Annotated in this window: 50 protein-coding genes and 1 riboswitch (2 of these 51 only partly in view); of the genes, 12 read left to right on the top strand and 38 right to left on the bottom strand. The window is 43.6% G+C overall.

The genetic code is table 11. From position 1 onward, the window contains the following. The 24 genes from FR741_RS02190 to csrD all read right to left on the bottom strand — a co-directional run. Positions 1-750: the 5' portion of a carbon-nitrogen hydrolase family protein gene (locus FR741_RS02190; RefSeq protein WP_167426223.1), read on the bottom strand. 72 nt of this gene lie to the left of the window's left edge; only the first 750 of its 822 coding nucleotides appear in the window; it begins with the start codon at positions 748-750; its stop codon lies off the left edge, out of view. Positions 751-783: 33 nt separating this feature from the next. Continuing rightward, positions 784-4,665 (bottom strand): YhdP family protein, encoded by a 3,882-nt coding sequence (locus FR741_RS02185; RefSeq protein ID WP_167426222.1) that lies wholly within the window; start codon positions 4,663-4,665, stop codon positions 784-786. A gap of 12 nt (positions 4,666-4,677) precedes the next feature. After that, a complete protein-coding gene (gene rng / locus FR741_RS02180; RefSeq protein ID WP_005381138.1) occupies positions 4,678-6,147 on the bottom strand; it encodes a ribonuclease G in 1,470 nt (489 codons plus the stop codon). A gap of 18 nt (positions 6,148-6,165) precedes the next feature. Continuing rightward, entirely contained in the window at positions 6,166-6,735 is a 570-nt protein-coding gene (locus FR741_RS02175; RefSeq protein WP_104970986.1) for a Maf family protein, read from the bottom strand. A 4-nt stretch (positions 6,736-6,739) separates the two neighbouring features. After that, positions 6,740-7,228, bottom strand: coding sequence for a rod shape-determining protein MreD (gene mreD, locus FR741_RS02170; protein WP_012841380.1), 489 nt, complete (start codon positions 7,226-7,228; stop codon positions 6,740-6,742). Then, the gene (gene mreC, locus FR741_RS02165; RefSeq protein WP_005396268.1) at positions 7,218-8,117 is read right to left on the bottom strand and encodes a rod shape-determining protein MreC; all 900 of its coding nucleotides are present in this window, start codon (positions 8,115-8,117) and stop codon (positions 7,218-7,220) included. Before mreC ends, mreD begins: the two co-directional genes overlap by 11 nt. A 150-nt stretch (positions 8,118-8,267) precedes the next feature. Continuing rightward, a complete protein-coding gene (locus FR741_RS02160) occupies positions 8,268-9,311 on the bottom strand; it encodes a rod shape-determining protein (RefSeq protein WP_005381144.1) in 1,044 nt (347 codons plus the stop codon). Positions 9,312-9,462: 151 nt separating this feature from the next. Beyond that, positions 9,463-13,665 (bottom strand): DUF6701 domain-containing protein, encoded by a 4,203-nt coding sequence (locus FR741_RS02155; RefSeq protein WP_233059794.1) that lies wholly within the window; start codon positions 13,663-13,665, stop codon positions 9,463-9,465. A gap of 4 nt (positions 13,666-13,669) precedes the next feature. Then, positions 13,670-14,098: an MSHA biogenesis protein MshP gene (locus FR741_RS02150; protein WP_167426221.1), complete on the bottom strand. Its 429-nt coding sequence runs from the start codon at positions 14,096-14,098 to the stop codon at positions 13,670-13,672. Then, complete coding sequence (locus FR741_RS02145) at positions 14,088-14,849, bottom strand: PilW family protein (protein ID WP_167426220.1); 762 nt, start codon at positions 14,847-14,849, stop codon at positions 14,088-14,090. The genes FR741_RS02150 and FR741_RS02145 overlap by 11 nt, the downstream gene beginning before the upstream one ends. Next, the gene (locus FR741_RS02140; protein WP_167426219.1) at positions 14,849-15,412 is read right to left on the bottom strand and encodes a type IV pilus modification PilV family protein; all 564 of its coding nucleotides are present in this window, start codon (positions 15,410-15,412) and stop codon (positions 14,849-14,851) included. The genes FR741_RS02145 and FR741_RS02140 overlap by 1 nt, the downstream gene beginning before the upstream one ends. Further along, on the bottom strand, positions 15,409-15,870 hold the full coding sequence (locus tag FR741_RS02135) for a type II secretion system protein (RefSeq protein ID WP_167426218.1): 462 nt from the start codon (positions 15,868-15,870) through the stop codon (positions 15,409-15,411). Before FR741_RS02135 ends, FR741_RS02140 begins: the two co-directional genes overlap by 4 nt. A gap of 109 nt (positions 15,871-15,979) precedes the next feature. Then, positions 15,980-16,204: a type II secretion system protein gene (locus FR741_RS02130; RefSeq protein ID WP_167426217.1), complete on the bottom strand. Its 225-nt coding sequence runs from the start codon at positions 16,202-16,204 to the stop codon at positions 15,980-15,982. 67 nt (positions 16,205-16,271) lie between these two features. Beyond that, the gene (locus tag FR741_RS02125; protein WP_167426216.1) at positions 16,272-16,754 is read right to left on the bottom strand and encodes a type II secretion system protein; all 483 of its coding nucleotides are present in this window, start codon (positions 16,752-16,754) and stop codon (positions 16,272-16,274) included. Between the two features lie 291 nt (positions 16,755-17,045). Beyond that, on the bottom strand, positions 17,046-17,507 hold the full coding sequence (locus FR741_RS02120) for a hypothetical protein (RefSeq protein WP_005397399.1): 462 nt from the start codon (positions 17,505-17,507) through the stop codon (positions 17,046-17,048). 3 nt (positions 17,508-17,510) lie between these two features. Continuing rightward, positions 17,511-18,734: a type II secretion system F family protein gene (locus FR741_RS02115; protein WP_048626840.1), complete on the bottom strand. Its 1,224-nt coding sequence runs from the start codon at positions 18,732-18,734 to the stop codon at positions 17,511-17,513. An 8-nt stretch (positions 18,735-18,742) separates the two neighbouring features. Next, positions 18,743-20,467 (bottom strand): GspE/PulE family protein, encoded by a 1,725-nt coding sequence (locus tag FR741_RS02110; RefSeq protein ID WP_167426215.1) that lies wholly within the window; start codon positions 20,465-20,467, stop codon positions 18,743-18,745. Further along, positions 20,464-21,558 carry a tetratricopeptide repeat protein gene (locus FR741_RS02105; RefSeq protein WP_174856086.1) on the bottom strand — a complete coding sequence of 365 codons (1,095 nt, stop codon included), beginning with the start codon at positions 21,556-21,558 and terminating at the stop codon, positions 20,464-20,466. Before FR741_RS02105 ends, FR741_RS02110 begins: the two co-directional genes overlap by 4 nt. Beyond that, on the bottom strand, positions 21,555-22,400 hold the full coding sequence (locus FR741_RS02100; protein ID WP_046873590.1) for an ExeA family protein: 846 nt from the start codon (positions 22,398-22,400) through the stop codon (positions 21,555-21,557). The genes FR741_RS02105 and FR741_RS02100 overlap by 4 nt, the downstream gene beginning before the upstream one ends. 44 nt (positions 22,401-22,444) lie before the next feature. Continuing rightward, positions 22,445-24,088, bottom strand: a complete 1,644-nt coding sequence (gene mshL, locus FR741_RS02095; RefSeq protein WP_167426213.1) for a pilus (MSHA type) biogenesis protein MshL — start codon at positions 24,086-24,088, stop codon at positions 22,445-22,447. A gap of 20 nt (positions 24,089-24,108) precedes the next feature. Then, a complete protein-coding gene (locus tag FR741_RS02090; RefSeq protein ID WP_012841368.1) occupies positions 24,109-24,441 on the bottom strand; it encodes a hypothetical protein in 333 nt (110 codons plus the stop codon). Then, positions 24,434-25,084 (bottom strand): type II secretion system protein GspM, encoded by a 651-nt coding sequence (gspM, locus tag FR741_RS02085; protein WP_054868338.1) that lies wholly within the window; start codon positions 25,082-25,084, stop codon positions 24,434-24,436. The genes FR741_RS02090 and gspM overlap by 8 nt, the downstream gene beginning before the upstream one ends. Continuing rightward, positions 25,081-26,526 carry an MSHA biogenesis protein MshI gene (locus FR741_RS02080; RefSeq protein WP_167426212.1) on the bottom strand — a complete coding sequence of 482 codons (1,446 nt, stop codon included), beginning with the start codon at positions 26,524-26,526 and terminating at the stop codon, positions 25,081-25,083. The genes gspM and FR741_RS02080 overlap by 4 nt, the downstream gene beginning before the upstream one ends. A gap of 11 nt (positions 26,527-26,537) precedes the next feature. After that, a complete protein-coding gene (gene csrD, locus FR741_RS02075) occupies positions 26,538-28,547 on the bottom strand; it encodes an RNase E specificity factor CsrD (RefSeq protein ID WP_005397415.1) in 2,010 nt (669 codons plus the stop codon). A gap of 694 nt (positions 28,548-29,241) precedes the next feature. Between csrD and FR741_RS02070 the strand changes: the two genes are divergently transcribed. Together FR741_RS02070 and FR741_RS02065 are read left to right on the top strand one after the other, a co-directional pair. After that, entirely contained in the window at positions 29,242-30,210 is a 969-nt protein-coding gene (locus tag FR741_RS02070) for a thymidylate synthase (protein ID WP_167426211.1), read from the top strand. Then, positions 30,197-31,141, top strand: a complete 945-nt coding sequence (locus FR741_RS02065; protein WP_167426210.1) for an alpha-glutamyl/putrescinyl thymine pyrophosphorylase clade 3 protein — start codon at positions 30,197-30,199, stop codon at positions 31,139-31,141. Before FR741_RS02070 ends, FR741_RS02065 begins: the two co-directional genes overlap by 14 nt. On the opposite strand, the gene FR741_RS02060 is transcribed toward FR741_RS02065, so the two are convergent. The 3 genes from FR741_RS02060 to FR741_RS02050 form a co-directional block, all read right to left on the bottom strand. Further along, on the bottom strand, positions 31,142-32,233 hold the full coding sequence (locus FR741_RS02060) for an ImmA/IrrE family metallo-endopeptidase (protein WP_167426209.1): 1,092 nt from the start codon (positions 32,231-32,233) through the stop codon (positions 31,142-31,144). It abuts the gene before it with no gap. Further along, positions 32,220-32,474, bottom strand: a complete 255-nt coding sequence (locus FR741_RS02055) for a killer suppression protein HigA (protein WP_167426208.1) — start codon at positions 32,472-32,474, stop codon at positions 32,220-32,222. Before FR741_RS02055 ends, FR741_RS02060 begins: the two co-directional genes overlap by 14 nt. 372 nt (positions 32,475-32,846) lie before the next feature. Beyond that, positions 32,847-33,056 carry a helix-turn-helix domain-containing protein gene (locus FR741_RS02050; RefSeq protein WP_001898369.1) on the bottom strand — a complete coding sequence of 70 codons (210 nt, stop codon included), beginning with the start codon at positions 33,054-33,056 and terminating at the stop codon, positions 32,847-32,849. Positions 33,057-33,161: 105 nt separating this feature from the next. Here FR741_RS02050 and FR741_RS02045 point away from each other — a divergent pair, with 105 nt between their 5' ends. The 5 genes from FR741_RS02045 (at position 33,162) to FR741_RS02025 (ending at position 35,800) form a co-directional block, all read left to right on the top strand. Continuing rightward, positions 33,162-33,701: a hypothetical protein gene (locus tag FR741_RS02045; RefSeq protein ID WP_167426207.1), complete on the top strand. Its 540-nt coding sequence runs from the start codon at positions 33,162-33,164 to the stop codon at positions 33,699-33,701. Then, the gene (locus FR741_RS02040; RefSeq protein ID WP_167427056.1) at positions 33,691-35,013 is read left to right on the top strand and encodes a HipA domain-containing protein; all 1,323 of its coding nucleotides are present in this window, start codon (positions 33,691-33,693) and stop codon (positions 35,011-35,013) included. The genes FR741_RS02045 and FR741_RS02040 overlap by 11 nt, the downstream gene beginning before the upstream one ends. A 61-nt stretch (positions 35,014-35,074) precedes the next feature. Continuing rightward, the gene (locus FR741_RS23555) at positions 35,075-35,296 is read left to right on the top strand and encodes a hypothetical protein (protein WP_167426206.1); all 222 of its coding nucleotides are present in this window, start codon (positions 35,075-35,077) and stop codon (positions 35,294-35,296) included. Beyond that, positions 35,271-35,468 (top strand): AbrB/MazE/SpoVT family DNA-binding domain-containing protein, encoded by a 198-nt coding sequence (locus FR741_RS02030; RefSeq protein WP_167426205.1) that lies wholly within the window; start codon positions 35,271-35,273, stop codon positions 35,466-35,468. Before FR741_RS23555 ends, FR741_RS02030 begins: the two co-directional genes overlap by 26 nt. 71 nt (positions 35,469-35,539) lie before the next feature. After that, a complete protein-coding gene (locus FR741_RS02025) occupies positions 35,540-35,800 on the top strand; it encodes an HVO_A0114 family putative DNA-binding protein (protein WP_408646615.1) in 261 nt (86 codons plus the stop codon). Here the strand turns inward: FR741_RS02025 and FR741_RS02020 are convergent. From FR741_RS02020 to FR741_RS01980, 9 genes are all read right to left on the bottom strand, one after another. Beyond that, on the bottom strand, positions 35,777-36,442 hold the full coding sequence (locus FR741_RS02020) for an RES domain-containing protein (protein WP_167426204.1): 666 nt from the start codon (positions 36,440-36,442) through the stop codon (positions 35,777-35,779). The two genes, FR741_RS02025 and FR741_RS02020, sit on opposite strands and share 24 nt — an antisense overlap. Before the next feature lie 10 nt (positions 36,443-36,452). After that, positions 36,453-37,133: a hypothetical protein gene (locus tag FR741_RS02015; RefSeq protein ID WP_167426203.1), complete on the bottom strand. Its 681-nt coding sequence runs from the start codon at positions 37,131-37,133 to the stop codon at positions 36,453-36,455. A gap of 180 nt (positions 37,134-37,313) precedes the next feature. Next, positions 37,314-39,599 carry an AAA family ATPase gene (locus FR741_RS02010; protein WP_167426202.1) on the bottom strand — a complete coding sequence of 762 codons (2,286 nt, stop codon included), beginning with the start codon at positions 39,597-39,599 and terminating at the stop codon, positions 37,314-37,316. A gap of 10 nt (positions 39,600-39,609) precedes the next feature. Further along, the gene (locus FR741_RS02005) at positions 39,610-40,134 is read right to left on the bottom strand and encodes a hypothetical protein (RefSeq protein ID WP_167426201.1); all 525 of its coding nucleotides are present in this window, start codon (positions 40,132-40,134) and stop codon (positions 39,610-39,612) included. 15 nt (positions 40,135-40,149) lie between these two features. Then, positions 40,150-40,560, bottom strand: coding sequence for a hypothetical protein (locus FR741_RS02000; RefSeq protein ID WP_167426200.1), 411 nt, complete (start codon positions 40,558-40,560; stop codon positions 40,150-40,152). Next, on the bottom strand, positions 40,553-42,787 hold the full coding sequence (locus tag FR741_RS01995; RefSeq protein ID WP_233059803.1) for a hypothetical protein: 2,235 nt from the start codon (positions 42,785-42,787) through the stop codon (positions 40,553-40,555). The genes FR741_RS02000 and FR741_RS01995 overlap by 8 nt, the downstream gene beginning before the upstream one ends. Before the next feature lie 8 nt (positions 42,788-42,795). Then, positions 42,796-44,394 (bottom strand): tyrosine-type recombinase/integrase, encoded by a 1,599-nt coding sequence (locus FR741_RS01990; RefSeq protein WP_233059793.1) that lies wholly within the window; start codon positions 44,392-44,394, stop codon positions 42,796-42,798. 12 nt (positions 44,395-44,406) lie between these two features. Continuing rightward, entirely contained in the window at positions 44,407-45,681 is a 1,275-nt protein-coding gene (locus FR741_RS01985) for a tyrosine-type recombinase/integrase (protein WP_167426198.1), read from the bottom strand. Positions 45,682-45,846: 165 nt separating this feature from the next. Next, positions 45,847-46,383: a single-stranded DNA-binding protein gene (locus tag FR741_RS01980; RefSeq protein ID WP_012841367.1), complete on the bottom strand. Its 537-nt coding sequence runs from the start codon at positions 46,381-46,383 to the stop codon at positions 45,847-45,849. Between the two features lie 277 nt (positions 46,384-46,660). Between FR741_RS01980 and FR741_RS01975 the strand changes: the two genes are divergently transcribed. The 4 genes from FR741_RS01975 to FR741_RS01960 all read left to right on the top strand — a co-directional run bounded on the left by FR741_RS01975 (position 46,661) and on the right by FR741_RS01960 (position 53,157). After that, positions 46,661-47,305, top strand: coding sequence for a LuxR C-terminal-related transcriptional regulator (locus tag FR741_RS01975; RefSeq protein ID WP_005397417.1), 645 nt, complete (start codon positions 46,661-46,663; stop codon positions 47,303-47,305). 158 nt (positions 47,306-47,463) lie between these two features. Then, complete coding sequence (galU, locus tag FR741_RS01970; protein WP_005397418.1) at positions 47,464-48,336, top strand: UTP--glucose-1-phosphate uridylyltransferase GalU; 873 nt, start codon at positions 47,464-47,466, stop codon at positions 48,334-48,336. A gap of 149 nt (positions 48,337-48,485) precedes the next feature. Further along, positions 48,486-51,308: an excinuclease ABC subunit UvrA gene (gene uvrA, locus FR741_RS01965; protein WP_167426197.1), complete on the top strand. Its 2,823-nt coding sequence runs from the start codon at positions 48,486-48,488 to the stop codon at positions 51,306-51,308. A gap of 67 nt (positions 51,309-51,375) precedes the next feature. Further along, positions 51,376-53,157: a PglL family O-oligosaccharyltransferase gene (locus FR741_RS01960; RefSeq protein WP_167426196.1), complete on the top strand. Its 1,782-nt coding sequence runs from the start codon at positions 51,376-51,378 to the stop codon at positions 53,155-53,157. 59 nt (positions 53,158-53,216) lie between these two features. On the opposite strand, the gene FR741_RS01955 is transcribed toward FR741_RS01960, so the two are convergent. After that, positions 53,217-54,338 (bottom strand): pyridoxal-phosphate-dependent aminotransferase family protein, encoded by a 1,122-nt coding sequence (locus FR741_RS01955; protein WP_012841365.1) that lies wholly within the window; start codon positions 54,336-54,338, stop codon positions 53,217-53,219. Positions 54,339-54,558: 220 nt separating this feature from the next. Further along, positions 54,559-54,737, top strand: a riboswitch (Lysine riboswitch). Positions 54,738-54,838: 101 nt separating this feature from the next. Here FR741_RS01955 and lysC point away from each other — a divergent pair. Then, entirely contained in the window at positions 54,839-56,191 is a 1,353-nt protein-coding gene (gene lysC / locus FR741_RS01950) for a lysine-sensitive aspartokinase 3 (protein ID WP_104974744.1), read from the top strand. A gap of 86 nt (positions 56,192-56,277) precedes the next feature. On the opposite strand, the gene metH is transcribed toward lysC, so the two are convergent. After that, positions 56,278-57,671: the end of a methionine synthase gene (metH, locus tag FR741_RS01945; protein ID WP_167426195.1), read on the bottom strand. Its footprint extends 2,287 nt past the window's final position; 1,394 of the gene's 3,681 nt are visible here — the last part of the coding sequence; its start codon lies beyond the right edge, outside the window; it ends in the stop codon at positions 56,278-56,280.

Raw genomic sequence — 57,671 nt, 5'->3', positions numbered from 1 at the left:
TTGTGACAAATCTATCTCTGTCACCAATAAGCCTACTTCATCCTGAAGCTGTTTATGAATACGTCCCCAAGGGTCAACGACCATTGAGTGTCCCCATGTTTTTCGTCCACATGGATGCGTTCCAGTTTGTCCGCTTGCCAAAATCCAACATTGTGTCTCAATCGCTCTAGCTCGCAATAATACTTCCCAGTGAGCTTGCCCCGTCACAGCGGTAAACGCAGCAGGCACCACAATGATATCCGCGCCTTCTTGGCGTAACACTTTATAAAGCTCAGGGAAACGAAGATCGTAACAGATGCTCAATCCAACGCTGCCGATATCGGTTTCCGCCACGACTATTTGATTACCCGCCATAAACGTGTCCGACTCACGATAACTACCATAACCATCGGCTACGTCGACATCAAACATATGCAGTTTGTCATAGTGAGCAATGCATTTACCGTGCGGCGGCAATACAAGCGTTGTGGTCGTGACACCTTTTGCGGTTTGAATGGGCATGCTTCCGGCAATCAGTGTTAACTGGTTCTTTCTTGCGATTTCAGAGAGCCGCTGTTGAATCACGCCACTCCCAAGTGGCTCTGCATGTTGATGGTACGCTTCGCGGTTGGCAAACAGCACCGTATTTTCAGGGGTAAGGACAAGCTTGGCACCTTGCTTACTCGCCAAAGCACACTGTTTTTCAATAAAGTCCAGATTCGCAGTGATATCTGGACCCGATGTCATTTGAATAATGCCAACACGTTCCATGTGTTTCCTCCCTATTCCATTTTAGTCGGTGAGTTATTTGGCCTGTTCACGCAGCTTTTCTGGCAGTTTGTATTCACCTTTACTTCGAGAAATTTCTTTTACCGTTGGTGAGTCTAGTGGGCCTTTCACTTCATAATTGACTTGAGTGAAGACCTCAACCACCGGAGAAATCACTGTTGAGATGGCTAAAACATACAACGCGGTTTGTGGCGCTACTGCAAACGCGGTCAGCATTGGTAGGCCTGATGTGATGTCTGGGGTGAACTTCACTTCCGCATCGACCATTCTGCTGTTCATATTGGCGATGCCGCGGATCTGCATTTCTCCTGCTAAGGCATCCATCACGATATCGTTGGTGATAAACACGCCATCTTGGATTTTGCCCGTGCCCGTGATCGAGTTAAACGCCATGCCTTTATCGAATACGTCGGTAAAATCGAGCTGCATCTTACGGATGATAGAATCCAAGCTGAACAAACCTAACAAGCGTGCCGCACCACTGACTTCACTGATCACGCCTTTACCAAATTCCGTTGAGACATTCCCTTGCAAGGTTTGTGTCTTCATCGACCAAGGCGCGCCGTCCCACTCCATATTGGCATTGATCTCAAATGGTGCCTGCTGAATACCCGATGTGATACCAAAGCGCTCCATAAGATCAGTGTTGTTATCACCTTTCATTTTCATGGTTAAGTTGGAATGGCTACTCTCTTTTGTCAGATCCCACCAACCGCTCATATCAATGCGGTTTTTGCCGCTGCTAAAGGTGATATTTTTCCACTCCAAACGGTTCTCGCGACGCTGCAAATCAACATTCACCTTCCCCACTTTGTAACCTTGCAACCAAAAATCATCGATGTTCAAAGTTAAGTTTGGCATCTCAGCGTGAAACTGGCGGTCAAAATTGGTAATCAAAGGCGCGTTTTGATCCTCACTGGCAAAGAGCGAACTGCGCTCTTTGGTCATCTCTTCAAACCCTGGAATATACAGGTGCAAGTGCTCCAAAGAGACCGATAAGTCATACGGCTTCAGATAGTTAGCCTTACCTTTAACCTCTTGACTGTCCACATCGAGTTGCCAGCTCAAATTCTTTTTGCTTGCGGAGAAGTCCACATCATGAAACTCAATCCCACCAAGCTGCAAGTTTGGCGTTTCAACATCAATCCGTGTAGGCAATGGAATACTCGGCGTCTTCATGCTTGCCAGAACAGATGAGGATTGCTTACCTTCCGAGCCCTGAAGCAGCTCTGCCCACTGGTCTAAATTAAGCTCAGCGACACGCACTGATGCATCGTGTCCGACAATAGGGCTGATCCTGAAACCACCTTTGCCGACCATTAAATGAGTCGCCGTCAGAACAGGTACCTCGCCAGTTATATCTATCTCGGTTTGATACTTAGCATTTGGTATCTGTAGTCTTGCTGAAATACTTTCTTGGTTGCCGGATGCCTGTAGTTTTGCTTGCCCGGACTCGCCAACTTGTTTCGCTAGCGGATAGGGATATTGACTCGCTAAACGATTTAGCTGCGCCAACACATCAAGTTGATAGGTGAAGCCTACATCATTAAGTTGTAAGTCAATGTCCATTTGCCACGGCGCATGCCCAGAAACAAGCTTTAACCAACGCTCACCAACATAAGGTTTGAGAGGCTCAACGTCCCAATCCCCTAATGTATTAATCGTCACATTGTAGCCCTGTTCCGCACTCTCACCACGAAAATCGAGGGAGATAGGCTGGGTAAGCAACTCTGCAGACAAACCCGATGTGGTGACCACATCATTATCGAAGTGGATACGCCCTGTGGCTTTCTCCAGCGTCATTGGCGGCGCTTCAATATCGACACGGTTTTCTGTTAAATCGGCATAACCCCAAGCACGGGACTCTTTTTCAAAATCAAACGGAATGTTGAGCTGGAACTCAGAGTAAACCGGACCACTCACTTGCAGCGCCGTCAACGCTGCCCCGACCGAGTCCACCAATGGCGTCGCCATCATGTAGTCACGAACTTCATTACCCGGCGCGCTCGCTTTGGCTTCAATCTCAATGTGTCCACCCTCCGCCAACTCAGGGATTCGCCCAGTAATACGCTTGGCATGAACACCATTTAGCGTGGCGGACTTTGAATCCAAATACATGGCATCATTTTCAAACAGCAAGTCCAGCTGCAGATCAGTGATGGTTGGCCACGCCGTATCAAAGCTAAATTTCGCGTCTTTTAAACCGACCCACGCCTGAAACATGCCATTATGATCTTTGTAAGGAAAATCCCCTAACTCGCCATACCACAGCAGCTTAGCCGTATTCACTTTACCGCCTTGAATCGCAGTCGATAGGTAATCCGTTAAGTCTTGTCCAAGTGCCAGAGTCGGCAGGTAACGCCATGTTTCACCTGCGTTATAGAGATCTGCTTCAGCATAAAACGATAAAAATGGGCTTTGTTCTTTTGGAAAATCAAGACGGAATGCTCCTAGTACTTGAAGATCCGGTGTCGCTGCCGTCACTTTATCAGACCACAAGCGCCAGCCACTCTCATCTTGTTGCCAGATAATATCGACTTCACCTTGTTTGATATTCAGCGGAGCTTGAAATACATCACCGTACGGAAATACATCATCAATGACGGTTACTTTCGCTTTGGCTTGATCTAAATCACCAGATACACTGCCCTGTACATGATGGAATCCTGGTAGCAGTTCCCATTGCGTCATCGCAAGTTCATCCAGTTCCGCGGAGTAGCGTAACGTGTCTAAACCACCGTTCATGGACAAGCGAACATCTTCAACTCGGCCTTTCGGTGCCAATTTGTTGATAAGGTCACTGGTCGATTCTGACTCTGGAGCCAATTTGATGAGCGGAATAAGTGCTTCGATATCGAGTTGAGAAAGGTTGAGCGTCCAACCATTCGGTTGCCAATCAAACGCTGCGTCTAATTCCGGCCAAGGGGTGTTGTCGGTTCGGATCCGAAGTGAGTGACCATTTACTTTCCAACCTTGTTTATCTGGTCGAAGATTGAAAATACCTGACTCGATAAACAGCTCATGACGACCGTTTTCATTCCACACGAGCTCAGAAGGCAACAGTTCAACATACGCATCATTCGGTTGGCTGTGTTTCAGCGTCAGCCAAGTGTTTAAGCTGACCTTACCCGACTCAGCACCCGATTCTTCTTGCATGTAAGTGGTTAACCAAGGCGTCACCGAGACATCTTGGGCACTTACGTAAAACTCACCAGACACATCACGTAGCGAACCATGATCTTTAAAGTTAGCGCTCACTAACAATGAATTCAGACGAACATCGGCAATGTTCACGGTGCCTTCGGCTAAGTGGTGCTTGCCTTGGTTGCTCCAACGGAGCTGCTCGATATCCAAACGGCGAGTCTCACCAGATACCGATTTATACCAAATCCGTGAGTCGGTAATGGTGAAGTCTTCAAACTGACGTAAAAGAAGTGAGTCGAGTTGGTCGATGAGCTTCACTTCGCTCTTATCCACACTCGACTCCTGCTCTTGACGACTAGAGGTCGGCAGAATGTCTACGGTGTGAATATCCAGAGCGAGGTTATGGATGGTGAGGTCTGCGACCACCGGTTTGAGTTGCAAAAGAGATTGAATGAGATCGAATTCAATTTGGATTTCTTCAACGGCAAAGCGTGCATCCTGAATATTCGGCAGGTTCGCTTCTAAACCGAGTAGCGCGATCGAGGGGTGATTATTGCGCCACGTCCCTGCGACGTTGGCGATAGAAAAGTCAAAACCTGTGTCCTGCTTGACCCAGGTTTTGATCTCATCTTGGAAGTGGTTAAGTTGTGGCAATGTGACGCGCAGTGTGGTTACTAATATGGCCAATAACACCAGTACAGTAACTAAACTCCACGCACAAAAACGCCCAAAACGGTTAACACCAGAATTCACAAATGTTCCAAATTACATCATTACGACGTCAAACTGTTCCTGAATGTACAGGGGCTCAGCCTGAACTCGCACTTGCTTGCCAATAAATACTTCGAGCTCAGCCAATGCATGAGACTCATCACCCAACAGCGCTTCAGCAACAAACGGCGATGCGTACACAACAAAATTATCGGCGTCGTAAGCACGGTTTACACGAGTAATCTCGCGTAATATCTCAAAGCACACAGTTTCAACCGTTTTCACGCTACCACGGCCCTCACAAGTAGGACAGCCAGAACACAAGATATGTTCAATACTTTCTCGTGTGCGCTTACGCGTCATCTCGACTAAGCCGAGCTGAGTAAAGCCGTTGATGTTGGTTTTTACTCGATCTTTAGCCAGTGCGGTTTCCAATGAGGTAAGCACTCGCTGACGGTGCTCTTCAGACGCCATATCGATAAAGTCAATGATGATAATACCGCCGAGGTTACGTAAACGCAGCTGACGAGCAATAGCTTGCGTTGCCTCAATGTTGGTATTAAAGATGGTCTCTTCAAGATTACGACGACCAACAAATGCACCAGTGTTGATATCGATAGTTGTCATGGCTTCAGTTTGATCGATGATCAAGTAGCCACCCGACTTTAGTTCAACCTTGCGCTCTAAAGAACGCTGAATTTCATTCTCGGTGTCGTACATGTCAAAGATTGGCTTGTCACCTTCGTAAAGCTCAAGCTTGTCTGTTAACTCAGGTACATACTCAGAAGTGAATTCTTTCAGGTTTTCATATTCGAGGCGGGAGTCGACCATGATTTTATCGAGCTCTGTGCCGACAAAATCACGCAGAATGCGCTGGGCTAAACCAAGTTCACCGTAAAGCGTTGAACGCGTTTTGTATTTTGAACGACGCTCCATGACTTTTAGCCACAAGCGCTTAAGAAATGCCGCGTCTTGAGAAAGCTCTTTTTCATCTGCGCCTTCCGCTGCGGTACGAATGATAAAACCACCGTGCTCATCACAGTAATGATTCACCACTTTTTTCAGACGCTCGCGCTCTTTCTCACTCTCAATACGCTGCGAAACACCGACATGACTGGCCCCCGGCATAAAAACAAGATAACGCGAAGGTAAGGTGATATCCGTCGTTAAACGCGCGCCTTTCGTACCGAGCGGATCTTTGACCACTTGTACAACAATGTCTTGCCCCTGACGTACCAGCTCAGAGATATCACGGACTTGAAACTGCTGTTTTTCGTTCTCTGCCACACATTCGGTATGCGGGACAATATCTGACGCATGTAAAAACGCCGCTTTATCTAAACCGATATCGACGAAAGCCGCTTGCATACCTGGCAGTACTCGGCTGACTTTGCCTTTGTATATATTGCCCACAATGCCGCGACGCGATTCGCGCTCGATATGTATTTCTTGTAGTACTCCACCTTCAATCATGGCCACACGAGTTTCACTCGGGGTCACGTTAAGCAGCAATTCTGCACTCATGTGCACACCTCAAAACAATTATAAAAATTCTTGAATTAGCTGATCGGTTTCGAACAAAGGTAAGCCTACTACAGCGTGATAACTGCCTTCGATTCGGGTGACAAATCGCCCTCCGAGTCCCTGAATACCATAACTTCCAGCTTTATCGCATGGCTCTCCTGACTGCCAATATTGTTCGATTTCTTCGTGAGTCAGTTGTTTGAACCACACGTCAGTGGTAACGACCACTGAATGTTGTTGTTCCGATGATACAACGCTCACCGCAGTCATCACTTGATGACGACGACCCGATAAGTCAGTAAGCATACGCTTTGAATCTTCAAAACTTTTTGGTTTTTCTAACACACGGTCATCGCATACTACGACCGTATCAGAGCCCAATACAACGGAATCAGGCTTAGCCAACGCTAAGCCTGCCTGAGCTTTTTCCAAAGAAAGACGCAACACGTAATCTCGTGCTTGCTCATGAGCCTGTTTGGCTTCCTCAATATCAGGCAATACGATCTCAAAATCATAACCCAGTTGAGCAAGCAGCTCTTTTCTTCTCGGAGAACCCGATGCGAGAACGAGAGATAAGCTTTTCTTCACCGCTTTACCTTACGTGCCATGCACGACGAACTCGTCGCATTAATAAAAACATCCATGGCCAAAGTATACAGTTTATTGCCGCCGTCCACAGAGATAATGGATTAAATACTACGTCCTGGTTCAAATATTCCCCACAGAATATCAAAACTTCCAATAACGCAGTAAAAAAGGCAATTAAAATCGACTGTTGCCACAATGCCATGTTACGAATCAACAGGAAATTCAACGCCACCAGATAGATGACAATCGACATCATCATGCCGCGAATTCCAAGCGTTGAGCCGATCAAGATATCCCATAATAAGCCCAGCACTAGCGCGGTTCCAACGTTCACTCGGTGCGGCAGTGCCAACACCCAATAACAAGTGACAAGAAACAACCATGATGGACGTAAAACATCCAACACACCTGGCCACGGAATGGTTTGCAATACCAGCGCAACGAAGAAACTGACACCAATCACCATTCGGCTGCTCACTACATTATTGGCCATCAGTTACCTCTTGTTCTTCTTGCTCTAGCCCTTCATCCACATTGGATCGCAGCACTTTGTGTTGACGATCTTCATTCGGCCAAATCAGCAGTAGGTAACGTAAACGATCAAACTCTACAACTGGCTCAGCCTTGATTGACGCAAACTCTTGGCGCGTATCGTGATCCACATTGGTAACCGTCGCGACTGGGTACCCTTCTGGGTAAATCCCACCTAGGCCGGATGTCACCAATAGATCGCCAACCTGAATATCAGTACTGGTTGGAATGTGCTCCAGTTGGATTTCATCCATTTCACCATTGCCCGACGCGATAACTCGAATATCGTTACGGATCACCTGGACAGGAATCGCATTTTTCGCATCCGTTAGCAACAGAACACGTGCGTTGTGCGCTGCGACAAACGTGACCTGACCAACAATGCCTTTTTCGTTGATCACTGGCTGTCCGACGTATACACCGTCTATTTGTCCTTTATCAATCACCACTTGATGACGATAAGGTGAGGTATCAACCGCCATCACTTCAGTTACGACTTTCTTTTCATCCCGGACAAATGAAGAGCCTAACAATTTGCGTAGACGTTGGTTTTCTTCTTTATATTGATCGAGCAAGATCAGCTCGCTTTTCAGGCGTAGCACTTCTCGCTTTAAGTTGCGATTGCCTTCAACTAATGCCTGACGAGTATTAAAACGTTCAAATACGCCATCGAACATGCTGCGAGGCAAATTGGCTGCGTATTGAATGGGCGCAACCATACTGTTCAATAAGTATCGGACGTTGGAAAACGTATCTAGACGACTATCAGCCAGCATTAAGCTCGCCGACACGATGACAGCAAAAAACAGACGTAATTGCAGAGACGGACCTCTGCCAAAAATCGGTTTCATCTTGTTTTTGACCTGATTGCTTCCATGATTATTGAGCCTTACTTGGCAACCTAAAAATACTTAAATAAATACTTTTAGGTATGGAGCATGTTTGAATTACAGAGAGAGCAGAAATGAAGGTGAAGCCCGACATGAGCTTCACCTAAACCTTTATTCTTCAGAGAACAGATCGCCACCGTGCATGTCGATCATTTCTAGTGCTTTACCGCCACCACGCGCAACACACGTTAGTGGGTCTTCCGCGATAACCACAGGGATACCGGTTTCTTCCATTAATAGACGATCGAGATCTTTCAGTAGCGCGCCACCACCTGTCAGAACCATGCCGTTTTCAGAAATGTCTGAAGCAAGCTCTGGTGGACACTGCTCTAGTGCAACCATGACTGCTGAGACGATGCCAGATAGCGGCTCTTGAAGCGCTTCTAGGATCTCGTTTGAGTTCAGGCTAAAGCTGCGTGGCACACCCTCTGCAAGGTTGCGACCGCGAACTTCAATCTCTTGAACTTCATCGCCAGGGTAAGCAGAACCGATTTCGTGTTTGATCTTTTCAGCCGTTGCTTCACCAATCAAGCTGCCGTAGTTACGACGTACGTAGTTGATCACGGCTTCATCAAAGCGGTCACCACCGATACGTACAGATGATGAGTAAACCACACCGTTTAGAGAGATAACGGCAACTTCAGTTGTACCACCACCGATATCGACCACCATTGAGCCTGTCGGCTCAGACACGCGCAGACCAGCACCAATTGCTGCTGCCATTGGCTCGTCGATTAGGTAAACTTCACGCGCACCAGCACCGAGGGCTGATTCACGAATTGCGCGACGCTCAACTTGGGTAGAACCACAAGGAACACAAACAAGAACACGTGGGCTTGGCTTTAGGATGCTGTTATCGTGCACTTGCTTGATAAAGTGCTGAAGCATTTTTTCGGTTACATAGAAATCAGCAATTACGCCGTCTTTCATTGGGCGGATAGCGGAAATGTTGCCAGGTGTACGACCAAGCATCTGTTTTGCTGCGTGACCGACTGCAGCAACGCTTTTTGCAGAACCTACACGATCTTGACGAATAGCAACTACAGAAGGTTCATCAAGGACAATTCCTTGCCCTTTTACGTAAATTAGAGTGTTGGCTGTACCTAAATCGATAGATAGATCGTTAGAAAACATGCCACGAAGTTTCTTAAACATACTCTTCGCTCATCCTGCAAAAATATAGAAGACAAAAATTGCTCTAAATGTACCAATGCCTCGCTGTCACAGCAAGGTATTGGTACACAAACATGAGCAGAAAGCCTCAATTTCTTGCAGTTTCCTAACTTAAGGCCAAAAACCTAAGTTGTTACTGTCCGGTTAACCCTGGCTCACCACGGTAAATCACGCGATCGTTACCACGATGAATACCAAAGGTTACTACGGATGATGGGTTTTCTTCGGAGCCATCTTTATCCCAGTCGTATTTGAGCCAAGGTAAGCCATTTTTTGAATCATCAAGATCTAACCAAACGCGCGTTTGCTGACGGTATGGTTCAGCTTGAGTTGCAGTAACAGAACGAGAAGAACCTGAGGAAACGGTACCACCAGCTCCTAGTGTAACCGCTTTAGGATCAGCATCAGTACCTGTTGGCCAGATATGCGTTTCAGCGGCAGTGACACCTTTCACATCGGTTTGATTGTCATCAGGGTTGGCGATAAAGCGGCTACCATTCCAGTACTCCACTCGGAGTGGTACGCGCAATTCTTTGCCTTGGTTCCCCCCAACATCGTCTAGGTCAACACGACCGAAACGAATGTCTGGTTGTTTCCGTAGCTGCTTCACACCAATACTCACACCAGCTTTGTCTAATGATGATGAAGATAGCTCAATAGAAATAGATGTATCTGATGAATTCTCTAAGTAGTTTAAGGGGCCGTCAGGTTTAGTTACTACTTTATTCCACACCAGTCCACTAGCGCTATATTTCCCTACGCTTTGCCCTGAAACATAAGGCCCTTTACTTTCGTTCAACCAGTTACCAGTGTATGTGGACAACGCACTAAACCTACTAACATTGGCAGAGTTATTCTCGTACAAGTTGAATTTCGCGTGGTGAACTTCATCAAAATACGCATAGTTACGCAATGCACCGCCTCCTTTCGACAATGCTTCTACGTAAAACTGTTTTAACCCAAAAGGCTGCCCCATATACGTAAATGTTTGGCTATTTGGATAATCCCATATATTGTTGTACGAAGTTGTTTGATCGCTACTGTAAACATTGAATTTACCAGGGTAGAAACGCCCAACATTGAGCGTTGCATCTGTAATTTTGAATGCAGCACTGCCTAGATACGACGAATACGAATCACCATTACCCGCAGAAGGAGCAGATACGACAAACTTAAACACTCCAACATCACTCACTGATTGCTTGAATGACACACTCCCTTCGCTCCATTCGGCATCATCAGGCAACATATCAACTAGTAGAGTTGCATCAACGACACTTCCTTCATCTAGTTTATCTGGCTTTGGATAAACTAGCGTATTGGTAATTTTGATGTCAGGTTCTCGATAATTCTTAGCCTCAGCACCGCCATCCTGATAAGCCTTAACGAACATGGTGAACTCTTCCCCTGCGGGGATATAACCATCACAACCAGAAGAGCAATCACCTCGACCACTGACACTCAAGCCCAACTTCGCAGGAAAACTAACAAATGTTCGATAACTCTCAGCTTGCTTTTTGTTGGTTTCAGCTAGGACTCGAGCAGAAACTTTTAGCCGTCCTACTTCAGGGTATTCAACATTAAATACAGCTTTGCCATTTGTGCTAAAAAACACGTTAGGAATTGTTACCCAGTCATTAGGTTTAGTCATAGAGATAGCCTGTTCAAACTGACTATTTTTCCCTTTAAAGCTCACCTTAAGAGCTGGTGTGTAACTCGGTTTACTTGGCTCATCATAATCGAACTTCATTTGAATATTTCTAAATAAACCTTGGGATGGAACCTGCGATGAACTTGACTCACAAAGCATTAAATTTGGATGATAATTTGCACTTGGACTCTTTAATTTGTACTGAGTTTGCAAATCGCCAGAGTTATTAAAGAAAGGTAGTCCAGATATTTTATCTGGGATCGACAACGTGATTGAGCTTGCAAAACTGATCAAACAGCTAGGATCAAAGTCGTCTTCACCAAATAATTTACATTTAACTGGTTCTATATTAGGGGAGATAATTGATGTACGAGCAATGCCAAGCTTGGCTTGTTCCGCTCCCTCTGAGCGCACTTGTAAATTAGCACTATGTGTAAATATCAACGTATTATCTACAAGTGGCTCACCTTGCGAGTTTAACCACTGAGCGTCATGCATATCAGATAAGGTAACCTCTAACTCCTTAGGATTCGTCATCCCCTTCGGAGGATACGTCTCATCACATTCAGGGGTCATGCAAGCTGTAAGAGTTACACTTTGAGCATCGCAAACATTTCCGCTTCCATCGTAAGTGAAGCGAAAATGATCGATCTGAGGCTCTTTATTGAATCGATCTGCACATATATTAACATTGTCAACTTCATGAATGTTGGTGCTAGCCCCAGTCCCCGAAGTAATTGAAACCAAGAAGTCTTTCGGTAATTGTGGCTGACCAAACCCATCCGCTATATTAAATGGCTCTATCAAGCTTTCCCAAGCAGAACCATTAATACTGCGCTCGATGGAAACCCACACTCCACTGTTTCTCCCCACAATACCGTTCCGAGTATCTACAGTGACTCTAAATTTATGCTTATCATACGGAGATCTTCCGCCTCTTTCATCCAGCGGACCGACGTCTGTATTATTATTAATGAACTTATAGCCACCAAACCACTCTTTGGTATCTGATCCGTTCATTATTTTTTGATAACCAGCCCCACGAATGGTGACAGAATGCGGCTTTCTGCCTGGACGCGTTGCTGAGTCATCAAAACTACCTTCGTTAGAAAAATTACCGTACTCATCAATACCAAACGCAACCCACCCACCAGCAAAGCCCTCCATTCCTGGTTTGACACCGTAGCCCAGAGGCCCACCTAAAGCACCTGGAGATGGGGGAACATTTGCATCAGAAAGAACAATAGCAATACCATCACCACCAGTTCGCGTGCTGCTATGTCGTGCATAGTGGTCGAATGTTACTTGAACAACATTATCCTCAGATGGGATAGTTACTTTGAATGCTGAAGCCGTAGATTGATCGTTTTGGTTTGTGGATACGATAAATCGACCAGAATCGACATAGGGAACCGTGCTCTTTCCCCGCCCCATAACAGTCCAATTGCTCAGTGGTTTTTCAGCATCGAAGTTCTCAACCAAACACTCGACTGGTTCTGGAATAATAATTTCTGGAACCATATCAGGACACACATTTTCTAGGAAGTCTAGCGGGCAATTACCTATGTCTTGCGAGTTATCACAGTTAGGTTCATCTGCACCACAATAGATTTTTGCATTATGAAAATCATATGAATGACCAACAACAGAACCACACACACTTGAGTTCTTTACAGTTGCGTTATGACTTGCATGTATAGCATTTGTGTAAGCGTAAATGCCCCTATTTTTATTTTCTTTGGAATTGTCGAGTTTAACTTCTGAACCTCTGGAGGTAACTTGACCACATACTAGGGACTTTTTAATTTCAACTTCGTGTAAAGCTATCAAATTTCCGTAAACGGAGTTACCGCCTCCCGCCTCTTCAAGCTTTATTTCTTCGCCGAGGCTTTGGATGTCTCCAACAACCTTAGTGCCCTTTAAAACCACTTCGTGCAATGCTTCAATGTCACCGTAAACTTGATTATTCAAATTTTCTGTTTTTACAGCCCCGCCTTTACTTGTTACATCACCACGAACTACAGTCTGCTTCAATACAATGTCCCCATGAGCAACCACATCGCCTTCGATATTATTACTGTTTACCTCTGTCTTTATCTGCCCAGCGATACTGGTAACTCCACCTTTTACAGTAACTTTTGAGAGAACAATATCCTTCGCTCCCCAAATGTTACCTTCAATAACATTCCCTGTACCTTTAATCTCTATGCCATCCGTAAGACTTGTAACATTTCCTGCCACTTCTGCACTTTCAAGATACACGTAACCGTGAGACGAATAGATGAAACCATTTATGTCGATATTATTTTTTAGTTCAACACTTCCATGGGCTTCAATATTGCCGAAGAGTCGAACTTGATTTCGGCCTTTCACATTACTGGTTTTAGCAAGAATATTAATAGGGCGAATAGAGCTGCCAATTACATTTTTTCCTTTAAATTCGACATCACCATAAACTAGAATATTCATTGGCCAGTCGGAAGAAATTGACTGCCATTTATGTAGGTATAACCCGTTCGGGCAAACATAATCATTGTAACTATAATAACCATCACACAGGTTCCCTCTCGATTTCATCGTTCCCTTACTAATTGACCAATATGGTGTCATATCAAAAGTTTCAGCAGAAAAGCTCTTAAGAGAAAACAAACCAAAAAATAAAGCAGCAATTATTTTTCTTTTCATTATTCTAATCCTTAATCCAAACCTCTTGTCTGCGTTCAACCAAGCTCAATCCAGAACCACACTGGACTGCGGCTTCGATACGATAAAATGTTTGGCTATCTAACTTTTTATCGCCCCCGTCACACACAAGCGAAACTAATCGGCAGCTTCCGTAATCAATGCTCTCTGAGCTTGGCGCTTTACCATTGACTTTATTACTGCAATTGCTTCCCACATCTGGTTTTTCATCGTTAAGTGGGTATATTTCAGTGAGTGCCCACTCTATTGAAGATTGAGCGTAAAACCATGCTTGTGTCCCTAAAAACTCACGAGTCATTGAGTTTTGATTAGACCAATTGGTCTTTGTGAGCGTCGCTCCTAGATATCCCATAACAACAATCACGAACAAGCATACAATGAGTACATTTCCACTGTTTTTCTGTTTATGGGACATTTAACACCTGCACATCTTGTTGGTAGGTACTAACTTCACCATTTTGTTCAAAAGCAAATTTGAGATAGACAATCCCACCAGTCTGTAAACTCACATTCGTGTAATCAAATTGACTGTCACCTGCCACAATATTTTCAACAACAGTGCCATTGCGAGTTAAGCGATTAGTATGAGCCCCGGCTTTGACAATGCAGTATTCAACTTTGGTTGCTAACTGATATAGATAAATACGATGAGCGATCGAGTCACTAGGTAAAGATCCCGTTAAGCTAAAGCGATAAAAATTGGCATTACCATTGCTATCATCACCATTTAAAGGAAGGTCACTATTAATTAAGTGATTACTCACAGCGCCTGATATCAAATCGTCATAGCGTGTAGGATTTATGACAAAGCGTATCTCCTCGGAGGCTTTTAATGTATCTCCTAGAACGTTTTCCCCAGTGATAAAAAGCAGATCGTTGCTGGTTGGTTCTTGAAAGTAATAACCGGAATTTAAAGTTGGAACAAACGACAGGCAGGATTCGTTCGCCGTGTTTGTCATTGCAAAACTATTGGGAACGGCGTGTCTAATTTCACGCGCCATTTTTTCTAGCACAAATTGAGCTTGGGTCTGAATTCTTTGTCTTGAACTCGCATCAACATACCCTTTCATCCCAACTTGAACATAACCCGCAATCCCCAGCATGATGATGCTACCAATAACAATGGTCAGCACGAGTTCTATGAGAGTGAAACCTCTTTGACTCATTAATAATTACCTCTGTAACCAACCAATGAAATCGCTAACGAGGAACCAGCAAATATATCCAGCTTCACTTGCTTCATTTTAGGAACACTTCCTTCGAGCTCTGTCGTTTCTACCGCAACCTCTACACGAAAATTGACATAACTACTGTCTGCACTATTACCGACAACATCTGAGAGTTGGTATTTTTCGATCCCTGACGGACAACTATTCTGAGTATTTTCGGTGTACCAACAACCAATATAGTCATCAACGTCATTAAAAGCAGAGGGCGAAGTCTCTCCATCTCTTCCAAGAGGTGAGCAAGCGTCTGCCCCGCTTTCGCCGCAGCGGAGCATGCCACCATTGTCATCATAATAATGGTCAAAATTGCGGGCCAAAATTTGCGACATCATACTATGCCCTAAAGCAATGGCTCGACTTTGATAATGGGAGGTGGAAGCATCTTTAATTTGTGGTATCAATGCTGTCGAAAACATCACCATTGCGATTCCCATCAAGACGATCGCAATAATCATCTCAATAAGCGTCATTCCTCGAAGCGTTTTTTTGCATTTCATCGTCATGAACAGCCACCTTTACTTACGTAGCCTTGCTCATTAATTGTGACCGTACAGGTTTGAGAGCTATTGTTTTCGCTAATAGAGATAGTGACCGAAGAAGGGGTCGGATTTCCTAGAAGATCAAATTTAACCTCTTGAACAGGAGAAAAAGTAACACTGCTGTCTTCGACCCAATCACTACGACTACTGGACTGAGATGAGCAAGAGGCTTTTGAACCAATACAATTGGTTGCTATGGATAGAATAAAATCGTTATTTCCTACCGCACTACTGACATTTGATTGCATGCGATTCACCTGGACTTGGCGAACAACAGAAATGACTTGATCTTGAATTGCGACGGCAGAAATACCAGTGCGTATAAATCGACTGGATGCATAAAGCGATAATATAGAGAGGATGACGATTACCATGATCAGCTCAATGAGAGTAAAACCTGATATCGTTGAGCGCGACTTCATACTGAGGAACCTTCGGCTTACAACAAGCGATTAAATTATAAGCAAAAAAGCATGGTGATTTTGGACTAAAATCACACTTCTTTTACGTAGCAAACAAGATTGCTCTAGGTTAGTTTTTCGATCTATCGATTTCTTCTTCAATCCGATCGTAAGTTTCTTTATTGCTCAGCGTTTCAGAAACGTGCTCGGCGGTTTGCTTAGTTTGCTCCCACTTTGCTTCGTAAGTTTCTGGCTCGAAGCTGATAAATCTTGGTAATACCACATAACCGATCACACCTAAGATAATCAGCACAACGACAAACTCTATCGCACTAAGACCCGATGTTTTACGCATATGAACTATTCCGAGATTAATCAAAATAAAGAGAAAAAGGCCAGACTAGCTGGCCTTTTCAATTAGATTAAGCGCCACAGCCAGAGCCTAACACAAGCTCAGTTGAAGCAGCAGCAGAACTTTGTGCTTGATTATATTTCACCACACATGTCGCTGTATTATCAGCTGCTCCTTTGAAACTAAATGTAATACTCTCACTACCCTCATCTGTCACGCTTGACACCTTTTTCCAGTCACCAGTGGTTGCATCTAGACCATTAACCGCTTTCATAATACCTGTCTCATCTGCCGTAGGAAAACCATACGCAACCGTAATATCATCAACTTTAACATCATCACCTGCTGCTTTAGCTTCAATACCATCAATTGCAGCCTTACCATAAACAATGCCTGCCGCACCATCAATAGCGCCTTTTAGGCCTTGAAGCGAAGATTTACGAGCATCATCTTGCAGGTTAAGGAAACGTGGCGCTGCAGTTACCGCTAGAATACCTAGGATTACAATTACCACTACCAATTCGATAAGGGTGAAACCACCTTGTCTTTTCATTGTTTACTCTCTCTATGTAAGCATGCAGTACAACTGCAAAGTTTCGTTTAGGTCACGCGACCATTTTGGATATTGTCAAAACGGTTTGGGGCAGCAACGTTCACTAAAACTGACCGTGAAGTGGATACTGTATCTACCGCTTGAGCAGAATGACGATTCGCCATTATTCAGTTCATGCTGCAATGAGAAAAACACATTATTGTTTACCCTCTATTACAGCGTCTTACTTATGGTAATGATTGCATTATACCGACTTTCATTACCAATTATAGTGATTAGGTGTCAAAAAATTCACTCCGCCGACATTTCGACGTCTATTTTCAGTTGATTAGCTGTTGAAATAACTACAATCGACTGACCATTTTCATAAGTATAGTGACAGACATAACGATCAGTTTTGATGGCTCCACTGATATCTATTAACTTATTGGTCATTATTTTACGTTGTGGATAATGCACTGCTAGCCAATAACCACAATCTAAAACACCTTGTTGAGTAAAGGGAGACACTAGCCCGCCCTCAGTCATGGTGAGATTAAAACCATCCATCAGCATATGTTCTGGCTCGCCTTTTACGAGCCAAGCTTGACGATAACGCTGAACACTATCTTGCATCCAAACTCTCGCCAACTTCGCTCCGGTCACTTGCGCCTGCTCGGTAACAGGACGTAATTTGACCGCCAAGCCAACAGCAATGATGGTAGCAATTACCCCAAAAACGATTAGCGTCGCTCGACTTTGATTTTCAACCACCTATTAGCCGCCTTTGATGATGTCTAGCATTCCCCACATTGGCAGGAAGATACCCAGTGCTAGCACCATGACCATGCCGGCGACAATCACCAAAAGTAGCGGTTCTATTCTTGCGGTTAGTGTTTTTAGATCGTAATCAACTTCTCTATCGTAAAAATCCGACACTTCTAGCAGCAGCTCATCAATACGACCGGTTTCTTCCCCTACTGCAATCATCTGAATCACCAAAGGGGTAAAGATTTTACTGTTGATGGCAGTCACTGAGATGGTGCTACCCGCTTCAATCGCGGATTTCATCTCAAGAATTCGATTTTCTAAAAAGCGGTTCCCCAGAGCTTCCCCGGCTAAAGCTAAAGACTGGTTAAGTGGAACGCCTGACTTAAGCATCAACGAGAAGGTTCTGGCAAAACGGGAAAGCTGCGCGCGATTAACGATATCGCCCACAATTGGAAGCCGAAGCCGAAACTTATCGAACTTTTCCCGACCATCAGCCGTCGCCACCCAGGCTCTGAAAACCGCAAACGCGCCAATCATTGCCACAATCAACAACACCCAATAATTAACAAAGAAATTAGAAGTAGCGATCAAAATACGCGTCGGCAGTGGTAACTCAACACCAAAGCGCGTAAACATCGATGCAAACTCAGGGATCACCAAGATATTCAATATAAACATGGCGATAGTGATAAAGATAATGACAAACGTCGGATAACGCATCGCCGCTTTGATGCGTTTACGAGTCTCGAGTTCCTGCTCGTAGTAATTCGCCAGTTGCAATAGTGCTTGATCGAGTCGACCCGTATTCTCACCTACGTTGATCATAGAAACGAACAGTGGGCTGAATACTTTGCTGTGTTGCTGCATCGCAGAAGACAAACCTCGGCCATTACTCAGTTCAGAAACGACATCTTCCAGTGCCTCTTTGAGCTGTTTGTTTTCACAATTTTGCAGCAGGCCACGCATAGAACGCAGCAACGGTACGCCCGCTTTAGTTAAGCTAAACAACTGGCGAGAGAAAAGAATGATCACTTCCAATGGAATGGCTGGCACAAATAGCTTAGACAAGCTCATTTGGCTTTTTGCCGACTCTTTCTCTAACCGCACATTTAGCGGGATGATCCCTTTGTTCATCAACGCTTCCGCTGCAGCTTCTGAGTTCACTGCCTCGATTTTGCCGTTAGTGGATGAGCCGTCTAGAGTACGACCTTGATAACGAAAAGTTGGCATTCACTTACCTATATGAAAATGGGATCAGTCTTACCAGAAGCGTCACCTTCACCTAGGGTCATCACTTCATCCAAGCTGACGGTGCCTTGCAGCGCCAGTTCCATCGCCGAGGCAAGCAGCGGCTTATAGTTTTCTGAGCGACGCGCGGCTTGGGCAAAGCCAACCGCATCATTGGCGCGCAGTTTATCCATCATTTCTTGCTCCAGTTCGAGCATTTCAAACACACCGATTCGGCCTCGATAGCCAGTCAAGTTACAGTTTTGACAGCCTGCACCTTTATAAAAAGTGGTGCCCACTTGATTTGAGAAACGCCCAGCTAACCACTGTTGGCGTGACTCGTCTAGATGGTCTTCTGTTTTGCAATCTGGACAAACACGGCGAACAAGACGCTGCGCCACCACGGCTCTGACCGCACTGGCAACCAAGTAACCCGGTGCGCCCATATCGATCATGCGTAACGCACTGTCGACAGCATCATTGGTGTGAAGAGTGCTCAATACTAAGTGACCCGTTAGTGCAGCTCGCAGACCAATTTCTACCGTTTCTTGGTCACGCATCTCACCGACAAGAATGATATCTGGGTCTTGACGCAAGAAGGTTCGAAGCACACGCGAGAAAGTCAGATCGATCTTACTGTTTACCTGTACCTGAGTGGTGCGAGGCAGACGGTATTCGACCGGATCTTCTGCTGTAATGATCTTTTTCCCTGGCTCGTTGAGCTCACTTAATGCGCCGTAAAGCGTGGTGGTTTTACCTGAACCTGTCGGCCCCGTCACCAAGATCATGCCGTGCGGACGAGCCAACTGTCGACGTAAACGAGCAAGCAAATCTGGCGGCAAACCTGACTCTTCTAATGGACGCAAACCAGCAGACTGGTTAAGCAGACGCATTACTACGGACTCCCCGTATTGCGTTGGTAGCGTCGACATACGAATATCGATTGATTGACCACGCACTTTGATATTGAATCGGCCATCTTGTGGCAAGCGCTTCTCAGAGATGTCTAGGTGCGCCATCAACTTCAATCGAAGAACCAAAGCCGATGCGATATTCACTTCATTCAGGATGGTTTCATGCAGTACACCATCAATACGCTGACGTAAGCGCAAAATCTGATCGTCTGGCTCAATATGAATATCCGATGCCCCGACTTGTACCGCATCTTCAAACATGGAATTAACCAGCTTTACAACGGTAACTTCCTCACTGTCGGTTCCATCAATACCGTAATCGAAGCTTTGCTCGTCTTTATGCTCTTCATGCAACTGTTCCGCGAAAGAAGCGATCTCTTTAGTGCGGCGATAATAGCGGTCAAAGCTTGAAATGAGTTGGCGCTCTGAAGCCACAATGAACTCAAGGTTGTATTCACCTAGCAAATTCATCAGTGACTCTTGGATGAACAAATCCGCAGGGTCACTCATGGCAACGCGCAACGTGTCCCCATTTCGAGCAACGACCATCGCACGTAAGCGACGTGCGTGTACCTCAGGTAGAATCTGTACCGCTTCCGCATCCACAGGGGCGCGACCAAGATCGATCAATGGCAAACCAAGTTGTTGGGACAAGAAGTCCAACATTTGCTTCTCAGTAATAAAGCCGAGATCAATTAACGCATCGCCTAGCTTCTGCCCGGTACTACGTTGTGCGTTTAGTGCTTGCTGGATTTGTTCTTCAGAGACGATGCCTTCTTCAACCAGAAGATCGCCTAAGCGTTTTCTCAACTGAATTTTCATTGTGCATTCTCCAGCTGTTTCAAGATGCTCAAACGGTCACGAATAAACGCTTGCGATTGATTCGAAATGCCAACTTTACCCAGAGCTTGGTTGTAAGAGTTGATCGCGGCGGTAAACGTCAGCGCGCGCTCTTGTTGAATCGCTAAACCTAGCCACCAGCGCGCATTTTCCGGCTCACGTTGAGTAAGGAGTTGATAACTCTCAAGCGCAATATCATTCTGCTTGTGTTTTTGTGCCAATGCCGCACGCATCGCCAAGTAATCTCGACTTGGTCTTGGAGGCAAATGCACAAGCGGACTCAGCGCCGCTTCAGGTTGATTAGCTTTCACTAACAACTTAGACAAGGCCAAACGAAGTACTTGGTTGTTCGTGTCAAGGTTGATCCCTTCTTGGATAATCTCATACGCTTTACGCGTGTCGCCTTTGCCAAAGTACAACGCCGATAATTTTTGACGCGTGTCTGCATTCATTGGCTCATAACGTAACGCCTCAGCATAAGCCGACAACGCCGTTTGCATATCGTTAGCATCCAGTGCTTTTTCCGCTCGGCTAACCGCTTTAAGAGATAACTGGCGGTGCGTCAGCTCAACCTGCTCAATACGCATTGAACTGTTTTCTGCTGTCGTGCGGGTTACGTGATTAGATTGCTCATCGCTTGGCATCGTTGCCACTTGCGCGAGTAGCACTGCATCTTCAGAGACCGCATTTACCTCCGCTCTTGGCGTGAACCTATCAGTCTCAGGCATATGAAGCTGTTGCGCTGCCGGTTGTGTCACTGGCTTCGTGTAAACCACATGGGCTGTCTCGGGCGTCATTTTACTCGTTGGCGAATGAGTACGCTCTGATGATGTGATTGACGAAGCATTCACTGACGACAATGGCATGGTTTCTGTTTGAACAGATGAAAGCTCGCCTGAAGGGATAGGACCGCGAGAGACCGCCCAGCCGCCCACCGCAAGGCTTAACGAGAAACCAGCAACGAGCCAAAGCCAAGGTTTACTGCGTGAAACGTTGGGAATGTCCGCACGAGTAAGCTCTGACGGTGATGTTTTTTCAGCGAGTTCTGATAATGCTTTATTGATGGCACTCAAGGTTGACTCCATCCCCAAAATACGGGTGTTTTAAACTTAGGTTTACGGGCATCAAACGTATCGTGCATAGCTGCGTAAACGTGATGATTTTTTAATAGTGTGCAACGATCATTAAATGCCGCAAGCAACGACTTGTGGCTAATTTGGTTGATCAAACGTGGAATCCCCATGGATGAACGCCAAATCGCTTTTTTCTGCTCAATAGAAAAAATGTGCGCTCCATTGCCTGCCTTGTCTAAACGATTATTGATGTAAGCCACGCCTTCATCGATAGAAAGAGGACGCAGCTGACAACTAAACGTAATACGTTGACGAAACTGCCTTAGCTCGTGGCTGGCTAACCGCTCATCCAACTCAGGTTGTCCGAATAACACCAGTTGAATGAGTTTATCTTGTTCCGTTTCTAGGTTACCGAACAGACGCAATGTTTCTAAAGCTTGTGGAGAAAGAGCTTGCGCTTCATCGACGATCAAGACGGTTTTCTTTCCCGCAGAATGCACTTGAATCAGGTGTTCTTGAATGAGAGAAACAATACGTAGCGGGTCATCGTTCTCGATGCCTAACTCTCTGGCGACAGCAAACTGCAACTGCTCTCCATTCAAAACTGGATTAGGTAAGTAAATCAGCTCGACTTCAGATTCAATCTGCTCAATTAACTTACGACACACCATGGTTTTTCCGGTGCCGACTTCTCCCGTCACCTTAATCACCCCTTCTCCCATTTGCACAGCGGCTAAAATGGTTTGGATCGCCTCATAGTGAGGGACTAACCCCAAGAACATTTCTGTGTTTGGGGTTAACGAAAAAGGCTGAACTCGAAATCCAAAATGTGACAAGTACATACTCGAATCACAAACTCATTGAAAAACGGAACCTTTCCCCGCGCTTATTGCGCATCTGGGAACCACTCTTGCAGCAGATCACGAGAGCGCTCTAGCTCTTTCTGCCAAGAGTTCACACCAACTACGGTCGGTTTTAGCAAGATGACCAATTCTGTTTTCTCAGTCACGTTATTTACGTTGCGGAACAAATGCCCCAATGCGGGCACATCGCCTAAGAATGGGACTTTAGAAACAAGCTCACGATTTTGCTGTTTCATCAAACCGCCGATAACCACAACATCGCCATCTTTAGCACGAATAACCGAGTCAGATTCACGAATAGAGCTTTTTGCCAATGGCAATTGGATGTTTTGGAACTCACCGCCCAAGTTCAATTTCTTCACTTCTTCCGAGACTTCAATAACCGCAGGGTGAACATGGAGGAACACATTGCCTTTGTTATCAATTTGCGGAGTCACATCGAGAGAGATACCTGAGAAGAACGGTGTTAATTCCACTTCTGGAACGGCATTTGAATTTTCACCGTTGCCTGCATTGCTCGATAACTCGGTAACAAAATACTCATCGGTACCCACTTTGATGACCGACTTTTGGTTGTTGGCTGCGGTAATACGAGGGCTCGAAAGAACGTTCAAGTCACCTTGCGTAGACATAAAACTCAACACAGCATTGAAGTTGCCATCAGAGATAGTCACGTTGGTTTGGCCGCCCAATAGCGTGCCAATCGCATCCAACGGTGGTAATGCCGACGCTGGACGGTTCACTACGACACTACCCGAGTTACCAATTGACGCCGATAAGTTCGACCAGTTGATGCCTTGTTGGTAGCCATCATTCAACGTCACTTCTAGAATTTTAGCTTCAAGAATGACCTGACGCTGCATGCGCTCCTGCGATACACCTAAGAACTCACGGACTTCTCGAATATCATCTGGAAACGCTCGAACCGTAATCACTCCTGCTTGTGGTGTTACGACAACACTTTGTCCTTTGCCTGAACCAATTAGATTCGCAACGGCTTGCTGCAGCATCGGCCAGAAGTCACTTTCAGTGATGGTTTCGATGCGCGTACCGCCCGTAGAAGTCGTCGAGCTATCGCCGCTGTTACTTCCATTGTCAGAGTCTGAGGAGTTAGAACTGTCTGAGCTACCGCCAGAATTAGACGTACCAGCCGAGGTCACTGAGCCCGTGACAATGCTCGTCAATGATCGACCAGAGCGTTTGAACTGGAGGTAATCAACAGGAATGGTTACCGTACGCATACCAGCAGGGTAGATTTGAATAACTTTGCCAGACTTCACCACATCATAGCCATACATGTTCTGTACAACGCTCAGGACTTCATCCAACGTAACATCTGACAAGTTGACGGTGATATTACCTTGTACCGCTGGATGAATCGCCACGCTGTACTCAGTGCCTTTGACTAGAGAGGCAAAAAAGCTTCGTGCATCGACCGCATTCGCTTGAATACGGAAACGCTTCGAGGTGCCTTGCTCTGAAGCAACATTCGAGTCTAAGTTAGGCATCAGGTCCGCTTCGACAGAAGAAGGAATTTCTTCTAACGTGCGGCTGTTCGCTTGATTGATAGATTCATTGAGTGCTTCTTTGACTTCCACGGGGTCACGGTGACCCATTGAACATCCCATTAAAGAAGCAATCGTTATTCCTACAACTAATTTGCGCATATCTGATCAGGCTCTGGTTATTATTTTTTTACGTTTAAACCAAAAAGCTCTAGGTCCCACTGACGGTTACCACGCTTTAAAGTTACAAATTCACTATTAATGCTCGCGACGCGATAACCCTTAAATAGCTCGCCTTTTTCAACAAGCTTGTTATCCATAATCGCGACACAAGCAGTACTTGGCTTACACACAATACTGTTGAGCGTAGGCAGTCGGTACTGTTTTGCTTTTGGTTTCGCTGACGTTTCAACCGCAGGCTTTTCCCAGCCAAGTGGTGCCGTTGGATCTTGGTTCGCCCAAGCGGTTCCTGTCGCAGCCATGACAAGCAATGAGATGATGAGTTTTTTAACCACCAATAAACTCCTCTCGAGATCCTAGTGTGTAGACTTCCAACACAAGCTTCGCTTTCGGGTACTCTTCGACTTTGTAACTAAAGCTGCGCCAATAATAACTGGCAGGAAGGCTCTCCAACTTATTTAGATAATTGGCAATAGAAAAGTAGTCGCCAGTCAGCTCCATGCGTACAGGGTGCACGTAGTAACCAGAGTATTGCGATGCTTCTTTATCTTCCGTAATTGGCTCAGATGGCAAAGTTTGCAAAGACAAAAGGTGAATGCCACTTTGCTGCTCTAATACATTTTCCAGCAGCTCAGCCATTTGCGAAGGTGTAATAAGGTGTTCGATGATCTCCGCTAGCTGCATCGAAAGGTGCTGACTTTCTGTTAGCAGGTTAGATATCGCGCGATCAATCTCAGCGTTTGGATCTTTCTTCAGCTGCGCTTGAATACGTAGCGTGTCGATTTCAATCTTTTGATTGGCTTGCTTTAAATTGCTTAGTTGCCTCTCATTACTGATGATCTCGTTAAGCTTTGGTTCCAGTACCAGCGTAAAAAGCAACATGATCACGACAACTAAACCACACAGCGCGATAAGCACTTTTTCACGCGCGCTCATTTCGCCAAAGCGCTCTTCTAATGAGATCCAGAATTCGTTCATTTCTCTTTATCCTCGCGCGTTTTTAGTTCAAACGTCACAATATCCTTATCATTTCGGCCAATTTTGACGTCGTCAAATGTCCGGCCAACCAAGCTAATTTCATTTTTAAATTGGTTAACCCAACTTGGTACTGAGCTCGGCTTTTTCGCCAGTCCCTTCAGATCTAAGGTATGGTTATTGATTCGAATTTCGGACAAAGAAATTTCTTGGTTTCCTAGCTTAGCTAATGATTGCATAACGCCAGAGTAACCCGTGCGCTGCGAGTCATCGTATTTCCCGACGGCTTTAAGCGAGTCTCGCTTCGCCTTGACTTCACGCTCTAAGCGGGCTTTAGCTGCCAGCTTATTATTGTCGGGTTGATGCTTACGTAGCTTGACTTGATAGCGTTCAAGCTCTGACTTCATGATATCGCCTTTGCTTTTTACAATAGCAATTTCATCTTCTAAACCACTGCTCTGCCAAGTCACATAGCCGTAAGAGAGTAGAATGGCCGCAGCCGCGACACCCCAAGATAACGCGATATTTCTTAGTGTCAGGAGCTCTTTTTTCGGCTTTAAGTAATCAGGGTATAAGTTAACGCGTCGAGTATTAGAAGCCGCAGCAGCATCTGCTAAAACGTGTCCTGATAGCTCATGTTCTGGTGGTAATAACAGAGAGACTTTAGTGCTTAAACGGTAGTTTAGAGACTGAACAAGCTCACTCTCATCCTCCTCATCACAACACACTTTCAATTGATGCAGCTGCACATGGCGCAACTGAGAAGAAAGATAATCAATCGAACGTTGCAGTTCTAACGAGAGGCTATCCATCTGTAACTCGCTAGACGGAACACCCGTTAACGGTGGCGTCACACTGCGAATCGAACGATGGAACGCGATAGTATTTTCGACAAAAGCGCTAATACGGAAGTGACCACGCACACTGCGTTGTAATAATAGGAAGTTACCTAGCTCACCTGCGGTCTCTCCCCAAATGTCGTCTTCAGGAAGAACAGCTTCTAATGGCAACTGGGCGCGACTGGCCAGTAACACGATCTTATCCAACATTTTTCGTGATAAGACGTAAGCTTGCACTTTGGTTGAATTGGGTAGCTCTACCGCATCGGCAATAATGTCAACGGCACGCTCAGAGATCAATTCTTTCAACAAAAACGGTAATGCTGCAGGCCATTCTTGGCGCGGCATGACAGGTTTGTCGATTTGATACATCTGATAATAGTTATGAGAAAGGACAACCGTTAGAGAATCATACGCACTCGCAGCAACGCTCAATGCTTGCTCTACGGCTTTCTCCCAATTGGATTCAGAAATATCAAATTGGTATGGGCGACCACTTTTTATTGAAGATGATAAATAAACGGCGTCTGGCTGAATAACCAAAAAGCAGGAACGACCACCACCAGATGATCGTTTGAGCTTGTCGAGTAGTGCTTTGAAATCCATGATTATTATCTTTATTTTTTACGCCAGCGATTTCGTCTTCCCAATTTCACTTGGGATTCTGATTGAGAACTTGGTAATGCTTGTGGACGAGGAAGAAACTGCTGCTCTGCAGAAAAGTAGCGCCCTTGCCCACCATAAACCCCGAGCTCAATTAACGTGTTGAGCTCGTTTTGATTCTCAATTCCCACTGCTATGATTTTAGTTTTACTGTTTGCCGCGGCACCTAGCATGCTGCGGACAAATAGCTGGTTCTCATGTCGCTGGTCGATTTTTGCTACTAAACTGCGATGAAGTTTAAGGTAACGAATATCCACTTCTTTTAAATAGTGAGTGCTGACGATAGTTCGTCCAGCCTGCCCAACCATTAAGTGGCACCCTAAACCGGCCAGCATTTTAGCGACTGGTCGCATAAAGTCTAAGTGTCTTACAAATTGTGCTTCAACAAACTCAAAACTGAGACACTTTCTCTGTTCACGTGACAACTGTAAGAGTTCATCACGAAACCATTTAAAGTACTCTCGGTTAGAAAAAGGCGTTACATTCAAATTGAGCGCATACTCCCTCGAGTTATCAAAATTATCCTTAAAGTCTCTTAAGAACTTATTAATAACTGACTTATCCATTTGCGCTTCATAACCAACCTGTCTGATCGCAGAAATAAACCGAGACGCTTTAACAATGCCATTCTCAGGATCGCGAATCCGACATGTTAACTCTTCATATAATGATTTTTTATGCGTCGCGTCACTTATTGGGTGCACAGATTGTGCGTAGAGTATCACACTTTCTGGTGTAAGTGCTGTGTCAAATAACGTTCTCCACCTCACACTTCCGCGAGCTTCTTCATCGTGGTTCCATTTTTTGAAGCGACTCCAATTATTGTTATTTTGTAGTTGCGCACTACGCAAAGCTGTCTCTGCCTCATCGATGATTTGGCTGTGTCGCTCACCCTCTTTATAAGTAGTGATGCCTATATGGCACCAGTTGTCTGGGTCGAGTGGCTCTGGCGGAATTAATTTTTCTAACTGGCGAATGCATTGTGATGCCAAATTAGCCACATCTTTGGCACTTTGATGTGGCAGAAATAACGCAAAATCAGCATCGTAATAACGAGAAAATACAACATCAGGGTATCGCTGAACTAAGTTGGATAATAAACTACCAACTTCAACAATAAACTCATCCGTAATTTGCTTATCTTGCTCTTCTTCAACCAGTTTCCAGTCTTGAATGCGTACTAGCAATACTGCGCCGCGAGCCCCACTTTCTAGTAACGCCGATTCCAGTTTGCTATCAAACAGCACTCGATTGGCGGTACCTGTTAACTTATCAAGGAAGGTTTGAGTTCGAATAAAGGTATCAAATCGGCTTCGCTCTTGACGCGCATCTTGTAACTCTTCAATTAATACATCGAGCGCTTCACTGGCAGTATAAGGCCATTCTTTTTTGTCACCTTTTGCATACTGCTCTACCCGACCAGCAAGGATCATCCTGCCTCGCTCTTCGAGCATTTCAGAGCCTTCTAATTGCTCCTTAAGCCACGCAACACCGCGCATTAAACAGAAGATGATCAGGATAACGGCAAGCGTGATCGACCAAAGCGCCTGCATTGAGTAGCTGTAACCTAAGTAAGGCGGGATCGCTTTAAAATGAATCGTGTAATCTTGATTGTGAGTCAGTTGGTATTCTGTCTCAAACAAGACTGACGCTTCCATTTGATGAGAAGTATCTTTGAAACGATAAACAACCGCATTGTTGGTCGACAATGTCATTTCGACAATATTGGAAGCCTGCAGCATTTTCGGCATCCAGCGCTGCATAGAATAAGCAGCGTCAGGATCTTCCATCTCCTTGTCGACCACCTCTACGATCCCTTCTAAATAATGGGTGAGATATTCCTGCCCAAGACGTTTAAAAGAGAGGGTGCCACCGACAAACAAGATAAACATGGCGCAGATGACGATCATGGTGACAAAAGCCACCAGCCGTGTGCTTAACTTAAGAGTTGGGGTATACCTCATGAATACCAAATTCCTTTTTTATTCATCATATACCTTATTGAAATATTTATACTTGATAAGAGTTCATCAAACAATCGGATTCGTCTGATAGTGAGAGGCTGGAGCATAAAGAACATCACACTCATTGATAAGTTTTATTGTTACGCCTAACCTTGCTGAGATAAGCCTTTGAGATCATTAGATAGCGACAATAAAAAAGACCGCGATATTCGCGGCCTTTTCGATTCAAGCATAAGCAGAATTTAGAATGGAAGACTTACGACTTTAAAGACGTCAAGCTCGTTCGTTCGTCCAGAACCCCACGTAATTACTAGACTTTCTCTAACATAGATGCTGTATGAATCAATTACATCATCAACTTTCTTTATTTTATGTAAACTCCAGCACAGTATGAGAGGTTGTCTTTACACTTTTTAAAGCACATCTACAGAAAATAAGAGCTTGCTAAACACTAACTCTAAAAGATGTAGCTTAAATTAGTATGCTCATCAGATCCTAGCAAAACAAACCCATTCACTCAAAAAGTTATCATTAGAAATACACTTTAAAAGCAGAAGATTATAGTGCAGTAGATTTATACCTCAAACGATAGCATTACCAATCAAATTGATATGAAACATCACATTATTCAACGATCACCATACTGGCATGTTATATTTTTTGGTACTCTGCACAAAAAGGAAGTGGAGCTGATATGCATTTTCAGGAAGAAACCATCGATGATTTGATGATGTCTGTTTATAGTGCTCTGTTAGCGAGTGGGAAAGCCAACAAAGCCACCAAAGGTAAAACTATCGAACTGTTAGGATGCAATTTGGTACTTAGTAACCCTAGAGCTAGGATCAGTTCTTCAGAGTCGAGAGGCAAGATATTTAGCTGTTTAGGTGAACTCCTCTGGTACCTTTCAGGCACTGGAGATACAGAGTTTATTAAGCATTACATAAAAAAATATGATTGCTGTATAGAGGAAAATGGTGAAATCAATGGCGCATATGGCCCCAGAATATTCCATATGCATGATAAATATGACCAATTCTCAAATATCATAAAAATTCTAGAAGAAAAAAGTACAACCCGCAGGGCTGTAATTCAACTATTTGATGCAAGAGACATTCAAGAAAACTATAACGATGTTCCTTGTACATTATCTTTACAGTTTGTTGTTAGAAATAATAAGCTAGATCTATATACCATGATGCGCTCAAATGATGCATTTCTTGGACTACCCCATGATATTTTTTGTTTCACAATGCTACAAGAAATAATTTCTTCAAGTTTAGGGTATGAATTAGGTAAATATCATCATTTTGTTGTTAGCTTACATATTTACACTGAGCATAAATTAAAAATACAAGAAATGCAAAATGAAGGGTACATGTCTACTCATGACATTATGCCCGAAATGCCAAAAGAAAACTTTTTAAATTTTAGAGATATCATTTTAAACTCTGAGAAAAAAATAAGAGAAAACCAATCCATTGACATACAAGAATTAAATATTAATAGCTACTGGAAAGATATATTAAAATTATTAGAGATTTATTCATTGATATCTAATGACAAAAATATCGACATAGGGCATCTTGTAAATAAATTATCCAATAAGAAATATAAAATATTTATAGATTCAAAAATTAATGGAATTAACAATGAAAAAACTTGAAGTATTAAATAAGATAGAAAATAATTTATATGACTATAATAAAGAAAACAATCTAAAAGGATTACTTACCTCTAGTCATTATTCGACTTTATCAAAGCAGATACTAGATAGTATAAGACGAATAGAATATGTCAGAGTTGTAGGAAAAAACACCATATCAGTATTAAGAACAAATCCTCACAGTGATATCTTTGATCCTATTAGAGCAGCTTGGTGGCATAAGAATAATGGTAATTACGACGAAGCTTGTTGGCTAGTGTTTTTATCAACTCATTTTGGTAAAAACAAAAAGACTGGGTGGCGTCTATGCAAAGATATTTATGGTGGGTTAGGAGAAAAAAAATGGGACTGGGAATCTATTTCTGAAAACATTGTAGACTTCAAGAAATGGTATGAAAAAGCTTATATTGAAATTTGCAATGATAATATCCAAAGGAGCTTTGGTAACCATAGAAAATATGAGACGCTCAAGCCTTACGGTAAGAGAGCGCTCCCAAAAGTAATCGAAAGTTACGTAAAGTGGATTGGAGGCTCTAAAAGTCACCTTGCTAGATTTTCAGAAGCAGAGGCTATTACAGGTCAAACCATTTCCCCAGAAGGGTTGTTTGATATCTTATATAAAGACATGAAAAGTGTAGTTTCATTTGGTAGAACAGCTAAGTTTGACTACTTAACAATGCTTACTAAAATTGAACTAATTGAATTAGATCCCAAAGACTTGTACCTATCAGGAGCTACAGGTCCATTATCAGGTTCAAAGCTATTACTTTTTAATGATAAGAAACACCCTATATCAATAAAAAATCTAAATGATGAACTTTATAAACTTAGTCAAATTATTCCAGTAAAAAATTTAAAAATGCAAATAATGGAAGATGCATTATGTAATTGGCAAAAGTCACCTGATATATATAAATATTTTGGCGGGTAACTACCCGCCAAGATGTTCTCTATTATATTTAACTTTTAGGCGATTAAGATGTGAGAATGGTATTAGCTTCATATGTTGAAGCTGCCCAAGAACAATACCTTTAGAAATTCCAATTCTTTTTGAAAATCTAACGATTTCCCTCCAGTTTCTCAAACTAAAATACTTCATTTGAGATTGATATTCTTTAGGTATTAAGACATTACGAGCAAACTCATTAGCTTCATCTTCCTCTATTCTTGAGGAGTCATCTGATTCACTTCCTTCTAGTCTCACTATTTCTTTTTCATGTAATATAAGATGCCCAATTTCATGAAACAATGTAAACCAAAAGTGATCATCTTGTAAGTATCTAAAGCTCATAATTAAAGTTGCTTTATCTTTCTCAAAGAAACAAGTTGCCCCACTAGCTCTACAACCTTTAGGTGTTTGTAAAATAACCAAACTAACACCACAAGCTGCTAATATACTTCTTAACTTGGGGATAAATACACGAGGATCAGGTAAAACGGTTAAACATCTAATGTCATTTAGACTATCAATCAATAGATCTCGATCCCAATCATAACAGCGGTTCTTGCTAGATATTATTTCCGCACGTCTCAACCAAGCTAACTCTGCTAAAGGTGCTGTAGGAAAGGATGCAGTTTTTCTAAATGCTACTGGCAATGACCTATTTTCATAGACACTTAGCCACTCGGAGACAGAATCTACACCAAAAAAATTAAGGCATCCCATTAGCTTTTTCTTACCTGTAAGGCCTTTGGGTATCCAGCCATATTTACTCATGTCTCTGACAGGTAATGAATCAAGCCAAGTTCTATTGATTTCCTCTTGCTTAACTATATGTTTCCTGTAAGCATTCTCTCTTGATAACCAAAACTTTTTAGATACATCGAAAGTAGCCTCAAGTCGAGACGCAAGCTGATCTCCAATATCAAGCTCACCTTCGATCAAAGATTGTCCTTTAGACTTAGGCAAGCCAATTTGTTTACTAAGCTCTTCAATCGATAGTCCTACTTCATCCATGAGATCTATGATGGTGTCACCTGGTGGGGATACCCAATCTGGATTGAAATCATTACTGACTAACATTATATTCGCCTATAAACATTAACTTAACTCTAATTACTTTAGCCCAATCGATCATTCCATTGTTATGATATGGAGGTTTTGAGTGACCGCAAACAAACCCTATAGTAACATCTTTGTCTAAATTGATTATAAGATATTCTGTAGAACTTTTGCACTCTACTCTTGGATTTCCGAGAGGCAAATCTGTAAAATCTTCAGCAGCGACAACATCAGATAAACGAGATTGAAGCTTGTGGGCCAAACTAGTTCCTAAGATAGTTTGCGCAACTTTAGAGCATTCACATATCTCTCTGAGTTCTCTGGTTTGAAATGAAATATACAAGATTGACCATCAACGCCTTTACGAAAAATTACGAGAATAAATTACACCATATGCATTGCGTATTCTACTCTCCTTCCATTTTTTAGATTACAACACTTTATTTTATAACTTTAACTATGCGTTGCGTCATAAAATCATATTTCTAAGCTGGGAGGCTTTAGAATACTGAAAGTATCTTCACACTGTATTATTGCAACTTTAGCAAAAGTGGCACAAAACTATTTTGTCATCATAAGTGATTCATCTCAGTCGTAATTTTAGAGCCAATAGGTTAAACCTAAGGCTAAACCATCAAGGTAATAACTCCTTAGCATCACAGCCCAAAGTCTCCGCAATCTCATATAACTTCTCAACAGTGAGATTGACTTCACCGCGCTCAATGCGTCCAACATAACTTCTATCTATCTCTGCGAACAACGCGAGTTTATCTTGAGTTAACCCTTTAGATTTCCTCATTTTTGCAATGCGTTTGCCCACAAGTGCCGCAAGCTTTTTGTTCATGTTTTTATTTATGAAATTAATTTGCTGAACAATTGCACAGTTGCGGCGTACAACTCCACGGATTATAATCCTCAAAATTAACAATAAAGGCCAATTTTTGAACACATGAAGGTAAAAATCAGAAAAGAGTTATTTCTCGCCATTTATAACCACGAACACTTCACTGTTAACGACTTAAAGTCGGTTCCATTGAATGGTTCTGAAGACGAGTGTTTGTCAGACGAATACATTGAAAGAATCATGAAAACTATGACGTTTATTGGGGCTGTCATTTCATGCGGCTTCCATGAAAATGGCGATGAACAGTTTTTCAAAGGGTTTATGTTCAACCACACGGACTGGGAGGTCTTTGATTATGACAATTACAATGAAGACTCAAATAATTGTCATAATCATGAAGAAAACCTTTTGACAAGCTTGAGAGATAAACTCTCTGATTTATCAGAGTCTTATTCTCTTCACGAGAGAGCTTGGAAGCATTTTAATCGGTTGTGTGCGCAATACTCCGAGCTTAGGCCATGCATAGGACAATATATCTCAGAGCATGACAATCGTAGATTGGATCTCAAAGCCGAAATGCTGGCAGTAGAAAATGCAATCTCCTTCTACAAAAACACAACCCAACCATTGGAAAATGGGAGCTAATTTGTATAACCGTATACTTTACGCACATGCCACAAACAACATGCTCGTGGGGCAGTTTGTCCAACAGTCGAAGGTCAACTGGTCATTTTCTTATTCTGATGAGTGGTTAGCATATGATTCAGCTTTCCCGATCTCGTTAAGCCTTCCGCTCGTAAAGGGAAAATTCTCATCATTTAATGTTCTGAATTTTATGCACAACCTGCTTCCTGACTTGAAAGAAGAACGATTAAGTCTTGCTCACTCGGTGGGTGTGGAATCCAACGATGCGTTCACTTTACTCTCCAAGATTGGTCATGATTGCACGGGCAGCATTTCATTTACTGAGAGTAGGGAGCCGCCAAATATAGGATGGAAATATCAAGAGATCTCGGCAAGTGAATTAAATGAACTCGTTACTCAGCGTACGTCATTTCTTCCTTTTTTTGGGGATTATCGACCTTGTATTTCGGGGACACAGCGAAAAACAACCCTAACTAGGTTGAACGGTAAATGGTACGTACCTCAAGAGAAATCACTAAGTAGCCACATTATCAAGTATCCAATGGATGCGATTGCCCAAAATAGCTCGGTACTAGATATGAGCAGCAGCATAGAGAATGAATTCATCTGTACTCAAGTTGCTAAGGAACTTGGTTTTAAAGTACCCAATATCGAGATAATCACGACTGAATCAGGAGCTAAAGCACTTACTGTCGAGCGGTTCGACCGACGTTTTGTTTTTGGTGACGGAGTCGTGTCTCGTATACACCAAGAAGATTTCTGCCAAATATTCGGAGTGCCTGAGCATCAAAAGTATCAAGCGGAGAATAACCTAGGAGTCTCCAAAATTGTTGATGTTTTGAGCCTCTCTGTGAAAAGCGAGGCGAACAATCATGACTTTTTTAAGTTCATGGTTTTGCAGTGCCTTCTTGGTGCCACTGACGGTCATCTCAAGAACTTTTCCGTGCATATTGCTCCTAGCGGACGCTATCAGCTTACACCGTTCTACGATTTGCTATCAGCTTATCCCGCTGTCGGTGCTAATGGATTAAATAAGCGGAAGCTAAAGCTAGCAATGGGATTGAGAGCGTCACGAGGATACAAATATCATATCAACAAAATTTTCTTTCGGCACATAGAGCAGACAGCTAGTCAGTTTGGTATCAGCAAGGCGGGCTGCCATGAAATTGTCTCAGACTTTCTCTCTCAATTTAGCAACGCACTTAGCCGTATTGACAAACGATTTCCAGAGGAAGAGTTCACCTTAGTAAAGGATGCTATATTTCTACATGCAATTGAAACCGTCGATAAGCTTAACAGATCAATCAAATAAGCATTTTAGGTAACGATTGTTACCCTTGTTGTAAACATAACAGTTGGTAATGGGGAGAGGTATGTCTGTAACTACAACTAATGAAAGTAACACTACTCTTGATTTGAAGCAGTCTTTCGCTCTGTTAAGTGTCGATAAAGACGGTATCGTAACTATGAAATTCGGAGATGAAGTCACGGTCTTCATGAACGATAAGTGCCCAGCTATCACGACTGATTTATTGAAGGTAATTGCGTCAATAAAAAATGGGAGTAGCAATGAAACTGAAGGAAGAGAAGAGTAGTGAGTTGACAAAGCCATCTTGTGAGAGCCAAGATATTGATCGCTTTCTAGACTTACTCGAAAAAGACATAGAGCAGCATACAAATAAATTAGTCGTTCCTTCTCATGAAATGAAAGATGAATTGGACGAGGTCGTTGGAGACTATTCAGTCGATTTAGATGGCGACTATTAAGTGGGAGGATGGTATAAAGGCAAAAATCGGTATTCTATTAGAAGAGCTTGCCCATCAGCACAGGATTTGCATTGCAGCAGGAAAAGGGGCACATGAAAAGCCTTGCCCTCTTTTCGTTTGAGTCACTCGCTGCGCTTTCACAACTGTTGTATAACGAAAATGTTGAACCACTGAATGTGATGGCTTGCGAAAAGCTAAACAGTTTTGATGAACTTGCTGAAACGAGCGGGCGCAGTATCAAAGATGTTAGTCATGCTTTTTTGAAGCTTTTTCTCGTCGGCCATTTTGAGAGCCACAACATTATTTGTTTATTGCTCTACATGGACGCCTAAACCCTCGGCGATTCTTTCAACTATAGGTAGAAGATATTCTGAATCTAGCAATCCAACACTATCACCAAAGTCCTCTTCAATCTCATCATTTGTAAACAGAACATAACAGTCATATTCAAGGTTTCTACCTTTGTACTTAATGCCATCATATCCCATTAGACGGAAAAGGTGCGCCCATACAAAACAAGTGTCATAATCTGGAGTGCTAAAAATTTGAGTATCAATTCCTAATTGCGTCCTAGTTTTAGCAGAAGTAACATCGACAAGCTTTAGGCAGACACCATCAGGAATAAAGATTTCTGTCATACGACGGCTGCTCAATAAAGAGCGTTCAATAAACTTATCTTCGTTTTGATGAATATTGCGAAAGATTGATTCGCTAATCGCTCCTTCTGAGCTATTTGATACATAACATCCACCAAATGCTTTTAGGATATATCCACGTATTGCAGCAGGAACGTTGCCTGGAATGAAGCCGTTGAATCTCCCCCTATCTGAATCATCAAAAAATAACCATGGGTATTGGTAGTTATGACTCCGAAACAACGACTGCTGTGGGCCTAGTTCAACCACGTCTATTTTGTTATGCGGAAAATCTTCGAACAAAGTCACGGGCGGAAAGTCAATTTGAAAATTTTGCACTAATACCGCCTCAGCTACAGGTTTGCTCAAAGTACTGACGAGCTAATCTAGGCACTTCAACCTCATCATTAGGATTGAGATGAAGATACTTAATGGGGGTGACATTCCCCAATTGGTCGAAAACAGTATGGAAGAACTGTACAATAGTCCATTGATTATCGAAGCCTAATGCATCGATAACATGTGGGATACAAGGGTACAGAGAGTTTTCACTATCTAACTGCCATTTGGGGTAGTAATTTCCATTTTTACCGCTTACAGCCAACAACTTGTGTTCCCTTCTCAATCGATTAATATTTTGGCGAGTACAATTCAGTAGCGTTCCAAACTCTGAACTTTGAACCATCTCACTCAAATACTGCTCTTTTATCTCATTAATACTCTTAATAGACTCATTCTTTCTCTCGTATACAGAGAGCAGATCCTTTAGTTCCTCTACCTCTTGAGTAAGTTTTGCAATAATTTTCCTTTGCTCTTGATAACGAGATTTCCATTTAGCTACATCTCTCTCAGCAGAACTAGCCCTACGAGTAGTGAAACCCATCGGAACAAACTCTCCTTTAGGTTCATGAAGAACTACGTAGCCTTTGACATGCCCTTCACTAGTAGTTGAAGAAGCCGCAACCTGTGCACGAACGCCAATTCCACGGCGTTGTTTGGCTCGGGAAGCTTTTTTCATTAACTCAGACATATAGACATACCTATCTAGTCATCTAACACATGTTCACTTTACACCCTTTCCACCACAAAATCCAAATCTCGACCGATGTTATTCAATTATCCTAAATATAGGCTCTGACATACTAAGAGCAAACACCCACTGTATGAAATTGAATAACCACATATATTGGCAACTTGGGATGAAATTAAACTATCCAATAACTTCGTCCAAAAACTCTCCAAGCCCAACAAGCCTATGTGCCGCACTGGGTGGCCTCATAATAGCTTTTCTAACTGCGTCAATATCGCCCATAACTACAACGTGCTGACTCGCTCGGGTGATAGCGGTATACACCAGAGTTCGATCAAGGCTTCGACCATCAACAGCAGCAAAAATCACACGTTTGAACTGTGAACCCTGCGCTTTATGTACAGTAATGGCATGCGCGAGGCGGAGCTTCTCAATAACTTCCTGCGGCAATTCGGTCTCAAAACCAACATCTGAATCATTATCCCACCGAGCACGTCCATAAGATGTCATCAGTCTCGACTGTTTAGAACAATTTGAGAGTTTAACCTCAAAAGTTCTCGGCTCGTCGTACACCTCGACAATACGCCCCATAGAACCATTACGTAAGTCGTATTCCTGATGATAGAGATTAGCCATGCAAATTACAGGGTCATTAAGGCAAATTTCTGAGTCATATTTCTGACCTTCAACGATACAGGGCAAAACCACTCCATTGGGATTCAATTGCTTTTGCGCTCTGGTATTCACTCTACCAACCATTGTGTTGGTGGAGCAGAGGATTTGGGATGACTCGGTGTCTCTCATATACTCGTTAATAACCCTATCTAGAATCTGATCCGAGTCCACCTTGTGAAACTCAACATTGTTTCCCAGATAACTAGGCACCTGCCCCTTTCGCACGCCTCTTGCAACTAATGGAATTGAGCTATCAACTGCTGTTCGTTTTACCTCTGTCAAATGAGATACTGGCAAATAAGGACGATCAACCAGTTCGTGTAAAACCAACCCACCACCTATAGGTGGAAGTTGGTATGGATCACCAATCAATACTAGATGAACTTGCGATGGGAGTGTATCCACCAAGCGATACATAGTATGAATATCAATCATTGATGCCTCATCAACCACAACAACCATTTTTTGCAAAGCGTCTTTATCAACCGTCCCCCAGTTAAAATGATATAAGTGCCCTGCAATGGTCGTTGCATGCTCTCCTGTTGCTTCACTCATACGCTGTGCTGCACGTCCAGACAATGCTAGCTGTACACGCTTAAAGCCAGCAGCATCGTAAAGTGCATATAGAGCTTTTAACACGGTGGTTTTTCCGACGCCAGCGCCCCCAGTGATGATGGAAAAAGGAGTAGAAACTGTTCTCGAAACCGCTTCTTTTTGCTCTTTGGTAAGCTTGAAGCCTTGTTTGTGTTCGAAATCTCGAATCACTGATAAGATAGCTCCAATCGATAGTGGCGATTGATAGTCGATACATGCTAGGTCAGCGATTCGATTGGCGACCATCATCTCCATCACGGCAGGCTCAAAGGCATGGATATAATTACCGCGAACTATCCCCCTAGATTGCTCAGTCATTCCAATATATGCAGCCACCCACTTATCTAAGTCGTTGCCGATATAATGCTTCATATTGTGTAGAAAATAAGGGAATTCTACTTTTGTGTGTCCGTGATCGTTAAATGCCCCCCATAAGACCTCCGTAACAGCAGCCTGTAAGCGACGCTCGTCATCACGAGTAATCCCGAACTTTAACTGTGCTAGTTTGTCTACCTCGCGCCATGGCATATTGAACGATGTCAGACAATAAGGATCCGCTTCTATGGCATCAATTGTGTTTTTTCCATGGAAAGCAAAAATCTTACATGCCAGACTAGGCTCGATTTGTTTAGCTTCGAACCACTTTAAAACCTCCATACTACCTTGCCGTTCCCACCCCTTGATTAAGACCTCTGCATCCCATTGTGTAATCAACGGAGCACTTACTAATCTTTCGACCAAGCGATTATCCAACGCCTCATAGAGAGGTCTATGTCCTGAAGCGTCACTTAGAGTACTAATTAGTGATTCAGCCTTTTTCTCACCAATGCCTGGATACCATTGGCAGTTAGTAAAGTGCCACATCAAACTCTTGCCGCTGGGACGGCACATCCTCACAACTCTAGGTTCAATTGTATAGGAGGTTCTGGCATATCCACCCTGAGTTGTAAGGAGCCTCGACCACACAATTCCCTGCTCAATCATCCATATCTGCCCTACCTCCACGAAATGTTCCATCAGTTGGTGCGATGCATCAAGATAATAAAGCCCATCACGATCCAAGACTTCTCCTGTATCGTCAATCAGTGTACAAGTTGCCTGAAACCAGCCTGCGTCCTTGTTCTCGACTCGGACAATACGCAATAGTCCTTCAAATTCTTTCCACTCCTGATGATGCTTAGGTTCAGTGTTACTCATACGTTTCCTGTTAACGTCGTGGCCTGGTCAGTTGCTCAAGTGCTCGATTTAATTCAGATAACTCCGTGTACTTCTTCAACTCAGCTTCGAGTTTTCGGATACGCAGGTTAGCCTGTTGCAACTTACCCTCTGTTAGCAGTAGTTTCGCCTTGAGTTTGGCTTCCTCCAGTTGCTTCATCGGATTTTCTGTACTAGTAACAGCTTCTGGTTTTAGGGGAATCTCACTATCGCTACGAACGGAAGGATCTATCGTCTTATTGAGCAAACCTTTCTCGATGACATCATCGTTCATTTCATCAAGAAGAATACGAAACCGCTCCCTCTTCCAAATATTATCCGTAGCACAAAGTTCAGCCGCTATTTCCCGTTGATTGAGCTTTTTGCTCTTAACATTAATTAACCGTAACCAATCTTCATCCGTTTGCAATGGGATCCAGACTCGTAATGCTTCATACACCATATCCCCACGCTTTGGACTTGCAGGTAACTTCCGAATTTTTTCCTTTAGAACTTCCAGTTCGACACTTGTCGCCATATCTCAGCTTCACTCTTAAACTTCTTCGGAACGTCTACGATTCTCTTCCTTCATACTGGGATCAATGGGCTTATTCAGCATGGCAACACTAATTCCTCGTTGTTGAGCATTAATTTGCCATCTCAAGTATTTTTGCTGATACGCATAATTCTCTTTGTTTAATCTATCAAGTTCATTTTTAAGGCGCTGATTTTCCTTTTCTAACTCTTTAAAGTTATCTACTTGGGTGTTTGCTTCACGTAATGCTGTTTTAGCCTTGTCGAAAGCATCTTTAATGTTGGCGTTGCCACTCAACGCCTGGCGAGAATAACCAAAAGCCTTCGCAACTATTGCCCAACTTAGTTTCTTTCCGAATTTACCTGTTTCCCATGTCGCCAGATAAGCTTTAATGTCTTCCTCTGCTTCAGCCGTAATATATCTATTCATCTTCAACCTCTTCGCAGTTATCTACACCGAATGGAAAAACCTGAACAATCTCACCAACCACAAATCTTGGATCTTTCTCAATTGCAAGAGCAGCTTTGCACCCCTCAACCAACTCTTTGTGGTTCAAATACCAGTTATTGGCACCAGTAAATTCATCATCCGCATCTTCTTTGGCTAATGTCATTTGATGTTCTGCTCGCTCAAGTCGTGCGGTGATTTTTTCAACTTCAATCGCGTTACCCTTTTCACGCTTATAGTTGATACAGTTCCGCAAACATGAGTAGTGCATACCACAAGGCCATTGTGTGTAGTCGTGCCGACAACGACCAATGTCCGTAAAGTGGTATGAACCAGATTCGTCTAAATCTTGCTGCACTTCCTCATTGGACAATAATGGATAACGCTGAATTGCCATCTTCGCCTGATCAGCATCAATATTTAGTTTCTTTAGGACGTTTTCCTGGATATGCCGATTTCTCTCAGCGTATTTTTCTGGTTCAACCTGATGGTTGTAGGCGCTATTATCTTGGGAATTAGAACGCAAAAAGTTCTTAGCTATATCTTCTTGAGAAAACATATCTGATTCTTGCATCATCGTATTGAGTAAATGCCGAAACTGGTGTGTTCGTACGGTATCATTCATAGCCTCAATTTCAGGAAAGCTATAGCGTTCAAAAACACTTTGGATGCGCCTTTGCTCACCGCCTACTCCCGATTTCTGAGTTCGCGTTGTATAATCGCGCCCCCTAAAAAAGTCTTGTATATGAGTTCCACTGAGAGGTTCTGCAAATACATTCAGACGCTCTTTCGGGGTGTATTGGTTGTGATAACGTAGTGTCAAAATATCCCAAATAGGGACACTTAGCGTCTCATGCCCAAATCCATCTTTGACAACAGCGATCCGCTCTCGATATGCATCTGAAGCAGCCTCATGAATTTCACCAACTCGAAACAGAGTATTACGATTTGACGACTCAGGAGCTTTCTCAACACCCAAACGTGTAATCGCGGTTATTGTGTTTGACGTGGAACGACCTGATATTCCTAATAGAGTTTGTATTTGCTTGGCCGAGAGCAAATCATCATCATCGAACTCAATAAACTTGTCCCATTTGCCTTCTTCAAGCATCATCTTCGCGGTATATCGATGAGGAGCGCTCAAGGCTTTTAACCGTTCAACCGCTTCATATACTGTTTCGACCGCTGAAGGCGGCACAATTTTTTCGTCCCACTCCGCTTTTTTCTTTGCCCAAACACGTATTCGCAGTGGTCTAACATACACCCCTGTTTGAGGGTCGAGTTCAAACTCTGCCTGCTCATATTCTTCTCGTGTGGGAATGCAATTAATATCCAACCCCACAAACTCATCCATGCGAAAACCTACCAACAATAAGATAATCGCCATACACAGCAATGATTTATCTTTTTCTTCAATATGTTCGTAGTTAGCCCAGAGCGCAGCTAGATATATTAGCACCTCCGTTTTAGGTAGTTTTTTTGCACGTTCTTTCTCTGCTTTCTTACCACCACGGACAGATTGCTCAGCTCCACCTCGGGAGCTATGTCGCTCAATTGGATTTTGCCAATCGAGTAAAACAGGAGTTAAGCGATTCTTGTCCAATATGCCAGCAATCATAGCTAGCTTCTCACCCCAAACAGAAAGCGTTGTACGAGCAAGTTTCTTTACGGTCATTGCGTAGCGCATAGCTAAATCAAAATGCTCAGGGCGAAGCTGAGTCAGTGAGGGCGATACCTGATCTGCCAATCCAATGTACAGCAGCCTAAATACCCCGATAAGAACCATATGAGTCTCATGTTTAACTCTCTTTTGATGGTGCTTGTGGGTAATAAAGGCTTTAACCTCAGAAGCGAATGGCTCTTTAAAGGGGGTCTCATCCTCTTTGGATATTTTTACCTTTTTCGCTTTTCCACAGTCTTCTGTAAAGAGAATGTTCGCTGCATGTGTAACGGATCGCGTGGTCACAGTCGATTCGAAACCAGCGATATTCCATGTGTATGCATTCCAGTTAACAGTATGGTCGAACAATGGTGCGTGAATCTTTTTAGCACTTTCGATAAAGCCAGCCATATTTTCATGGCAATTATCGGCAGGGGTGAACAGCGAAATAGTATTCTGCTGTAGGCTTTTTTTCCGCGTAATTTGTTTTGAAGATAGAGAATGTTCCATTTCATTTATGGCTGGGGTTAACGCCTTTTTCTCATCCATAGTATTCACTAGCGATTCTCCGCCTCTAAGCGTTCAATTAATGAACGACAAGCATTAATATGCTCCATTTCATACTTGCCTGGCGCAACCTCATATTTAAATAGTTCTCCTACATCCTCAAGCATGCCTTCTAACACTTCGACATGAACTTGTTTGTTATTACATGCTTCAAATTTAAGGCACGTATAACAGGAGTAAGGGGGAATTTTTCGACAGCGTCCGCTTTTTCCACAGAAGCCAATACCTACCAAACGACGTAAATTATCAGGACCAAAAACTTGTTTATGTTTATTTGCAGCAGAGAACTCCTCCAAAGTAATCTCACCTCGGAAATAATCAAACATTGTACCAAACTGTTCTCGGTAGACTTTATCAATCTTAATTGCGAAGTTGGCTCCCAATTTGTAGTAAATCATTACATGCTGCAAATCATCATGATCAAGTAACTCCATCAGCATTATTGCAGGCGTACCACAAGCTGCTGCATGAGTAGCAAAAGTTTTACGCAAACGTCGTGGCGTAATCGGCTCATCAAATGTGGGAAGGTTTACAGCAGATTGATAAGAATTAAGTAGGTCGATTGTACTTTGAGTTGCTTTACAAAAAGTAACAGCAGAGAAAGTGAAACGAAATTGTTTACTTCTGGAACCAACCTTTCTCTTGATATGAGGGGCTAAAGTAGGCTCAGAATAAAACAGTGGTAGCTCTGTCACAGGGAGTTGAATATTTTTATCTGCTAACCATTGTTTATTGAAGCTTATCAAAGCTTCTAGCATTTCTCCGAGAAAGGTAGGGATAGGTCGAGATTTAAATCGACTGCGTGGCACCTCAAATCGCTTTTTGACAGAGGGTACATTCAACAAATAGGACTTACGCTGAGTGATACTGTCAATATTAACCGCTAAATCACAAACCATCAGCAAGCGAAGTTGTTTAGGACGAAGACCTAAAGTAATAAACAGCCAGGTAGCAATCAATCGCCAATAAGCCGCAGTTCCAACTTCAAAACGGTCAGCGTAACACTGCAACAATTTCCGTAAGTCTGCCAATTTATTAGAGGTTAAAGGACTTTTACCAGGAATATTAACTAAAATATCTAACCCTTTGGTACGCCCTTTCAGTTTTAATTGTTCTAAAGCATAACCTACATTTTTTTGAAACATAGGGAGTTTCAATGCGACACCACGTTGATACCATAGTCGAACTAAGGCCAGCCTATCCTCACTAGAAGACTTACGATTATTGGCAAAATAGTAACAAACCTCATCAGCCAATACCTCCGCAAGTTCCTCACCTGAATCATCTAAAAATTCGCAGCTATTTAAAAAGTTTTTTACTGCACTAAAAATAGCCTTGGCATGATTTGGACTTTTACTTTTGACAAACCACGCAATAGTGTATTTAAATTGATCGAGAAGCTCCACATTATGAACATTTAGAAGATTGAAGTTAATTAATATAGCTTCTGACTCACCTATATCCCATGTGTCTGTTGACGTATCGATAACTCGCAAGCGTCCTTTTATCTGAGAGTCGGTAAATAAAGGTGAGTACGGTTCCTGACTATCACTGTCGTAGAATGTTGGAATATTTTGATTATTCATCATCACCTCAGAGTGTTACATATCGAAATCTTCATCGTACTTCGGTTCAGGATATGAGCTATCCAACGCATGGTAATTTCCTTGCAAAATATTTTCTTGGAGCATTCTTAAACAACGCTGTCCACGTATTTCAGTCGAATTATAGGTATAATCTATACCTTGCTTGCTGTCATCCCCCCAGCCATTTGCCCAACGTTGTAATTTTAAAAACTCCTCACTCTCCAATGAATCACCAAACGCTATTGCCAAATTGTCGTTAAATGTGTGCCTTAAACGATGAGGATGAAGATTATTGAGCTGTTTCGGAAACTTCTCACATAGAAGCTTGCACATATGGTAGAAGGCTCCGTCTGTCATAGGGGTAGGAGCAGTGAGAGTATTAAGGAACACATAAGGAGGCGCTTTTCGGGCGATTTTTCCACGCGCCTTACGCTCATTCATTATGTAGCTGTCTAAATCAGCCGCTAGTTCCGTGGTCAAATAAATATTGCGAGGTAAGGTTTTTGCCTCTGGCGGTACAGAACGAGGATCTGACTCTTTTGTCAGGTTTTGACCAAAACGGATATACGGTGTGTCCCCCAACAGGTGGCAGTTATTGATCCTCAATGCCATTAACTCCCCTAACCTGACCCCACATAGTAGTAGCATTTTGAATATCAAATGATTACGAACTCTGGTACGATATTCAAATGGGTTTTCTGGATGTTCAGGATGGGTAATCGACAGCAAAAACTGCTGCTCTTTGTCTGTCAATCCGATACGTTTTTTCGTGATTCCCGATACTTTTCTGGCATCTAATGCATCGTTGAGATCTTTAATTGCTGGAGCAATAGCTGTGTAATAGGGATCAGTAATCAATCTCTTTTCAACCGCAAGTTGACCTAACCATGTGAAATACTCTCTTACTGCGTCAATTTTCTGCGTCAATACACCTGCGGAGACATAGCCTGCAAATGCTAAGACACTGTCATCACTTTCCTTATCCTCTTTTTGCTTCTTAAGCTGACGCTGGTTCTTGGACAAATAAGAGACTAAAGAGTCAATTTCAGTAATTCCAAAAATCAGACCCGTTTTAATACGCTCTTCAATATCTACGCCTATATAATCCGACCAGCGATAAAGCTGACAAATATTTTTACCGAGATTCAAAACTGTTTTGGTTGCACGGTCATTTCGTTTGCCAAGTAAATAGCGAGAGATTTGATCATGAGGTATTCCTTGCTCATCAACGACAACAACCGCCCGTTCCCCATTGTCCTCGATGCGCCAAACTTTAGCCTTGTAGCCCATAATCACTCCCCCGTCTTTACATTCCTAACCCACACAAAACTAAAGTAGTACGCTTATATACATATGACAACCTTAATTTTAGAAAAAACATAAAAAAAGCCCCGCATTGCGGGGCTTTCAGAGATTTAACTCGTAATCGTCTTGACAAAAATAAAAAATTCCAGCCTAGAACGGGATATCGTCGTCAAAATCCATTGGTGGCTCATTGTACTGCTGCTGTGGTTGCTGCGGAGCCTGCTGTTGTTGCTGTTGCTGAGGCGCATTGTACTGCTGCTGAGCTGGTTGTTGAGGCTGACCCCATCCACCTTGCTGCTGCTGTTGACCGCCCATTGGTGCGCCGCCACCTTGACCACGACCGCCAAGCATTTGCATCACGCCGTTGAAGCCTTGAACAACGACTTCAGTTGAGTAGCGATCTTGACCGCTTTGGTCTTGCCATTTACGAGTTTGCAGTTGGCCTTCAATGTATACTTGAGAACCTTTACGCAAGTACTCACCTGCTACTTCCGCAAGTTTGCCGAACAACACAACACGGTGCCATTCCGTTTTTTCGCGCTGTTCGCCAGTCGCTTTATCACGCCATGAATCAGAAGTCGCAATAGTAATGTTTGCTACTGCACCGCCGTTCGGCATGTAACGAATTTCAGGGTCGTTACCTAGATTCCCCACCAAAATAACTTTGTTAATTCCACGGCTGGCCATGATGTGCTCCGTTTCACTCTGGATATATAAAATTTTAGCGCATTAGAATAGCACGCTTTAATGTTTTGATTAAAGTCTAATACCATTGTGATCTAATGAGTCACCTACTAGAACCCAAATCGCATTTCAACTTACGCATGTAGCACTTTTGATTCGCGTTGCAGACATCGTTTCGTGAAGCTTTGAATTCGAACGCATTTATTCAGTAAAGCTATGGTTATAACCTCTCTTTAATGCCAACTTATGGCCTTTATTGAACACTGGGAGATTTGAACTCGTGAGAAAGTCGGCTTACGCAAGAAAGCTATTTCTGATCAGTATGGAAGATAATGCGCAAAAAAAGGTGGCAGCACTCGAAAAGTACATTGATATGAGCATCCCGGTGATTTCAACCGAAGCACTCATGGAAGCTAAGCCACAGCATCGTAATAAAATCCTACTGATCGACTTCAGTGAACATAAATCACTCGTTCAATCGATCAAAAACTTACCGCTGGTATGGAAGAACTTTGAAACCGTTGTGTTCAATGTCCCTAAAAGGCTGACCACGGATGAGCTTCTTTCATTTGGTCAATTAAAGGGGCTGTTCTATTCCGAAGATACGCTAGAGCAAATTGGAGAAGGATTAAAAGGCATTGTTAACGGTCAAAACTGGCTGCCGCGTAATGTAACCAGTCAACTTTTACACTATTACCGTAACGTCATTAATACTCATACTGCCCCAGCCACGGTAGACCTAACCATTCGCGAGCTGCAAGTACTGCGTTGCTTGCAAGCTGGCGCATCGAACAGCCAAATGGCCGAGGAATTATTTGTCAGTGAATTCACCATCAAATCGCACTTGTATCAGATATTCAAAAAGCTATCAGTGAAGAATCGCGTTCAGGCTATCGCGTGGGCAGATCAAAACTTAATGTCATGATGCGATGCCGCGACTCTAATGACTGAAATGACGAGTCGCTCATCTTTTTTCCGCACTGAGTCTCACACTTTTTCCTACTTTATTCATGATTCATTGACGACTCTCGTGTTAAAGTTATGCGCAGATTCTTGATAATAACGAGATAGGATATTCCCCCAATGATTAAAAAATGTCTGTTCCCTGCTGCAGGCTATGGCACACGCTTCTTACCAGCAACGAAATCTATGCCAAAAGAGATGATGCCAGTCGTGAATAAACCGCTTATTGAATACGGCGTTGAAGAAGCAATTCAAGCTGGTATGAACGGCATGTGTATTGTGACGGGTCGTGGCAAACACTCTATCATGGACCACTTTGATAAGAACTACGAACTGGAACACCAGATTAGCGGTACCAATAAAGAAGAGCTATTGGTAGATATCCGTGAAATCATTGAATCTGCAAACTTCACTTACATCCGTCAACGCGAGATGAAAGGCTTAGGCCACGCGATTCTGACCGGGCGTGAACTGGTGGGTGACGAACCATTTGCCGTCGTTCTTGCTGATGACCTTTGTGTCAACGAAGAAGAAGGCGTGCTAGCTCAAATGGTGGCGCTATTTAAACAGTTCCGTTGTTCTATCGTTGCCGTACAAGAAGTCCCAGAAGATGAGACTCACAAATACGGCGTTATCTCTGGTGAAATGATCAAAGATGACATCTACCGCGTAGACGACATGGTAGAAAAACCTGAGAAAGGCACGGCACCAAGCAACCTTGCGATCATTGGTCGCTACATTCTGACCCCTGATATTTTCGAACTGATTGAAAATACAGAGCCAGGTAAAGGTGGTGAAATTCAAATCACTGACGCGCTACTTAAACAAGCAAAAGCGGGCTGTGTCTTGGCTTACAAATTCAAAGGCAAACGCTTTGACTGTGGTAGTGTTGAAGGTTACATCGAAGCAACCAACTACTGTTTTGAAAACCTTTATCTAAAAGATGAAAAAGCTTCAGAGTTAGGTAAACACGCAACACAAAAAGCGGTATAAAGCATCGTCGTAGTACGAAATTATTGTTTCTAAAGCCCAGCATTATGTTGGGCTTTTATTTTTACTGTTTTTTTATCCAGTAATTTTCTTTGCACATTTCTCACACTATGTAATACTTGCCCCACTTGGTTATACATAGAGCAAAAACGATGGATAAAATAGAAGTTCGCGGTGCCCGAACCCATAACCTCAAAGACATTAATCTTACAATCCCTCGCGATAAACTGATTGTCATTACTGGACTAAGTGGCTCCGGTAAATCCTCTCTCGCTTTCGATACATTGTATGCAGAAGGCCAACGACGCTACGTAGAGTCTCTCTCTGCCTACGCTCGTCAGTTTTTGTCTCTGATGGAAAAACCCGATGTCGACCATATTGAAGGGTTATCACCCGCGATTTCTATTGAACAGAAGTCTACTTCTCATAATCCGCGTTCAACCGTCGGTACAATTACCGAAGTCTACGACTACTTACGTCTGTTGTATGCTCGTGTAGGCGAACCACGCTGTCCAACGCACCATGCCCCTCTTGCCGCACAAACCATCAGTCAAATGGTGGACAAAGTTCTAGAGATGCCAGAAGGCAGCAAAATGATGCTGTTGGCCCCTATTGTCAAAGAGCGTAAAGGTGAGCATGTTAAAACGCTTGAGAACCTGGCAGCTCAGGGCTTTATTCGTGCGCGTATTGATGGAGAGACATGCGATCTATCTGATCCTCCAACGCTAGAGCTACATAAAAAGCACACCATTGAAGTCGTGGTCGACCGCTTTAAAGTTCGTCCCGATCTGCAACAGCGCTTAGTGGAATCTTTCGAGACCACGCTCGAGTTATCAGGCGGAATTGCGGTTGTCGCGCCAATGGATGGAGACGGTGAAGAGATTATTTTCTCCGCCAACTTCGCTTGTCCACAATGTGGTTACAGCATGCAAGAGTTAGAGCCGCGACTTTTCTCATTCAACAACCCTGCTGGTGCATGTGGCACTTGTGATGGTTTGGGTGTGCAGCAATACTTCGATCCAAACCGAGTAATTCAAGATGATTCATTAAGCTTGGCACAAGGTGCGATTCGCGGTTGGGATCAAAAGAACTACTACTACTTCCAAATGCTCACCTCATTGGCCGATCATTATGGTTTCGATCTCCATGCCCCTTTTAATTCTCTGCCAAAGAAAACGCAAGATGTCATTCTAAAGGGCTCTGGCCGCACTGAGATTGAGTTTAAATACATCAACGATCGTGGCGATATTCGTGTTAAACGCCATCCATTCGAAGGTATTCTGAATACCCTCGAACGTCGTTATCGTGATACAGAATCCAACTCTGTCCGTGAAGAGCTTGCGAAATACATCTCCACTAAATCTTGTTCAAGCTGTGGTGGTACTCGTCTGCGCCTTGAAGCACGTAACGTGTTTATTGCTGATACGACACTGCCTGAGATTGTTGAACTTAGCATTGCTGATGCATTGGAATTCTTCCATTCCTTGAAACTGGAGGGTCAACGAGCCCAAATCGCTGAAAAAGTGATGAAGGAAATCAACGATCGCCTGCAGTTCTTGGTTAACGTTGGTTTGAACTATCTAAACTTGTCTCGCAGCGCCGAAACGCTCTCTGGTGGTGAAGCACAACGTATTCGTTTAGCAAGCCAAATTGGGGCGGGTCTTGTTGGTGTGATGTATGTTCTGGACGAACCGTCGATTGGTCTCCACCAGCGTGATAATGAACGCTTATTAAAAACGCTCACTCATTTGCGCGATTTAGGTAATACCGTACTTGTGGTAGAACACGATGAAGATGCGATTCGCTGTGCAGATCATGTCATAGATATTGGTCCTGGTGCTGGCGTACATGGTGGTAATGTTGTTGCGGAAGGCACCATGGAAGAGATAGTCGCGAATCCGAATTCTCTGACAGGTCAGTACTTAAGTGGTGTTAAAGAAATCGCAGTACCGAAAGATCGCACGCCGCGAGATCCGAAAAAAACGGTTGAGCTATTAGGCGCAACAGGTAATAACCTTAAAAACGTTAACCTTTCAATTCCTGTTGGGTTATTCAGCTGTATTACAGGGGTATCTGGCTCAGGTAAATCAACGCTGATTAATGATACTTTCTTTAAAATTGCGCATACCCAACTTAACGGAGCGACAACGGCTCAGCCTTCACCTTATAAATCGATTAAAGGTCTAGAGCACTTCGATAAAGTCATCGATATCGATCAAAGCCCAATAGGCCGTACACCTCGCTCTAACCCTGCAACCTATACGGGGATCTTTACACCAATCCGTGAACTGTTTGCAGGCACACAAGAGTCGCGTTCTCGCGGTTACAAGCCGGGCCGTTTTAGTTTTAACGTACGCGGTGGTCGTTGTGAGGCCTGTCAGGGTGACGGTGTTATCAAAGTAGAAATGCATTTCCTACCAGATGTTTATGTGCCATGTGATGTGTGTAAAGGTAAACGCTACAACCGTGAAACGCTCGAAGTACGTTACAAAGGTAAAACTATTGATGAAGTGCTAGAAATGACGGTCGAAGATGCACGCACCTTCTTCGATCCAGTTCCTGCCATCGCTCGCAAACTACAAACACTGATGGATGTGGGTTTGTCGTACATACGATTGGGTCAAGCGGCAACAACACTCTCCGGTGGTGAAGCACAGCGTGTGAAACTGGCGCGAGAGCTATCCAAACGTGATACAGGAAAAACCTTGTACATTTTGGATGAACCAACAACCGGCTTGCACTTCCATGATATCCAGCAGTTGCTCACTGTATTGCACAGACTTCGCGACCACGGAAATACTGTCGTGGTGATCGAGCATAACCTAGATGTCATTAAGACTGCGGACTGGATTATCGATCTAGGACCTGAAGGGGGACAGGGTGGAGGCGAGATAATCGCTCAAGGCACACCGGAAGATGTGTCGCAAATCGAGGGTTCGCACACAGCTCACTTCCTTAAGCCTATGTTGAAGTAGAAAAAACAGGTAAAGTACCGAGACCAGCAAGTGCTGGTCTTTTTTCATTCAAAACAACGCAATAACTATGGCTACTATACATGTAAGTGGAACAAAGCTTTCTCCCGAAAAAGTACAGGTTCCCCTCAATCGCAAGTTTCTCATTGCCTTGGCAACACTATTTGTGTTGGCAATGCACTTTTTCATGCCCAACCCCGGCGGTTCAGGGCTTTCACTTTCCTTCAATGCGACAACTTGGATTGCTTTTAGCTTTGCATTAGGCATTGGGTGCTACCAACTCGCGAATAATCGAGCGCTACGTTACTCAAAATTAACCATCGGCTTGTTCATTAGTGCTCTTATCATGACGGTGCCCATTCTGTACCCAAATGCGAATAGCAGTTTGGCAGCCAACAAGCTCATTGGTCTGTGGTGTGGCGTCCTGTTTTTTATTGTCTTACAACAATTTCATTTCAGTAATAAACATCGCCAACGCCTGTTATGGTTCATTGTCCTTGCGGTTGTTATCGAAGCCATTTTGGGTCTGACACAATATCTGTATCTCAAACCAGGCAATCCGTTTGGTTACGACACGATGGCCAATCGTCCTTATGGTATTTTCCAACAGCCCAATGTAATGGCCAGCTTTCTTGCGACAGGATTGGTGATTGCCAGCTATTTACTTGCACGTCAGCCCTACAAATACGACCGTAAGTTAAGCGATGTTTATCTTCTCTATGCCGTGCCAGTTTTAACCTTACCACTAATTGTGGCGTTGGCTTCACGCACTGGTTGGTTAGCATCGATCATCGCCGTTTTGTTGGTCATCCCATACATGTATCGCTTTGCGACCAAAGGGCGCTTTATCCGCTGGGTTACGTCGCTTGTCACTGGGCTCTTACTCTCAGTGGTTGTCATGCATCTTGCCTTTCCTGATGGAGGTGGGTTGGCCGCAGAAAAAGTAAACATGGAGTCTCCTCGAGCGTATACTTTTCCGCAAACATTAGACATGGTGATTGAAAAGCCTTTTACTGGCTATGGATATGGCAAGTTTGAATCTGAGTACATGCTGTATACGGCTCGTCAACATGCACTAAATGAGAATTACCCAGCTGGTTTGCCAGCCATGGATCATCCGCATAATGAGCTACTTTACTGGGGAGTAGAAGGTGGCTTGCTGCCAATACTCGGCATCTTCTTAGCGATGGCACTGGTACTGTATCGAATCTATCAAGCCAAACGCGGAACTCGTCTTGCGTTGCTGGCCTTGTTTATACCTATCGTATTGCACTCGCAACTGGAATACCCTTTCTACCACTCTCTCGTGCATTGGTTGATCTTCGTTATCCTGCTGTACTGGGTAGATCAGCGCGTCTCTCGTTATCGACAAGTCGGCTTTAGTAATGTGACCAAAAGCTTGCTGCGAGTCTTTAGTTTGGTACTTCCCGTTACGTTTACGTTTTACATGGTAAGCGCATTGCATACGAACTATGTATTGACGAAGTTTGAGACCACTAGGCCAACTAACCCTGATATTCTGAATCAAGTCAGTAACCCTGTAGTTTGGAAAGACAGGTTTGATTGGGATGTCTATAGCACGTTTTTAAACATTGGGCTGTACCAACAAGACGCAACCTTGATTCAGCCTTATATCGATTGGTCGCTAAAAATCATCAAAGATAAGCCTCGCCCTGCATTTTATAATAATTTGATTTTGGCCTACCAAGGCTTAGATGACTCAAGTAAAGCGGAGCAAATCAGAGCTGAAGCGCAGTTTTTGTTCCCGAAGATTGATTTCAGTGACGTCAATTACCGACCACCTTCTCAAGCAATCTCTGCCTCACCAGCACCCACTTCAGGTGCAGAGTAATAAGTACAAAAAAGCGAAGGGATGACCTTCGCTTTTCTTTATCTCATTGCGGTATAGCTTTATTCAGTGAGTGACTCTTCTAACGCTTTTAAGCACAGTGCAACGTTTTCAGGTCGAGCGCCGTAACCCATTAAGCCAATACGCCACGCTTTACCAGCTAATGCCCCGAGGCCTGCACCAATTTCTAGGTTATAGGTTTCTAGCAAGTGAGCACGAACTTTTGCTTCATCAATTCCTTCAGGCACGTAAATCGCATTTAATTGCGGCAAACGATGGGCTTCGTCCACAACAAATTCAAAGCCTAACTTTTGTAGGCCATTTTTGAGTTTTTCATGCATCAGTTGGTGACGAGCCCAAGCGTTTTCTAAACCTTCATTTTTCAGTATCAATAAAGCTTCATGCAACGCATACAAGCTATTAACTGGCGCCGTATGATGGTAACTACGCTTACCTTCTCCACTCCAATAGCCCAACACTAAACTCTGATCGAGGAACCAACTCTGTACTGGTGTTGTTCTTGCTTGAATCTTTTCAATTGCGGCAGGAGAAAACGTCACGGGTGAGAGTCCTGGTACACATGACAAACATTTTTGACTGCCAGAGTAAACCGCATCCAGTTGCCATTCATCCACTTTTAACGGCACACCACCAAGTGACGTCACCGCATCAACAATAGATAATGCATTATGCTGTTTCGCCAGCTTACCCAATGCTTGAGCATCACTGACTGCACCAGTTGAGGTTTCGGCATGCACAAAAGCAAGAATTTTTGTATCTGGGTGCTGTTCGAGTGCTTGCTCGACTTTATCAATGGAAACAGGCGTCCCCCATTCATCATCGACGATAACAACTTCACCACCAGCACGGACGACATTTTCGCGCATGCGTTCACCAAAAACACCGTTACGGCAGACGATCACTTTGTCGCCTTTCTCGATCAAGTTTACAAAGCAGGTTTCCATCCCTGCACTACCTGGCGCTGAAACCGCAATAGTGAACTCATTGTCAGTTTGAAAGGCATACTTCAATAGCTGCTTGAGCTCATCCATCATACCGATAAACAGAGGATCAAGGTGACCTACGGTAGGACGGCTTAGCGCTTGTAACACTTGAGGATAAATATCAGAAGGACCAGGTCCCATTAAAATACGGTGAGGCGGAATAAAGCTTTGGATCGACATGTCAGCTCCTTGATTATCTTTTATCCTGAGCATTCTAAAAGTTCTATTCAATAACATGGCTCAGGTGTAGGGTTCTTCACCCTAATAGATTTTTCCTCTATCAGCAATTAGCCGTAAGTATGGAGGTCAAACCAGTGTCACAAAATCGTTAATAAAAAACACCATAAAGGTTGAAATATTGATTGACATTAAGGCCTCAAAACCGTTCAATGTTTGAGCTTTATGTAGAAGAGGAGCGCTACCCAGGTAGATGATTTGTGGAACCGCAATTCCAACACCAATCATTGAGGGGGAGTAGTGCCGAGGTAAGTCAAAGTTGCAGGATTTGACTTGTCGGTTGAATTGGGCTGAATCCCATCAACTGTCATCAGCGCAGTCTGATGAAGGGCTTCTGAGGGTAAATTTTTCAAACAGCATTCTAAATACCTCTCTTTTTGCTCTGTTCCTTTTCTCACTAAACATTGGATGTACAATTTTTTAGGAAGTCGTGGGAGAACGCAGTGAGCGCATTTAACGTAGCTAAATTCGGTGGAACCAGTGTTGCCAACTTTGAGGCAATGAGTCGTTGTGCCACCATTATCGAAAACAATCCAACTACTCGCCTGGTCGTGAGCAGCGCTTGTTCTGGCGTCACCAACCTATTGGTGGAACTCGCCAATGGTGTACAGGATCAAACGCACCGTACTGAGCTGCTGCAAAATCTGGCCAACATTCATGACGCCATTTTAACTCAGCTCGAAGACAGCACAAAAACTGCTGCCGAGGTGTATGCCATATTAGATACCGTAACCAGCCTTGCCGAGGCTGCATCTATCCAAGCTAGTGCGAAGTTAACCGATCATTTAGTCGCATGTGGTGAGCTCATGTCGACGCACATTCTAGCTCAGTTAATGTGTGAGCGAGGCATTCAAGCAGTGCGCTTTGATATCCGCGATGTGCTGCGTACTGATGACAACTTTGGTCGCGCGGAGCCAAACATTGAAGCAATTTCGACGCTTGCGCAAGATAAACTCGTACCACTTTGCCAACAATCCGTTGTTGTTACTCAAGGCTTCATAGGATCTGACGAAGCAGGTAATACAACAACACTAGGTCGAGGAGGCAGCGATTACAGCGCCGCCTTAATTGCTGAGAGCGTCAAAGCGGCAGGGTTAGAAATCTGGACTGATGTACCGGGCATCTACACAACAGACCCGCGAATTGCGCCAAAAGCCTCACCAATTCCCGAGATCAGCTTTAGTGAAGCTTCAGAAATGGCTAACTTTGGCGCTAAAATCCTTCACCCTTCTACGCTAGTACCCGCATTGCGCCACGACATTCCGGTATTTGTAGGGTCATCGAAAGAGCCAGAAAAAGGAGGAACTTGGATTCGCCACCAAGTCGAAAGCTCACCGTTGTTCCGTGCGCTAGCTTTGCGTTGTAACCAAACCATGGTAACGCTACGCAGCGCCAATATGTTCCACGCATACGGCTTCTTAGCAAAGGTCTTTGAGATCCTTGCAAAACATAAGATCTCTGTCGATTTGATCACGACATCTGAAATCAGTGTATCGTTAACACTTGATCAAACCGATACATCCGGCGGAGCACCACAGCTGCCGCAAGCTGTACGAGAAGAGTTAGAAGAGCTATGTAAGGTAGAAGTTGAACATGACCTATGCCTCGTTGCTCTCATTGGTAACAACATGAGTGAGAGTAAAGGCTACGCGAAACAGGTTTTTGGCACGCTAGAAGACTTTAACCTACGCATGATTTGTTATGGTGCTAGCCCTCACAACTTATGCTTCTTGCTCCATGAATCGGTATCGAAAAAAGCCATACAAAAACTCCACACCGAGTTGTTTGAGAAGTAAGTTCAACTCAATAAAACAAAGGGCTGCGTATCTGCAGCCCTTTGTTGTTTCAATAGTTGTTACATTTGAACGAGGTAAACATCAATTTAACCGTTAATGTTTGGCCCTAACCATTTTTCAGCCTCGATCCTATCCCACCCCTTACGATCGGCGTAGCTCTCTAGCTGATCTTCTTGGATCTGTGCGATCGCAAAGTAACGTGAGTCAGGATGAGAGAAATACCAACCAGAGACTGACGCGCCCGGATACATTGCATAGCTGGAGGTTAGAGTCATGCCAATATTCTCTTCCACATTAAGTAGCTCCCAAAGCGGTCCTTTTTCAGTATGCTCAGGGCACGCTGGATAACCCGGCGCAGGGCGAATACCTTGGTATTTTTCACGAATGAGATCATTGTTAGATAAATCTTCATCCGCAGCATAACCCCAAATTTCTTTACGGACACGCTCATGCAAATACTCAGCAAACGCTTCGGCTAGGCGATCCGCCACCGCTTGAATCATAATTGCGTTGTAATCATCTCCCTGTGCTTTGTATTCATCAGCAAGCTCTCGTTCACCAATACCACCAGTGACAGCAAATGCCCCTATCCAATCATGTTTACCCGACTCTTTAGGTGCGATGTAGTCGGATAAACAATAGTTAAATCCTTTTGGTTTCTCGGTCTGTTGACGCAAGTTACGCAGTACTTTCACAACGTTGGTACGAGTTTCATCAGCATAAACTTCAATGTCGTCCCCCACGCTCGCAGCAGGGAATAAGCCACACATTCCACGCGCTTTTAACAGGCCTTCTCGCTCAACTCGATCAAGTAACTCGTTGGCATCTTCGAATAAACGTTTTGCTTCTTCACCAACTTCTTCATGTTGGAAAATTGTTGGATACTTACCCACAAGTGACCAAGTCATAAAGAATGGTGTCCAATCGATGTATTGACGTAATATAGCCACATCAAAATCATCGAAGATATGAATGCCAGGCTTAACAGGCACTGGAGGAGTGTAAGCTTCCCAATCGATCGCAACTTTATTCGCTCGAGCAGCTTCTAATGTCACTGGTTTGGTTCTCGGTTTCTTTCGATTATGTTGATCACGTACTCGTTCGTAATCAGCTTCAAGTTTTTCAACAAATTCAGGGCGACGTTCATCTGACAATAGAGAAGTACATACGCCCACCGCACGTGAGGCGTTATTCACGTAAACAACTGGATGCTTGTAATTTTGCTCAATCTTAACTGCTGTATGGGCTTTTGACGTTGTTGCGCCACCGATGAGAAGAGGTAAGTTAAAGTCGAGACGCTCCATCTCTTTTGCAACATGCACCATTTCGTCTAATGAAGGCGTGATCAACCCTGACAAACCAATAATATCGACGTTCTCTTCTTGCGCTACTTTTAAGATCTTTTCGCAAGGAACCATGACACCAAGATCGATAATTTCATAGTTATTGCACTGCAATACAACGCCTACGATATTTTTCC

The organism is Vibrio diabolicus (assembly GCF_011801455.1).
Classification (GTDB): Bacteria; Pseudomonadota; Gammaproteobacteria; order Enterobacterales; family Vibrionaceae; genus Vibrio; species Vibrio diabolicus.
Note: the sequence above shows the minus strand (reverse complement) of the source record. Positions and strands in the feature narration are given on the sequence as shown.

Coding starts and splice junctions, on each gene's coding strand:
- rng (WP_005381138.1), bottom strand. CDS start 6,147: ATGAGTGCAGAATTGCTGCTTAACGTGACCCCGAGTGAAACTCGTGTG.
- mreD (WP_012841380.1), bottom strand. CDS start 7,228: ATGGCCAATAATGTAGTGAGCAGCCGAATGGTGATTGGTGTCAGTTTC.
- mreC (WP_005396268.1), bottom strand. CDS start 8,117: ATGAAACCGATTTTTGGCAGAGGTCCGTCTCTGCAATTACGTCTGTTT.
- FR741_RS02160 (WP_005381144.1), bottom strand. CDS start 9,311: ATGTTTAAGAAACTTCGTGGCATGTTTTCTAACGATCTATCTATCGAT.
- FR741_RS02155 (WP_233059794.1), bottom strand. CDS start 13,665: ATGAAAAGAAAAATAATTGCTGCTTTATTTTTTGGTTTGTTTTCTCTT.
- FR741_RS02150 (WP_167426221.1), bottom strand. CDS start 14,098: ATGTCCCATAAACAGAAAAACAGTGGAAATGTACTCATTGTATGCTTG.
- FR741_RS02145 (WP_167426220.1), bottom strand. CDS start 14,849: ATGAGTCAAAGAGGTTTCACTCTCATAGAACTCGTGCTGACCATTGTT.
- FR741_RS02140 (WP_167426219.1), bottom strand. CDS start 15,412: ATGACGATGAAATGCAAAAAAACGCTTCGAGGAATGACGCTTATTGAG.
- FR741_RS02135 (WP_167426218.1), bottom strand. CDS start 15,870: ATGAAGTCGCGCTCAACGATATCAGGTTTTACTCTCATTGAGCTGATC.
- FR741_RS02130 (WP_167426217.1), bottom strand. CDS start 16,204: ATGCGTAAAACATCGGGTCTTAGTGCGATAGAGTTTGTCGTTGTGCTG.
- FR741_RS02125 (WP_167426216.1), bottom strand. CDS start 16,754: ATGAAAAGACAAGGTGGTTTCACCCTTATCGAATTGGTAGTGGTAATT.
- FR741_RS02115 (WP_048626840.1), bottom strand. CDS start 18,734: ATGCCAACTTTTCGTTATCAAGGTCGTACTCTAGACGGCTCATCCACT.
- FR741_RS02110 (WP_167426215.1), bottom strand. CDS start 20,467: ATGAAAATTCAGTTGAGAAAACGCTTAGGCGATCTTCTGGTTGAAGAA.
- FR741_RS02100 (WP_046873590.1), bottom strand. CDS start 22,400: ATGTACTTGTCACATTTTGGATTTCGAGTTCAGCCTTTTTCGTTAACC.
- mshL (WP_167426213.1), bottom strand. CDS start 24,088: ATGCGCAAATTAGTTGTAGGAATAACGATTGCTTCTTTAATGGGATGT.
- gspM (WP_054868338.1), bottom strand. CDS start 25,084: ATGAACGAATTCTGGATCTCATTAGAAGAGCGCTTTGGCGAAATGAGC.
- FR741_RS02080 (WP_167426212.1), bottom strand. CDS start 26,526: ATGGATTTCAAAGCACTACTCGACAAGCTCAAACGATCATCTGGTGGT.
- csrD (WP_005397415.1), bottom strand. CDS start 28,547: ATGAGGTATACCCCAACTCTTAAGTTAAGCACACGGCTGGTGGCTTTT.
- FR741_RS02070 (WP_167426211.1), top strand. CDS start 29,242: ATGCATTTTCAGGAAGAAACCATCGATGATTTGATGATGTCTGTTTAT.
- FR741_RS02065 (WP_167426210.1), top strand. CDS start 30,197: ATGAAAAAACTTGAAGTATTAAATAAGATAGAAAATAATTTATATGAC.
- FR741_RS02060 (WP_167426209.1), bottom strand. CDS start 32,233: ATGTTAGTCAGTAATGATTTCAATCCAGATTGGGTATCCCCACCAGGT.
- FR741_RS02050 (WP_001898369.1), bottom strand. CDS start 33,056: ATGAACAAAAAGCTTGCGGCACTTGTGGGCAAACGCATTGCAAAAATG.
- FR741_RS02045 (WP_167426207.1), top strand. CDS start 33,162: ATGAAGGTAAAAATCAGAAAAGAGTTATTTCTCGCCATTTATAACCAC.
- FR741_RS02040 (WP_167427056.1), top strand. CDS start 33,691: ATGGGAGCTAATTTGTATAACCGTATACTTTACGCACATGCCACAAAC.
- FR741_RS23555 (WP_167426206.1), top strand. CDS start 35,075: ATGTCTGTAACTACAACTAATGAAAGTAACACTACTCTTGATTTGAAG.
- FR741_RS02030 (WP_167426205.1), top strand. CDS start 35,271: ATGAAACTGAAGGAAGAGAAGAGTAGTGAGTTGACAAAGCCATCTTGT.
- FR741_RS02015 (WP_167426203.1), bottom strand. CDS start 37,133: ATGTCTGAGTTAATGAAAAAAGCTTCCCGAGCCAAACAACGCCGTGGA.
- FR741_RS02010 (WP_167426202.1), bottom strand. CDS start 39,599: ATGAGTAACACTGAACCTAAGCATCATCAGGAGTGGAAAGAATTTGAA.
- FR741_RS02005 (WP_167426201.1), bottom strand. CDS start 40,134: ATGGCGACAAGTGTCGAACTGGAAGTTCTAAAGGAAAAAATTCGGAAG.
- FR741_RS02000 (WP_167426200.1), bottom strand. CDS start 40,560: ATGAATAGATATATTACGGCTGAAGCAGAGGAAGACATTAAAGCTTAT.
- FR741_RS01995 (WP_233059803.1), bottom strand. CDS start 42,787: ATGGATGAGAAAAAGGCGTTAACCCCAGCCATAAATGAAATGGAACAT.
- FR741_RS01990 (WP_233059793.1), bottom strand. CDS start 44,394: ATGATGAATAATCAAAATATTCCAACATTCTACGACAGTGATAGTCAG.
- FR741_RS01985 (WP_167426198.1), bottom strand. CDS start 45,681: ATGGGCTACAAGGCTAAAGTTTGGCGCATCGAGGACAATGGGGAACGG.
- FR741_RS01980 (WP_012841367.1), bottom strand. CDS start 46,383: ATGGCCAGCCGTGGAATTAACAAAGTTATTTTGGTGGGGAATCTAGGT.
- galU (WP_005397418.1), top strand. CDS start 47,464: ATGATTAAAAAATGTCTGTTCCCTGCTGCAGGCTATGGCACACGCTTC.
- uvrA (WP_167426197.1), top strand. CDS start 48,486: ATGGATAAAATAGAAGTTCGCGGTGCCCGAACCCATAACCTCAAAGAC.
- FR741_RS01960 (WP_167426196.1), top strand. CDS start 51,376: ATGGCTACTATACATGTAAGTGGAACAAAGCTTTCTCCCGAAAAAGTA.
- FR741_RS01955 (WP_012841365.1), bottom strand. CDS start 54,338: ATGTCGATCCAAAGCTTTATTCCGCCTCACCGTATTTTAATGGGACCT.